The sequence below is a fragment of the Flavobacterium sp. 38-13 genome (assembly GCF_001899155.1).
Classification (GTDB): domain Bacteria; phylum Bacteroidota; class Bacteroidia; order Flavobacteriales; family Flavobacteriaceae; genus Flavobacterium; species Flavobacterium lindanitolerans.
Genome location: NZ_MKVG01000007.1, coordinates 541,521 through 597,679, shown reverse-complemented (window position 1 = coordinate 597,679; position 56,159 = coordinate 541,521). Strand labels below are relative to the sequence as shown.

Here is a 56,159-nt window from a genome sequence, read left to right as displayed (position 1 = left end):
TGGGAGGAAGCTGTCGATAACTTTAAAAGATTGAATATTAAGGTTTGTAAAATAAGAACCGGTCTTGTGCTTTCTAATAGGGGAGGTATGCTGAAAGAATTGCTCAAGCCAATAAAAGTTGGAATGGGTTCTGCTTACGGTTCAGGAAAGCAATGGCAATCCTGGATACATATTCATGATTTAGTGCATTTGTATCATTTTGCGATCCAGCACGAATGGGAAGGTGTCTACAATGCTACTGCTCCAAATCCGGTCGATAATCATGAGTTGGTCAAAAAAACGGCTGCTATTCTTGAAAAGCCTTTTTTTATGCCTAATGTCCCGGAATTTCTTCTCAAACTGCTTTTGGGCGAAATGTATATATTGCTGGTTTCAAGCCAGAATGTTAGTTCGCAAAAAGCTCAGGACAACGGTTTTGTATTTAAATACAGGACTTTAGATAAGGCTCTGGAAAATCTTTTAGGCTGATAAAAATAAATCAGCAATCACTCTTTAATAAACTTTGCGATTCTGCTTCTTTGCGGCAACTATTTTACGCAAAGACGCCGCGCCGCAAAAAGACATAACTTATCAGGATATAGAGTATCTTAAAAATAAAAAGAGCTCCATTTCAACAAATGGAGCTCTTTTTGGGGTGAATTAACAATTATTTCTTAGCAGTAATGCTAACCTTAAGTTCGATGTCGTCATTGATAAATTTGTCTCCCAGATTGTCAAATACAGATTTTGACCCGTAGTTCACATTCCAAAGCGTTCTGTTGATAGTAAAAGGGTCGCTGACAAGTGTCACCGTATTTCCGTCAACAGTTACGGTAGCAGGAAACTTTACGTTTTTTGTAATACCTTTCATGGTCAGGTTACCTTCTACAGCCGTTTTTCCGTTTTCAGTCACGGCTTTTGTAATTTCAAAAGTAGACTGAGGATATTTTTTTACGTTGAAGAAATGGTCAAAGTCTTCTTCAGTACCACCAGTTCCTTTTAAGTGGCCTTCCAAATCTTCTTTTCCGTCACCGGCTTTCAGGTCGGTTACGGTAATCGTATTCATATCAATGGTAAATTTACCGCTATCCAATACATTGTCTTTTATAGAAACCGTTCCATCACTAAGATTAATTGTTCCGGTATGTTTTCCTGTCGGTTTGGAACCGGTCCAGTCAATTTTTGAATTCCCTTTGTCAACTGTATAGGATACAGCTTCACCAGATGCTTCTTTTACAGCACCCGCTTCAGTAGTTTCGGCTTCAGCTGCTTTGTCATTTTTGCAGGAAACTGTCAGGGTTAATGCAGATAAAATTAATAGAGATGCGATACGATTCTTCATAAGATTTAATTTTTTAGCTTAGCAAACATATCAAATTCAGGCCAAAAATATCTTAAAATTATATTAAAATCAAAATGTTTTGACGGTTTTGGGTTCTAATATAGGAGAAAAAAAGCGTGACAATTTGACATTTTAAAACAATTGGCAGTACTTTTGCAATCCCTTGAAAAGCAGAAAATGAAAATTAAGAATATATTTAAAAGTAAAAATACTATGAATGCTGAAAATCAAGACAAAGCGCAGGAAATCGATGACGCAACTTTAGAAGCTAACGCAAATGGAGAGCAGTTAATTGTTGAAGAGCTAAGCGTTGAAGAGCAACTGACCCAGGATTTGGCAGTCGAAAAAGACAAGTTTATCCGTCTTTTTGCAGAATTCGAAAACTATAAAAGAAGAACTGCAAAAGAACGAATTGATTTATTCAAAACGGCCAATCAGGAAGTTCTTCTGGCATTATTGCCTGTTTTGGATGATTTTGACAGGGCTCAGGTTGAAATTTCGAAATCCGGTGACGAAAACCTTCTAAAAGGTGTTGAATTGATTCACGAGAAACTAAGAACAACTTTGGCATCAAAGGGTCTTGAAGGAGTTGAAGTAAAGGCAGGTGATTCATTTGACCCTGATTTTGCGGAGGCAATTACACAAATCCCTGCACCTTCGGCCGATTTGAAAGGCAAGATTGTTGATGTTGTAGAGAAAGGATATAAATTGGGCGACAAAATTATCCGTTTCCCTAAAGTGGTAATCGGACAGTAATGACTCGTCATGCTGTAGAAAATCCTACAGCATTTCAATGCTAAAAATGAAAAAATGAAACAAGATTTTTACGAAATATTAGGAATTTCAAAATCTGCAGATGCTGCTGCAATCAAAAAGGCATACCGAAAGAAAGCAATAGAATTTCACCCTGATAAGAATCCGGGAAATAAGGAAGCAGAAGAAAATTTTAAGAAAGCGGCAGAAGCTTATGAAGTTTTGAGCGACCCTCAAAAGAAGGCAAAATACGACCAGTACGGACACCAGGCATTTGACGGAGCCGGAGGTTTTGGTGGCGGAGGTATGAATATGGATGATATTTTCAGCCAGTTCGGAGATATTTTCGGCAGCGCTTTTGGAGCCGGTTTTGGTGGTTTCGGAGGTGGAAACTCGGGCCCGCGAAGAGTGAAAGGAAGCAATTTGAGAATCAAGGTAAAACTGACTTTAGAGGAAATTGCCAATGGTGTTGAGAAAAAGGTAAAGGTCAAAAGAAAAGTACAGGCTAAAGATGCCCATTATAAAACCTGCCCTACCTGTAACGGTCAAGGTCAGGTAATGAGAGTTACCAATACAATTTTAGGAAGAATGCAGTCGGCAACAACCTGTCATACTTGCGGTGGTTCGGGTCAGGTGCTTGAAAGCAAGCCTAAAGATGCGGATGCTCAGGGAATGATTATGGTTGATGAAACCGTTTCTATCAAAATTCCGGCCGGTGTAGTAGACGGAATGCAGTTAAAAGTTTCCAATAAAGGAAATGATGCGCCGGGAAGCAACAGTATACCGGGCGATTTGATTGTTGCAATTGAAGAAGTCGAACACGAATTTTTAAAACGTGAAGGCGAAAACCTGCATCTGGACTTGTATATAAGTTTCCCGGAAGCTGTTTTGGGAGTCACAAGAGATATCGAAGCAGTAAACGGAAAAGTAAGAATCAAATTGGAAGAAGGTATACAGTCAGGTAAGATTCTTCGCCTGAAAGGCAAAGGAATTCCAAGCATCAACGGTTATGGAAATGGTGATTTACTGGTGCATGTAAACGTTTGGACGCCAAAAAATCTGAATAAAGAACAAAAACAATTTTTTGAAAAATCAATTACAGAAGAAAATTTTATCCCAAAACCGGAGAAGAGTGAAAAATCTTTTTTTGAAAAAGTTAAGGATATGTTTTCATAATAATTCAAAAATTTTTATATTTGGAAATTACTAGGCAACTAGTAATTTTCTTTTTCATAGCAATTTTTCCCATCCTTGTGCAAATAGGGGTGGGTTTTTTTTGAAATTCGCATAAATTTTGCCTTCAAATTCCTTATTTTTACAGACTCATGGACCTTTAGGCCCGATTGAAGAAATAAATCCAAAAAAACATAATGAGTAACATACTTGAAGTTAAAAATGTAGTCAAGCAATATGGCGATTATACTGCCTTAAACAATGTTTCGCTACAGGTTCCTAAAGGGAGCATATACGGACTTCTTGGTCCTAATGGCGCTGGGAAAACCTCGCTAATCCGAATTATCAATCAAATAACAATGCCGGATAGCGGCACTGTTTTTTTGGATGGGGAACAATTAAGGCCGGAACACGTTCAGCATATTGGATACATGCCGGAGGAAAGAGGTTTGTACAAAACTATGAAGGTTGGCGAACAGGCACTTTATCTTGCCCAGTTGAAAGGACTTTCAAAAGCGGAAGCTAAAAAGCAGCTGGATTATTGGTTTGACCGACTTGAAATTCAGGGTTGGTGGAATAAAAAAATCCAGGAACTCTCAAAAGGAATGGCTCAAAAAATCCAATTTGTAGTAACCGTTCTGCACAAACCCAAACTTTTGATTTTTGACGAACCTTTTAGCGGTTTTGATCCTGTGAATGCCAATCTGATAAAGGATGAAATTCTGGAACTGAAAAAACAGGGTTCTACAATTATCTTTTCTACTCACAGAATGGAAAGCGTAGAAGAGCTTTGTGATGATATTGCCTTGATTCACCGATCCAATAAACTGATTGAGGGAAAACTGCATGACGTCAAGAAAGAATACAGAACCAATAGTTTCCAGGTAGGGATTATGACTTCAAATGTAGAAGGATTGATGTATCAGCTCACTCAGAAATTTACTGTTGGGCAGACCAGCTTCAAGACGCTCAACGACGATTTAAAACTGGAAGTACAGATTGGAGATTCTTCACCTAATGAATTGCTGAATATCCTGACGCAGATGGGTCAGGTGACACATTTCGTGGAAAAAATACCAAGCGTTAACGATATTTTTATCCAAACAGTAAGCGATAAATAGTTGCGGTTTGAAAGCATTATATCATGCCAAAAATCACTAAATCATAAATCGGAAATCTAAAATCTAAAATGAGCGTATTATCATTAATCATAAAAAGAGAATTTGTTGCAAAGGTTCGTAACAAATCATTTATCGTCATGACTTTCCTCAGCCCTTTGCTTATGGTAGGGCTTGTGGCATTTGTAGCCTATCTGAGTACGATGAAGTCTGATGTCAAGGAAATCGCAATCCATGATGAATCCAATCTTTTTGTCAAGGAATTCAAGAATTCAGACGAATACCATTATCTTGACCGTTCCAATGTCGATTTAAAAGTATTGAAAGACAGTATTATGGCCGAAAAATATGAGGCTGTTTTGTATATTCCGAAAGTGGATGACAATAAAGAACTGTCCAAAAAAATACAGTATATTTCTAATGATAGCCCAAGTCTTTCCTATATAGACGATTTGGAAAGCATTATTGCCCAAAAACTCACAAAATCTAATTTTGAAAAGGCCAATCTCGATACGTTGGCCATCAGGAATGCCGAAGCACAGGTGGACATTAGCCTTGCAAAAGCATCGGGTGAGGAAACAGTAAAAGGACTCAACGAAATCAAGATTTTTATAGGAGCCGCTTTTGGTTACCTTATTATGATGTTCATCATTATTTACGGAAATATGGTGATGAGAAGCGTTATCGAAGAAAAAACCAATCGTATTATTGAAATTATTATTTCATCTGTAAAGCCTTTCAAGCTAATGTTGGGTAAAATTATTGGAACTTCTTTGGCGGGCGTACTGCAATTTGTAATCTGGGCATTGCTTGGAGGAATATTGCTGTTTGTGGCTTCGGTATTTTTAGGGATCAATATAGGAACTTCTCCATCTATGTCTCCTGAAATGATGGCGACGGCTAATGAGGGAATTTCTGGCAACATGCAGCTTTATGTCAATGAATTTAGAAATCTACCAATAGTAACATTGCTGGTTTCGTTTATCGTTTATTTTATTGGAGGTTACTTTTTATACAGCTCCATTTATGCAGCAATTGGTGCTGCCGTTGACAATGAAACCGATTCGCAACAATTCCTTTTGCCAATCATCCTTCCATTAATGCTTGGTGTTTATGTAGGTTTCTTTAGCGTACTGAACGACCCTCATGGAACCGTAGCCACCGTATTCTCATTCATTCCGCTTACCTCGCCAATTGTCATGCTGATGCGAATTCCTTTTGGCGTGCCGTGGTGGCAAATAGTGGTTTCTCTGGTATTGCTGTTCGGAACGTTCTTTTTGGTGGTGTGGTTTGCTTCAAAAATTTATAGAATTGGTATTCTGATGTATGGCAAAAAACCTACCTGGAAAGAACTTTACAAATGGCTTAAATATTAAACGCAAAGTAAAAGATTAAGATATGCCCAAAATATTGATTATAGAAGACGAAGCAGCAATCAGGAGAGTACTCGTGAAGATTCTTTCTGAAGAAAATGATTCGTATGTTGTTGAGGAAGCCGAAGACGGCCAGCAAGGACTTGAAAAAATCAAGAATGATGATTATGACCTGGTGCTTTGCGATATCAAAATGCCTAAGATGGACGGTGTCGAAGTTCTCGAAGCCGTAAAGAAAATCAAGCCTGAAATTCCAATGGTGATGATTTCCGGACATGGCGATTTGGAAACGGCCATCAATACGATGCGTCTCGGGGCTTTTGATTATATTTCAAAACCGCCGGATTTGAACAGGCTTTTGAATACCGTTCGCAATGCGCTTGACAAAAAGAAGCTTGTTGTTGAAAACAAAATATTGAAGAAAAAAGTAAGCAAGAATTATGAAATGATTGGCGACAGCGAAGCCATCAACCATATCAAGCAGATTATTGAAAAAGTAGCCCAGACCGATGCAAGGGTTCTGATTACCGGGCCAAACGGAACCGGAAAAGAGCTGGTAGCACACCAGCTTCATGAAAGAAGCGAACGTTCTGCAGCACCTTTAATTGAAGTGAACTGCGCTGCGATTCCTTCGGAATTAATTGAAAGCGAATTGTTCGGGCATGTTAAAGGAGCCTTTACTTCTGCCGTAAAAGACAGGGCAGGGAAATTTGAAGCAGCAGATAAAGGAACCATCTTCCTTGATGAAATAGGAGATATGAGCCTTTCTGCCCAGGCCAAAGTATTGCGTGCCTTACAGGAAAACATGATCACGAGAGTAGGTGCCGATAAAGATATTAAGGTAGATGTGAGAGTGGTTGCCGCTACCAATAAAGATTTGAAAAAAGAAATCGAGGAAGGCCGTTTCCGTGAAGATTTATACCACAGATTGGCCGTTATTCTGATTAAAGTACCCGCGTTAAATGACAGGCGCGATGACATACCTTTATTAATACACCATTTCACTGAAAAAATAGCCGCTGAACAGGGAAATGCACCTAAACAGTTTTCTGATGAAGCCATAGCACTTTTGAAAGAATATGATTGGACAGGAAACATCAGGGAATTACGAAATGTTGTGGAACGCTTGATTATTCTTGGCGGAAATGAAATTTCTGAAACAGATGTAAAGCTTTTTGCCAGCAAATAACAGCTTCCCTGGGAATGCATTCAGGACGTTATACAATATAAGATGAAATTAAAAAAAATAAACGAAAAGCTTCAAAGAGCTTTGGTTGAAAACGGACTTGTTGAGGCCAATGAAATGCAGCAGGAGACCTTTTCAACCATAAAAAGTGGTGCCGATTGCGTCATTATTGCGCCGGAAAAATCAGGAAAAACGACGACATTGGTCATCAATGTAATCCAACGCCTTGAAAAAGCATTTGAGGAATCTCCCAGAGCCCTGATTGTTGTTGAAAGCAAAGAGAAAATGCTGGAAATGAAACAGCTTTTCGAAAAATTAGGCAATTATACAGACCTTAGGGTATATGGTGTTCATGACAAAGGCGATATTGATTTTGATAAAAACCAGATTTCTTTGGGAATCGATGTTTTGATTGGAACGCCAAACCGTTTGAGCGATATGTTTTCATCAGCAGGATTTGATGTCAACCGCTTGAAAATGTTCATTATTGAAGATACTGATGATTTGCTGCGGTTGCGTTTTGATACCAAACTGGCAAGGATTTCAGAGTCAATGGGCAAAACACAAAGAATTTATTTTTCAGAAAATATCACAGAAAGAGTGGATAGCTTTGCAGACCGGACAATGGTCGAGCCTCTGTTTTTTGAGATGGATGATTGGGAAGAGGAAGAAGAAACAGAATAACACAACTAAAAAAAACAGAAATGGGACTAATGAAAGTATTCTCAGGAGATGAGATTTTGGCAATAGCTTTAAAGACAAAATTGGAAGAAGCAGGTATTGAAACATTAATGCGAAATAACAACCAGTCTGCAATTGTTCTGGGAACAGGAGGCAGTATTGCTGTTGAGATTTTTATTGATGAATCAAAATATGGAAAAGCCGACCCGATAATTACGGATTTCAAAATGAACCTTTAATAATCGGATATGAGGACTTCTATAGAAACCGAAAGATTGCTCATGAGGGAGCTACAGCCTTCAGACGATGTGGGTATGTTTGAACTGGATTCCAATCCGGCAGTTCATACCTATCTTGGAAAAAATCCGGTTACAGATATTGAGCAGGTTCGTGAAGCAATTGCAAATATCCGTCAGCAATATCTGGAAAATGGAATTGGGCGTTGGGCCGTAATCTTAAAAGAAACAGGTGAATTTATTGGCTGGTCCGGTTTGAAATTGAATAAGAATGTCAACGGACACGACACCTATTATGATTTAGGCTACCGTTTTATAGAAAAGCATTGGGGCAAAGGCTACGCCTGTGAAACGGCAAAAGCTTTTGTTGATTTTGGCTTTAATGAAATGAAGCTGGAAAAAATCAATGCCTACGCTGATTTTGATAATTTCGCTTCCCGAAAAGTACTCGAAAAAGCAGGATTACACTTTGTAAATTTCTTTGATGAGGATGGCATTTCGCAAGCCTGGTATGAAATAAAGAACCCGAATAGCTAACTATTCGGGTTCTTCCATTTTTTCAATGATGGCTTGTTCATTTTCCGTAACGGGAATTTTCGGAGTGCTGTCATCTTCTCCCAAAACATAACCCCAGGGTTTCAGTCCGTCGACCCGATCAAAAATGACCTTAAAAATAGCGATAATCGGGATGGATAAAAACATTCCTTTAATACCCCAGATTAATTCTCCCAAAACCAAACCGAGTAACGCAGTAAGTGTGTTTATCTTTACTTTGGAACCTACAATCTTTGGCATGACATAATTGCTGTCAATCAAATGAATCAGAAAGACACTGAAAATAACCAGCAGTACAGACGTAGAATTCATCGTTGAAAATGTCAGCAGGACAGTAAGTATCAGCGAAGTCAGTATGCCAATATAGGGAATGACATTGAAAATTCCTGTAATCAGTCCTAATAAGAAAGCATATTTTATTCCGATAATTTCAAAAGCGGTACATGCCAATACAGAAACAATCAGCATTTGGAGAAAGAGTCCGACTATATATTTCTTGACAATATATTGTATGTTGAAAACAACATCATACACAACGGCAGAGTGTTTTTCCTTGAATAACGAAACCAAAAAAGTGAGTAATAACCGGCGGTGGAGTAATATAAAAAAGGTATATAAAAAAATAAATACCAAAAAAAGCATAACCGACGAAACAGACAATAAGGTCTGTCCCAATATAGAGGTTCCTTTGCTTAAAGCCTCTGTTGTGGCAGAATTGATATAGCTGATTTGTTCGTGATTGTCAATATTAAAAGTGTCTGAAATCCAATCCTGCAAAGTAGTAGATGTGGCCAAAAGTTGTTCTTTAAAGGCCGGAAGGTCATTGGTCAGGTCGCTCAATTGATTCAAAAGCAGATAGGCTATGGATGTGATGGCGAGTACCAAAGCAAGCAATACGGTAGCCGATGATAACGAACGGGGAAACTTCCAACGTTTTTCTAAAAAGTTAGCAAAAGGGAGTAGTAATAAGGAAAATAAAAAAGCAAAAATAAGCGGTGCCAGTAGGGTCTCCCCAATAATAGCCAGATAGAACAGGCAGATGATGGAAACCAGAACATGGGCAAGCCGCGTATAAAAAGGTGTAGTTTTAGACATTAGTAAAATCTTTACTATAAATATAAGTCAATTAATTTTGAATTCTCTATCAGTATTACCAGTTTTTTCAGATTGCCTAATTCCTTAATTGCGTTATCTTTGCACCTTCAAAAATCCGGGAGGCGGATTTAGCAATCAATTTCATAGCATATCAGATGATTACAGTAAACGATATTTCAGTACAGTTTGGAGGCACCACGCTTTTCAGCGATGTTACTTTTTCCATAAATGAAAATGACAAAATAGCCCTTATGGGTAAAAATGGAGCCGGAAAATCAACGCTTCTAAAAATAATAGCGGGCCAAAACAAACCGTCCGGAGGAAATATCTCTGCACCAAAAGATGCTGTGATTGCCTATCTTCCGCAACATTTGCTCACTAAAGATGAAACAACGGTTATGGAGGAAACTTCAAAAGCGTTTAGCGGAATCTTTAAGATGAAGGCTGAAATCGACGAACTGAACGAACAACTGACAATCCGTACCGATTACGAGTCTGACGATTATATGAAACTCATTGAAAGGGTTTCTGATTTGAGCGAGAAATATTATGCCATTGAAGAAATCAATTACGAAGCGGAAGTAGAGAAAATCCTGATGGGATTAGGCTTCGTAAGAGAAGATTTCACACGCCTGACTTCTGAATTTTCAGGAGGTTGGAGAATGCGTATCGAACTGGCTAAAATCTTATTGCAAAAACCGGATCTGATATTGCTGGATGAGCCTACAAACCATATGGATATCGAATCTATCCAATGGTTGGAAGATTTTCTTATCAATTCTGCAAAAGCAGTAGTGGTCATTTCGCACGACAGGGCTTTTGTCGATAACATTACCAACCGTACGATTGAAGTAACAATGGGAAGGATTTATGACTATAAAGCCAAGTATTCCCAATATCTGGAATTGAGAAAAGACAGGAGAGCACATCAGCTGAAAGCTTATGAAGAACAGCAGAAGATGATTGCAGAAAATATGGAATTCATCGAGCGTTTTAAAGGAACCTATTCCAAAACATTACAGGTACAATCGCGTGTGAAAATGCTTGAAAAATTAGTGCCTGTTGAAGTTGATGAGGTTGATAATTCTGCTTTGCGATTGAAATTCCCTCCATCCGTACGTTCTGGACAATATCCTGTAGTCGTTAAGGATTTGTCGAAATCATATGGCGACCATGTGGTGTTTAAGGATGCCAATATCGTAATCGAAAGAGGAGAGAAGGTAGCCTTTGTGGGAAAAAATGGGGAAGGAAAATCAACCATGATTAAGGCAATCATGAAGGAAATAGGCATAGACAGCGGTGCGGTTGAAATAGGGCACAATGCACAAATTGGCTATTTCGCCCAAAACCAGGCTTCTTTATTAGACGAAAATGCTACTATTTTTGAAACTATTGACAGCATAGCCGTTGGTGAAATCCGTACACAGATTAAAAATATTCTGGGTGCTTTTATGTTTAGCGGTGATGACACGACTAAAAAAGTAAAAGTGCTTTCGGGCGGTGAAAAAACACGTCTGGCGATGATTAAACTATTGCTGGAACCGGTAAACCTTTTGATTCTGGATGAGCCATCCAACCATCTTGATATGAAAACAAAAGATATTATCAAAGATGCACTTCGCGATTTTGACGGAACCTTGATTCTGGTATCCCACGACCGTGATTTTCTTGACGGACTGGCCACAAAAGTCTTTGAATTTGGAAACAAAAGAGTGAAGGAACATTTTGAGGATATTACCGGATTCCTGGCCCATAAAAAGATGGAGAGCCTTAGAGAAATTGAGAAATAATAATAAAAAACCGATAGCCCAGCTATCGGTTTTTTTATTTTACTACTCTATGCCAAAAGAGCTGGTATTTAATTCTTTCTTCCAGTCTTCTCCAAATTTTCCCGACAAATAGGCAAATACATGATGATTGTACAGTTTGTAATAATCAAAATCTCTTGTGGCTACACAACCCGAATCATGATAACGGATGCCGTATTTTTCCTGAAACACTAAATCTTCTTTTTTGATTACAGAAACAATTCCTCCTTGAAGATAAATAGTAATGCTATTACTTTTAAGGTCATTTTCAAAATTGGTTTTGGCAGACATGGCAGCGTATTTTGTGCATCCGATTTCATTTTGTTTCTGGCCAAATGCAAGTGGCGAAATTAACAGTACGATTATATAAATATACTTTTTCATCTTGCTTTATTTTACACTATCCACCAATCGGATAAACTCGGCCTTATAGCCTTCCTCATCATTAGATAATCCTTCTTTTGCCAGTTTCTTGATGTCGTTTAAAGATTTATTCGGAATCAGGTTTGAATCTCGTAGTTTTAATCCAAACCATGCGACTGCGGCAGAAAATTTAAAATCATTGGAAGCGGCATTCAATGGGATAGATTTATTCCCGACAACATTTGTCAATTCAATACTTTTTTCACCATCAGGTTTTTTATACCGGAATTTTATGGTTGCCAGCTCATCATTGTAGGATGTATTGTTTTCCTGGGCGTTTGTGTATTTTAAGTCGGGTGTTTTACCAGCAAACTCACTTTTTACTCCAACAGGAATAATCTCATATAAAGCCGTAACGGTGTGGCCGCTTCCTAATTCGCCGGCATCAATAGCATCATTGGTAAAATCTTCGGTTTTTAATTTTCGTTTTTCATAACCAATCAGGCGATAGGACTGAACGTGTTTTGGATTAAACTCAATTTGGATTTTTACGTCTTTGGCAATGGCGAAAAGCGTACCCTTGAATTCTTTTCCCAAAAAGCGGTTGGCTTCCTGAATATTGTCTATATACGCATGGTTTCCGTTTCCTTTATTGGCTAGGGTCTGCATTTTACTGTCTTTATAATTTCCCATGCCATAACCCAGGCAGGTAAGGAAAACACCCGATTTTCTTTTTTCTTCGATAAGTGTTTCCATGTCGGCATTGGATGATTTTCCAACATTAAAATCACCGTCGGTTGCCAGAATAACCCTGTTGTTTCCGTTTTTGATAAAATTTTCCTGAGCTGTTTTATACGCCAGTTCAATTCCTTCACCACCGGCTGTACTACCACCAGCATTTAGTTTCTCCAAAGCATCAATAATGGTCTTTTTGTCGTCTCCGGAAGTAGGAGGTAAAACCATCCCGGCAGCTCCGGCATACACTACAATAGAAACCTTATCCTCTTTTCTCAGTTCATTAACCAGAATTTTTAGTGACTGTTTTAGCAATGGCAACTTGTTCTCTTCATCCATAGAGCCGGAAACATCAATCAAAAAGACTAAATTGGAAGCCGGTAGCTTTTCAGTTGGGATAATTTTTCCCTGCAACCCTATTTTCAATAATTTGTGTTTCGGATTCCATGGTGCATCGCTGTATTCTGTTTGTATAGAAAACGGGTCTTCTCCTTTTGGCTGTTCATAGCTGTATTTAAAGAAGTTGACCATTTCTTCAACACGCACTGCATTTTTTGGTACTTCCTGGCCATTATTGATAAATCGGCGGATGTTGGTATAAGAGGCATTATCCACGTCAATCGAAAAAGTAGAAAGCGGTTCGCTCTTAGGATTTTCAAACGGATTTTCAACAAACGGATTATAGTCTTCTGTATGTTCATCCGTTCTATAAACGTCGGTATTTTTCTTTTGTTTTAATTCCCGAAGTTTTTTTCTTAATTCTCTTTTAGAAAGTTTTTGATTAGTACCATTTTTAGTCTTAATTACGATTACTCCATTAATACCCCTATTGCCATAAATAGCTGTTGCCGAAGCATCTTTTAAAACAGTGATTTCTTCAATATTGTTTTGAGCGAGCTTTCTCAAACCTTCTTCATCCACAGGCATGCCATCTACAATATACAATGGCTCATTATTGTCATTAACAGATCCATTACCTCTAATAACAATAGAGGTGTCTCCGCCGGGTTGTCCGCTTCCGGTACCTATGTTCAAACCGGCTACTGCCCCTTGTAACGATTGGATGGTAGGATTACCGTTTTTGTCTCCATCTCTATAAAGTTTGTTATCCGTTGAATTATTTTGAGCGATATACCCATTTGCAAAAGAAGCTGTTGGAGCCAATTCCACTTCTTTTTTAGACCTGCGTCTTGATTCATTTAATTTTACTGTGGCTGATGATTTTGTTCTTTTTGTAGATGTATATCCGGTTACAATTACTTCGCTAAGCATTCCGGAGCTTTCTGATAGCGCAATATCCAATCTGGATTTATCTTTAACGGAAACAGTTGTTGGTTGATAGCCAACAAAAGAAAAAGCCAGTTGTTCGTTTGGATTAACCGCAATGCTATATTTCCCGTCAAAATCAGTTTGAGTGCCGCGGGTTGTTCCTTTAACAACTACATTAACGCCAGGCAAAGGCAAATTTTGACCGTCAACTACGGTTCCTATTACATTTTTTTCATTTGTAACCGGATCGGTTTTAGTTTCGGCAACAATAATTTTTGCCTCTTTAAGTGTTTCTGCTTTTGGCTCGGCCTGTGTTATTTCTACCTCGGCTATTTCTGCAGCTTTACTATAGACTTCCTCTGTTTCTTTGGTGTCTTCAGCAACTGCCACAGCATCATCTGTTTTTATACTGACAGCCTTACTTTTAATAATTTTAGAAGTTTTAGTTTCTGTCTTTTCAGGTTTTACAGTAATATCAGAATTGTCAACAACGGCTTCTTTTTCAGAATTAGAAATCGTGTTTTCTTTTTCCTGGGTTACAATAGGATTTTTTGGAGTGTCGATTGTAGTTTCGTCTGTTTTTAGAAATTGATAGCCTAAAGAAAAGAACAGAAGAAGCGAAGCAGCAATCCCGATTTTTTTCCAAAGCACTATTGTTTTTTTATCGTCTTTCTTATCCAGCTTTTCTTCAACACGGTTCCAGACTTTTTCCATAGCCGGAAAGTCTTTCGTCTCTGCCTTTTTTGAGGCATCTTTGAATTGTTCGAATATTTTATCTTGATTTTCCATCACTATTTTGCTTTTTGATAATAAAGGTTATTGACCAGTTCTTTTAGTTTGGTCTTCGCGACATTCAGTTGTGATTTAGACGTTCCTTCTGAAATATCAAGCGTTTTGGCAATCTCTTTGTGAGAATAGCCCTCAATGGCAAAAAGGTTGAAAATGGTTCGGCATCCTTCGGGAATAAAATTCAATAGGTTAAGCAGATCTTCTTCCTCCAGATCGGTCATGTGATTTGTAATCGGCTGTGAAATGATTTTCACGTCGTCAAGATACATGTTGAAGTTGATGTTTTTCTTAAGCGACAGTAAGCATTGATTGACCGCAATTTTTCTGGCCCAGGCTTCAAAAGCCCGGACTTCTTTCAATTGTTCGATTTTCGTGAAAATAGTGTAAAAAGCATCGGCCAACGCTTCTTCTATTTCTTCCTCTTTTTTCAGGTACCGCTTGCAAGTCCGGTACAGCTTAGGAGCCAAAAGCTCATACACCTGACGCTGTGCGTCCCGTTGCATTTTTCTGCAGGCTGTAATTAGTTTTTCGTCTATCACAATAAATGTCTTTCCTGTATAGAGAGAGAAAAAGATAAAAAGGTTGGAATGAGGTGGGAAAATTTTTGATTTATGATGTAAGATATAAGATATAAGATATAAGATTTACCTACCTAAAATCTAAAATCTCAAATCTAATATCACTTATCCAAAGTAAGCTTATATATATCCGACTTCAAATCGTCATTGTCTTTATCCTCACAAAGCAAAAATTCAATGGTCTTATCGTTTTCTTTGTAAACCGTCAGTCCTTCAAATTTGTGGGTGTCGGTTATCTTTTGGGTAAAATCTATTTTCATTTTTTCAATGTCCAGTCTGCCAATAAATGTTCCCAGAACGGCACCGTCGTCATAAGTTGACTTGGTGTTTTCGACAGTCGCTAAAAAGTAAATTTTTCCATCAACGCGAACAGCATCGGTAAAAGAACTCTGTATGCCTTTTATTTTGGGTAGCTTATAAGAATTATATAAAACAGAAAAATCATCTGTCAGGTTATTTCCGCCAATAGTAAAGATTCCGTTTTTACCCGAAGCACCGTTGCCTCTGTTAAAAAGAAACCAGTTTTCACCATTGTAAACAGCACCTTCAATATTAAAATCTTCCGGTTTTGTATTTCCAAAACTTTGCATGACCAGATAGAGGTCGGTCAAATCGGTTTCTTTAATTTTTTCCTTTTTGTCTACATCAAAATGTATCATCCTGTTTCGGTTTTCGGTAGAACCGGAACCAAAAATATAGCAATCTTCACCAAAGCCGGCAATAGATTCAAAATCGGGCTTTTGGGCTTTAGGAATATTTTCAGCAGGTGTGCCTGTTGGCATTTCTATGATTTTGTGCGATTCCAGACTTTTACTATCCATATTGTATTCATAGAGCACACTGCTGTTATCGGAAATTATGAAAAGCGAATTGTCTCTAAAAACTAATCCTGAGGCGGAACCTATTCCGATAATCTGAAATAATAATTCAAGCTTAAATTTTTGCATGGTCTGTGTTTCTTTGAAGAAGTATTGAAAATGTGGTTTGGAAATAAATTTACAGTTAGAACGCGGATTCTTAGGATAAATATATACATTTATGTAAAATAATATCCTATGAGAACGATAAATACAGACGATTTTAAAATTACCGGCCCAACAAAACTATCAGACCTGCCTACGTTTATAGACCTCAAAGCTACAAAAGACAAAATAAAGGATGCTCTTGATGAGACGCGTGAAGCCTTAAGTGATTTGCAGGATAAAATGTACGCCCATAACCGTTACAGTGTTCTGGTTTGTCTTCAGGGAATGGACACTTCCGGCAAGGACAGCCTGATTCGGGAAGTTTTTAGGGAATTTAATGCAAGGGGAGTAGTGGTGCATAGTTTTAAAACGCCTACTTCTGCCGAACTGGAACACGACTATTTATGGAGGCATTATATTGCATTGCCTGAAAAAGGAAAGTTTGCTGTGTTTAACAGGACACATTATGAAAATGTTCTGGTCACGCGGGTCCATCCGGAATATATCCTAAACGAAAATCTGCCTGGAATTGAAGCTGTTGAAGATATTCCGAAAGATTTTTGGAAAAAGCGAATGAAGCAAATAGCCCATTTCGAGAATCATATAGCTGAAAATGGAACGATTGTTTTGAAGTTTTTCCTGCATTTGAGCAAGGAAGAACAAAGACAGCGTCTTTTAAGGCGACTTGAAAAAGAAAAGCACAACTGGAAATTTTCGCCCGGCGATTTAAAAGAAAGAAGCTTCTGGGATGATTATCAACGCTATTATGAAGAAGCCATTAATGAAACATCTAAAGAAAAAGCACCTTGGTATGTAATACCGGCAGATGATAAGGATACCTGTCGTTTGCTTTTGGCAAAAGTAATATGGGACGTTTTGTCACAGCACAAAGACATAAAATATCCTGAATTGGAAGACAAGGTCAAAGACAATATGTCGTTTTATAAAAACGAACTGGCCAATGAACGCTAAAAATAAAAAAGCCTTGATAATTCAAGGCTTTTTTTATATAAAAAATTAAAGTCTAAATCCGTAGGCCAGACGTAATGCCAATTGGCCGACTCCTTCGCCATTTTCTCTTGGAAAATCATTATAGTATTCATAACGAATGCTGGCATCAAAGTATTTATTGGCATAACCAATTCCAGGTGATAGTAATAAGCTGGTCTTATCATAATCATTAGTTACAGGAATGGCGGCTCCAAGTTCGCCAAGCACATAAAAACGATTTTCCCAAACAAAAGCTTTAAAACCGGCTTTGGCAGGAATGAAACCCAAATCAGGAATATCATCTCCTATAAACAAATTGGTAAATCCGGTAGTAAACGTAATCGAATACCTTTGATTCAGGTCGTACTGGATTCGGGCATCGGCTCCTAATGAAAAATCATAAGGGTCATCAAAAATAAAACCTCCGTTAATTCCAAACCCTAAACGAAACCCTTGGTCATAATTTTCAGTAGCGCCAATTGCAGAAGTGGTTTCCTGGGCCGACATAGTAGCTGTCGTTAGAACCGTAGAGCAAAGTAAAAATAAGCCGGTAATTGATTTCAAAATTTTCATAGATCAGGTTTTAAAAGTTATTACTATAAATTTAACAATAATAACGCCACTCCTCCAAATGTTAATTTTTAAAATATTGTTAAAAGGTTAATATCCTGATAAGGCTTTGATTGCAAGTGAATTGTAATATTTATGAAATTTTTCCTAAAAAAATTAAATATTTTTAAAAGTGTGGAATTGTAGGATATGGTGCTATCTTTGCCACACAATTTTCTACACAATCGTGAACTTACAACAATACACCAAAGAATTTTCATATAACCTGAAATTAGCTTACCCTATTATTTTGGGTATGCTTGGCCATACACTAATAGGAATAGTCGATAATATAATGGTAGGCAAATTGGGTGCTGCCGAATTAGCTGCCGTTTCACTTGGAAACAGCTTTATTTTTATTGCAATTTCCTTAGGTATTGGTTTCTCGACAGCCATTACGCCTATCATTGCGCAGGCTGATGCAGAAAAGGATAATATAAAGATAAGGTCGGCTTTTCACCACGGTTTATTTTTGTGTGGCATCTTAGGGCTCACATTGTTTGGCGTTATCGTATTGGCAAAGCCGCTAATGTATTATATGGGGCAACCGGATGAAGTTATTGCTTTGGCAAAGCCGTATATTGATTGGGTCGCTTTTTCTTTAATCCCGATGGTTATTTACCAGGGATACAAACAATTTGCAGACGGGCTTTCAATGACAAAATATTCGATGTATGCCATTATTATGGCTAATGTTGTGCACGTGGTGTTGAACTACCTGCTCATATATGGAATATGGTTTTTTCCACGTATGGGCATTATTGGGGCGGCGCTGGGAACAGTTATTTCCAGAATTATGATGGTGGTGTTTATGCACATCATTTTATCTAAAAATGAAAAGCTGACTGCCTATTTCCAAAATTTCAGTTTTCAGGAACTTAAAAAATCCATGCTTAAAAAAATCATCGGTCTTGGATTGCCTTCGGCCATGCAGATGTTTTTTGAGGTAGCACTTTTCACAGCTGCTATCTGGCTTTCGGGGTCTTTGGGTAAAATCAGCCAGGCCGCCAACCAGATTGCTTTAAGTTTAGCTTCGGCAACTTTTATGTTTGCGATGGGATTGAGCGTAACCGCCATGATTCGTGTGAGCAACCAGAAAGGATTGAAAGACTATAAAAAACTGCTGGTAGTTGCCCGTTCGATTTTTCTTCTGGCAATTATAATTGAGGTCGTATTTGCAATAGGATTTGTACTTTTCCATCAATTCTTACCGCATTTGTTCCTCAATATGGAAAATAGCGCCTTGCTTATTGACAATGAAGAAGTAATAGCTATTGCTGCCAAACTATTACTGGTGGCTGCCGTGTTCCAGATTTCTGACGGAATACAGGTAGTAGTATTAGGAGCATTAAGAGGACTCCAGGATGTAAAAGTGCCAATGTATATTACATTTGCCGCCTATTGGGTTGTCGGATTCCCGGTTTCGTACTATTTAGGAAAACATACAGACCTTAAGGCAACAGGAATATGGATAGGTCTTCTGGCAGGTTTGACTGTTGCAGCGGTATTTTTGTATATTCGCTTTAATTATCTCACAAAAAAAATGATAAAAGAGGCTACTGTCGAAACAGCAATCTGAAATCATAAATCATAAATCAAAAATCCAAACAATATGGAACTACCAAAATTTTTATTAGGCGACAATACTGATTTCCCGGATGATATCTTTGTTATCCATATGGACTATCCAAGGTTTATTATTAATCTGAAAGACGATGAAGTTGAGTTTCTGGAAGAAGCAGAAGACCTTGACGAAGGGGAATTAAATCAGGTAATGGAAGGCCTGATTACAGAAGCAAATGAGTTTTATGACAGGGAAGTGGGGAGATATGAGGAATAGGGAATAGTTGAAAGTTGAAAGTTGAAAGTGGATAGTTTTGTGAGTTTGATAAATAAATATGTTTAGTCGAATATATTTATGATAGCATCCGAAATCAAAAATCTGAAATCAAAAATCCCAGATTAAACTAACGAAAATACTTTTCCAACAAAACAGAAGCGGCGGCAAACGGTGAAATTTCATTGTCATGCACCGCTTTTTTATTTTCTTCAAGCAGGCTCTTTATTTCCGGATGCTCAAAGAAATGGGTTTTCAGTTGTTCATTAATTGTTTCCATTAGCCAATGCTGATTCTGGTCTTTTCTTCTTTCATTAAAATAATCGTTACCTTTTGTAAGTGTCAGATATTCTGAAATCATTTCCCAGATTTCGGCAATGCCGTCATGTGTAATAGCGCTGCAAGTGGTGACTTTAGGCTGCCAACCTGAGCTTTTTGCCGGAAACAGATGCAATGCTCTATTAAATTCGGTCTTGGCCATTTTGGCTTTTTTGATGTTGTCACCATCTGCTTTGTTGATGACTATGGCATCTGCCATTTCCATAATGCCTCTTTTGATGCCCTGAAGTTCATCACCGGCGCCAGCTATTTTCAAAAGCAGGAAGAAATCTACCATACTGTGAACGGCAGTTTCGCTTTGTCCCACGCCAACAGTTTCAATAATGATGGTATCAAATCCGCAGGCTTCGCATAAAATAATGGTTTCACGCGTTTTCCTGGCCACACCACCAAGCGTTTCTCCAGAAGCCGAAGGCCTGATGTAGGCATTTTCGTCCTTGACGAGTTCTTCCATACGGGTTTTGTCGCCTAAGATACTTCCATGTGATATGGTACTGCTGGGATCAACTGCCAATACGGCCACTTTTTTACCGGTTGCAGTTAGATAACGGCCAAAGGCTTCAATAAAAGTACTCTTGCCGACACCAGGAACTCCCGTAATCCCGATTCTAACCGAATTATTGGCATGCGGAAGACAGGCCTGGATGATTTCATTGGCTTTTTCAAGATGTTTGGGTTGTGTGCTTTCCACCAAAGTTATAGCACGGCTCAACGAAATTTTATCACCTTTTAAAATCCCGTCAATTAATTCTTGTGCTGAAGGTTGCTTCTTTCGGAATTGTATGATTTGGGCAACTGAATTTTTACCAACGCTTTCGGGTTGGCTGATTCCTTCTTTTTCTTTTAGCGCAGATTTATGTGGACCGGATTTAGACACTATAGCAATTTTGAAAGGTAAAAGTAATGAAAACAAAAACAGTTTCAAAAAGACGAGGCTTAAAGAAACTGTTTTTGGGTATTGAATTGCGAAGTGTTAATAGGCAGCCGTGAATCGGACCTGATGATGTTTTGGGTTTTCAATTTCGTCAGCAATGACAACAGCCAAATCTTCTGCTGATAAGATGCTTCTCTGGTTATCATCAAAAACAGGATTATCCAAACCAAGACGGTAGTTACCGGTTCTTCCGGTTGTGATTCCCTGGTGCATTTCAAAAGCCGGGCTAAAAAAGGCCCAGTCCAGCTCTTTTTCTTCTTTAAGAATGTTGAGGTAATCTCGGGCAGCACTTGCTCCGGCGTGATATTCTTTTGGAAAATCGGGAGTATCTACAGCCTGTAACCCGGGAGCTACAAAAAGGCTTCCGGCTCCTCCAATAGTAATAAATCTTTTTACACCAGAAAGCTTTACAGCTTCCTGTATCGCTTTAGAGCCTGCTATAAAATCATCATAGATATTCGGGTTGGTCCATCCGGAATTATAGGCACTTACAACGGCATCATGTCCTTTTAAGATTTGCGCCAATTCCTGAATATTGAATATGTCTGCTGCAACATATTTTACATTTTGGATGTCGGAATTTTTCCCGTTTCTTGAAATTGCTGTTATTTCATGATGACGGTTGGCCAGTTCGGCGGTAATTTTTGAGCCTACAAATCCAGTGGCTCCAATAATTGCGATTTTCATAATAGTATATGTTTTAAAAGTAATAAAAAAAGTTACAGTTTAGTTTAAAAAAATAGCTAGAACTTATCTGAGAATTCATTCAGTGAAATCGTGCCTAATTGCTTGATGATTTTATCGTTAATATCTTCATATAGTTCGTCCAATTTTTTATTGATGTTTTTTCCAACCGGACAATCCGGATTTGGGTCATTTTTAGAATAGCCCAAAGTCACTTTCTCAAAAGTCATCCTGAAAATGTCATCAAGGTTAATCTTCGCAGCAGGTTTTAATAATTTTGTCCCGCCATTTTTTCCTTCTTTGCTTTCTACAATATTGTGTTTTTTGAGGTTGGCAATTTCTTTTCGAATCAGTACCGGATGCAGGTTCATGCTCCCTGCCAGGAATTCTGAGGAAAGATATTCGTCAGGAAACTTAGACAGAAGGGTCAGGATATGAAGCGTTATTGCAAACTTGCCGGAAATCATACTGTAATAAAATATGTTACAAATTTATAACGATTTTATTTCTTAACAAATATTTTGGCTTTTTTTTATGATTTCGGGATGACTGATAAATTGTAGGTAATGCCGTAAATTTGCACTGTTTTCATCAATCAAAAAAACAAAAGACGGGATAGGTCTTAAACCTCCGTAATTTGAATATAAAAATGGATAGTATTATCTTGTTGTTTTTGTGCCTGCTGGTAGGATTTGTACTGCAAAGAGCTAAAAATTTTCCGGCGAATTCGCATCAGGTATTGAACCAGTTCGTGATTTATATTTCATTGCCGGCTCTGGCATTATTCTATATTCCTAAGATTGAAATCAGTTCCAAACTTTTATTTCCATTGGGAATAGCTTGGCTGGGATTTTTATTTTCTTTTCTGTTTTTTTCGGTATTGGGAAGTTATTTCAAATGGTCCAGAAAATTAGTGGGTTGCCTTATTCTGATGGGTGGTTTAGGAAATACGGCTTTTGTTGGTTTTCCCGTAATAGAGGCTTTATATGGCAAAGAAGGAATGGAAACGGCTATAATTGTAGACCAGCCCGGTACGTTCGTAGTCATGGCAACTTTAGGGATTATTGTAGCATCACTCTATTCAAGAGGTACACCAAATCCCAAAGAAATTGTTTCAAAAATTTTGCTTTTTCCTCCTTTTCTGGCCTTTTTTGCAGCTTTACTGATGAATGTCTTGCATGCCGATTTTAATGAAAACCTACAATTGGTTTTTCAGCGATTGGGAAGTACGGTAACACCAATAGCCCTTGTAGCGGTAGGTTTACAGATAAAAATACAGGAAAAAAGCAGGCATTGGAATTTTTTGGTTTTGGGATTGTTTTTCAAACTGATGATTACTCCGGCATTTTTTTATGTCTTATATAAAATAATTTTTAACGGAAACGGAATCGAAACAGATGTTGCGATATTGGAGTCGGCTATGGCACCTATGATTACAGCATCAATCATTGCTTCAAATTATGGGCTCAAACCTAAGCTCAGCAGTATGATGATTGGCATTGGTATTCCGCTTTCGTTTATAACATTGGCCTTTTGGTATTGGGTTTTAATTACTTTTTAAAAAAATATGAAAGCAACAGATTTGAATTTTCAAGCTCAGGATAATAAGGAAGTAGCACAAAAAACGGTCTATTCCATTCTTTTCTCTATAGCTTTTGCACATATGCTGAATGATTTGCTTCAGGCAGTTATTCCATCCGTTTATCCCATATTAAAAGAAAGCTATAAGCTGTCATTTACGCAGATAGGACTGATTACTTTTGCCTATCAGATGGCAGCTTCAATCCTGCAGCCGTTTGTAGGGTTTTATACAGATAAAAAGCCACAGCCTTATTCGCAGATTTACGGAATGCTTTTTACCTTATCAGGAATTATCCTGCTGTCTTATGCCTCGAATTTTTATGTCATCATACTTTCGGTAATTCTGGTAGGGATAGGTTCCTCCATTTTCCATCCGGAAGCTTCCCGAATTTCATTTCTGGCTTCAGGAGGTAAACGCGGACTGGCACAGTCGGTTTTTCAATTAGGAGGAAATGCCGGTACGGCTATAGGGCCTTTATTGGTGGCGTTGCTGGTAGTGCCAAATTCCCAGCGCTATATTTTGTTTTTCGTGATAATTGCCACTCTGGCATTGTTAGTTCTGGGCAGGATTGCACGCTGGTATGATAATCATCTTACTTTAAGAGCTAAGAAAAAAATAGAAGTCATTTTGCCGGATTTGTCAAAAAACAGGATTGTCCTGACTGTCATCATTTTGCTGGTATTAATCTTTTCGAAGTTTTTCTACATGGCCAGCATGTCCAGTTATTTTACGTTCTATCTGATTGAAAAATTTAATGTCTCTGTTCAGGATGCCCAATTCCACCTTTTCCTGTTTTTGGCTTCCTGTGCTTTAGGAACATTGTTAGGAGGACCGTTAGGCGATAAGTTTGGTCGAAAATATGTCATCTGGTTTTCGGTTCTGGGAGCGGCTCCGTTTGCGTTATTCCTGCCTTATGCCGATTTGTTTTGGACCGGTATTTTGTCTGTGGTTATAGGAATCATCATTTCTTCTGCTTTTCCCGCAATTCTGGTATATGCACAAGAACTACTGCCTAAAAAACTGGGCATGGTTTCCGGCCTTTTTTATGGTTTTGCTTTCGGAATGGGCGGGCTTGGGTCGGCATTGTTAGGCTACACGGCAGACCATATTGGAATTGAAGCAGTATATAAAATTTGTGCTTATTTGCCACTAATTGGAATTATTGCCTTATTCCTTCCAAACCTCAAGAAGAAAAAGTAAGCTGTCTGCCATTTTTATCTTGTTAATTTTTTGTAAATTTATAGGGCGTGAAACCCATAAATTACAGCTATTATGATGAAAATTTTTAGCACGGCTCAAAACAAGAATCTTTCCAATATCATGCTTTTTGTTGTGAGAGCTACGGTGAGCAGCTTTATGCTGGTGCATGGTGTGGAAAAATTTGATACGCTTTATGCAGGTGGGCCGTTTGAATTTCCAGATCCTTTGGGAGTAGGCCCGGCAGCATCGCTATCATTGGCGGTATTTGCCGAAGTTTTGTGTTCGGGATTGCTATTGGTCGGATTTGCAACACGCCTGGTAACGATTCCGCTGATTATCACGATGTATTTTGCGGTTTTCGTAATTCACGGATCGCACGGTTTTGAAAAACAGGAACTGGGCGGATTGTATCTTCTGATTTATGTCCTTTTACTGGTAACAGGAAGCGGAAAGTACTCCGTAGATCATTTTATTTATAAAAGAACCAGACCCGAAAAACCTTAATTTTATTTGTGACAAAAACCCTTTTGCGGCATTATAAAGCAATCAAATAAATAGTATTTTTGAATTCTTAATGATTTTGAAATTGCTATCATGAAAACCGAACTGCTTTCCAAAGAAGTAATCAGCAGGCTACAGCAAATTGTTGGCCCGTCTTTTCTTTTTTTAGATGAAGAAACCCGAAATAATTATGGGCGTGACGAAACCGAAGATTATGTCTTTCCTCCGGGTGTAGTGCTGAAACCTGCTTCTGCCGAAGAAATTTCGGCTATCCTAAAGCTGGCTAATGAATATAAAATTCCCGTAACTCCAATTGGAGGTAAAACAGGATTGAGTGGTGGCGCTTTGAGTATTCATCAGGGTATTGGACTTTCGATGGAACGTTTCAATAAAATCCTTCATATTGACGAGCAGAATCTTCAGGTTATGGTTGAGCCGGGTGTAGTAACGCAGACGCTGCAGGAAGCCGTTCTGGAAAAAGGATTGTTTTATCCGCCAGACCCGAGCAGTCGCGGTAGCTGTTTTATTGGCGGAAACGTTGCCGAAAATGCCGGTGGAGCAAGAGCTGTAAAGTATGGCGTAACCAAAGATTATGTTTTGAACCTTGAAGTGGTATTGCCAACAGGAGAGATTGTGTGGACAGGAGCGAATACGCTAAAAAATTCAACAGGCTATAATCTGACGCAATTAATGGTTGGCAGTGAAGGCACATTAGGTGTTATTACCAAAATTGTGATGAAGCTGTTGCCTAAAAATGCGCATAATGTGCTAATGCTTGTTCCGTTTTTTAATTCCAGCCAGGCTTGTGAAGCGGTGGCACAGATTTTTAAGGCCGGAATAACACCAAGCGCTTTGGAATTTATGGAGCGTGACGCTATTGACTGGACATTGCGTTTTATCGATGGTGTGAGTCTGAACATTAAAGATGAGGTTGAGGCGCATTTGTTGATTGAAGTCGATGGAAATTATCCGGACGTGCTGTTTTCTGAAGCCGAAAAAATTACAGAGGTTCTGGAACAATTTGCCATTGATGAAATTCTTTTTGCAGATTCCGAAGACCAGAAAAATGCATTATGGAAATTGAGAAGAGCGGTGGCAGAAGCCGTAAAATCGAATTCGGTTTATAAGGAAGAAGATACGGTTGTGCCACGATATGAACTTCCAAGGCTTTTGGAAGGTATAAAATCTATCGGAAATAAATATGGCTTTAAGTCGGTTTGTTATGGCCATGCGGGCGATGGCAACCTCCATGTGAATATAGTCAAGGGTGATATGTCTGATGAAGACTGGAAGACTGAAATTCCGAAAGGAATCCGTGAGATTTTTGAACTGACGGTTTCCCTCAAAGGAACCTTGTCAGGCGAACATGGTATTGGTTATGTGCAGAAAAACTACATGGATATTGCTTTTTCACCAACGCAATTGTTATTGATGAAGAACATTAAAAATTGTTTTGACCCGAATAATATTTTAAATCCTGGCAAAGTATTACCGGATTCTATATAAAAAAGAGCTTTATTTGAAGCTCCTTTTTTATTATATGTTAGCCGATTTTGCTTTTCTGCATCAAATCTAACTATTTATCTGTTTTGTTGCTATTTTTATTTCCTTTAAATCATTAATCGATAATGAGGAAATGTTCCTGTGCAACATTCTGTGACAATTCGAACAGACAAGTGCTAAGTCTTCGATTTGTGTTGTTAGGCTGCTATCATAAGTTGATATTGGTTTTATATGATGGCATTCTATAAATCCCTTACCTAGTTCGCCAAATTCTGACTCAAAACTAAAATTACAAACCTCACAGCGCAATTCCCCCGTTTTTTGTAAGATATCTTTTTTCTTGAAATTAACTATTTTAGAGTTTCGCTCTCTATATTTATGTAATCGATAAAGTACTTGGCCTTCTTGTACAAAATCTAATATACTCTCTTCATCATTTTCTATATATTTTAGCTCTGAATTTAGTTTCTCGTTCTGTGCAATACCTTTTATTGCATTAGAAATTTTTATGAGTCTTTGTCTGTCATTATAGAATTCATCAAAGATTTTTTTATCTAGTTTACTATAGGAAGACATCCCCCTTCCATGATACTTTGGATCTAAAGCTAGAAAATTAGACATTTTTAAACTTACACCGTTTGGATTTCTGAATTTTTCTGAATCAGGTTTTACCTCAAAAAAAGGAAGCATATTTAATAAGTTTGACAATTCAATAATATTAGGGTTTCGAGAGTCGATGGAACCTCGGTACGGATCAAGATATAGATTTAATGCCAATATTATTTCATCTCTGTGCCATTTTGGATTTCTCATGTTGATAAGTGGGAGTTAGTAGTCAACGTAAAATACAATCTAAATTTTATATGGCTTAAATTCAAGATGGCTTAAAGTTATAAAAAAAATACTAATGCGTTTGAGCATTAGTATTTGAATGTAGAGTAAAATTGCTAGGATTTATGTAGTTATACAGCCGATTTTGCTTTCGGTAGTAATCGGTTAGCCAGTTTTCCAATAGTAAGCCCTTGGACGATTATAGAAAATACAACTACAAAATAAGTAATCGCTACAATGATTTTTTTATGAGGGCCTTCTGCAATGGATAGTGCCAGAGCGATGGAAAAACCGCCACGGAGTCCGCCCCATACCATTATTTTTATGGTTGAAGATTCAAATTTCTTTTTAAAAGGAATGATTTTCGTTGGAATCCAAATTGATATAAGTCGACAGAGTAGTACAATGAAGATACAAATCAATCCAATAGACCAGAAGCTTAGGATATTTGGGATTAACAATAATTCAAAACCGATAAAAAGGAAAAGAATAGCATTGAGAATTTCGTCAATCAATTCCCAAAATTTATTCAGGTAGTCTTTGGTAGTGGCAGACATAGCTGTCTTTTTTCCGTAATTTCCAATAATGATTCCTGCCGCAACCATGGTCAATGGTCCGGAAATATGCATGGCCTGAGCAATCAGATAACCGCCCATAACAACCGATAAGGTAATCAATACGGACACTTTATAATCGTCTACTTTTCGCATGGCTTTGCTGGACTGTATACCCAAAATGGTTCCCAGAATAAATCCGCCCAAAGCTTCCCTGATGAGCAGCCATGAAACGTGAGGTAATGAAAAGTCGCTTGCCGGGTCTTGTGCCAATTTTAAGATTACGGCAAAAACCACAACCGCGACACCGTCATTAAACAGAGATTCTCCCGCAATTTTTGTTTCCAGTGATTTTGGAACTTTGGCGTCTTTCAGTATGCTGAGTACGGCAATAGGATCTGTAGGCGAAATCAGGGCTCCAAAAAGCAAACAGTAAATAAACGGAAGGTCTATATGGAGCAGGTCTGTAACAAAGTCCAGAATAAGTCCGATGGCCAGTGCCGATATTAATACGCTAATCGTTGAAAAAACCATGACAGGACCGCGCTGTTCACGCAAATCTTTAAGATTGACATGAATAGCACCTGCAAACAAAAGGAAGTTAAGCATGGCACCCATCAATACTTCCGTAAAATCAAATTCTGAAAACAGTTTTGAAAAGTTTGTAAATGTTTCTGGAAAAATGTTACCGGTTACTACCAGAATGATGGAACTTATCATGGCAATGATCATGATTCCGATGGTGGCAGGCAGCTTTAGGAAACGGATGTTAAGATAGGCAAAAAATGATGCGAGTACGATTAGGACTGAAAAGGAGTAGTATAATTCCATAAGTTGATTTTGGCATTTTTACAAATATAAAAAACGAGCGCAAAAACAGGGGCTCATTGCAGTTTTTTGACAAAATTTTGGCAAAAAAAATCCCCAACATACGTGGGGATTTTTCATTAATCTCTTTTTGGGTTATTTTTTTTGTCTCTTTTTTCAGCCTTTTTTTCTTTAGTAGTTTTTGCAGGCTCTTTCTTTACATTTTTCTTAGCGTCGTGACTCTTTGCCATGATTTAGTTTTTTAAATTATAATTAAACCCAAGAAAATTAAATAATTTATTTAATAAATAAAATTATATTTGTTATTATCTTAATGGTAATATTTTTTGTTAACATAATTTTATATTTTATGAAAAAAGTATTTTTATTCTTGGCTTTTTTTATTTTTTTAACAGGTTGTTCAGATTCTGAAATTAGCTCTACATCTGATCAGACAAGTACACTAAAGGTTTACAAGAAAATTTCTCAGGATGATTTGAAAAAAGAATACGAGGCTTTACAGAAATCTCTGAGTCATAAAATTTTCATTGAAGCATCAAACAATTTTATTTCCAAAATGAAATTTAATGATGATATTAAGTTAATTGAAAGTGAAGTTACACTCTTAAAATGGATATCTGATAATATTTCAATTACAGAATTCTCTAATATTGAAGAAGCAACTGAAGAATGGAAAATAATAATAGAACTTAAAGCTAATGAAATAGCTGAAAATAAAAACTTTTATAATTTAATTAAAGATGCAACCGAAGAGCAACTTATAAACGTATTTACTCCAGAATTTGAGCAGGTTACTTTAGGTGAATGTGAAAAAACTTGTAACTATGGAAGAAATAGATGTCTTTTAGGAGCGGCTGTTCGTTATGCGAAAGAATGGATGGATAATGGTGCATTTTCTGTCGCGGGTCAAGCCTATGCTACTTTGTCTTATCTCCTTAATCAATCCACTTGTGCCAAAAGTTATAGTTTATGTTTGGAAGGTTGCGAATTTAATTAACTTTTATCCTAAGTGCTTATGATATGAGGAATAGGTAATAAATTCCTTATCTAGTTAAATAGCCTGAAATTTTTTGGGCTATTTCTTTTTGTCCGCTATCGCTACTTAAGTAGTTTCTGTCATTGGCATTCGACAGAAACCCCAATTCCAACACAACAGCCGGGCTTTTGGTATTTTTTAGTAAATACATCGGTGCGATTTTTACGCCTCTGCTTCTTAGCTTATTGTCAGAAAGGACAGAGACCAATTCTTCAGCATGTGCTTTGGAAGCTTCAAACCTTTCATTTTGGTCACTCACATAAGCTTCGATTCCATTAGCTTCTTCATTGGTGTTTTTATTGATGTGTAACGAAATTACCAAATCAGGTTGCAGTTTGTTGATTTTTTCAGTTCTTTCCTGCAATGAGCTAAACTCGTCATTGTCCCGGGTTAGAATAATCTCAATTTCAGTATTCCTGTTTTGAGAAGCTATTTGGTTGGCGATGTTGGAAACAATCTGTTTTTCGGAATAAAATCCATGGGTAGCGCCTATGTCTTGCCCTCCATGTCCGGCATCAATGACGATTCGCTTTCTGCTTTCTGGTGTCGTAAACGACAAGATAGAAACGAGCACGGCTGCTCCTAAAAATCTGAAAGTGTTTTTCATACGATTAAAGTTTAGGGTTAAGGCATAATGTTAACGTGAATTTAAGAAAATATCTACTAAATACCTGATAAGTTTTGAAGAAAAAGGTTCTTCCTTACTCTTTTTCCATTTTTCAGCAGTCATTTCAAATTTAATTTCGCCTTTTCCAAACAGACCTGTTTCTTTCCAACCGCATTTTCTGTAAAAAGCTTCTGCACGTGTGTCAGGTGAGGTACTAAGCCAGACCGTTTGACTGGTCATGGAGAAATACCAATCCAGCATGTCGTCATGGAGCTTCTTTCCTATACCTTGTTTTTCATAATCAGGATGTAGAAATAAAGCCCAGATATTATTGGCTTTTAAATCAGCAATGGCAAATCCTACAATCTTACCGTCAATTTCACAAACCCAACCTTTTCCCCTTGAAAAAAGGAAGTTGTTACAATCTTGGTCGGTTACAAGGCTCGGGTCTGACAAGGTGTTTTCCTTGACCGAGTTCCGAACCTTTTGAATCTGTCGGATGTCTTCAGGTTTTGCTTCTCTAAATCGTTTCATTGCCTATTTCTTTAACAGCATGTGCAAAATAGGATAAGGTTTGCCACAACCGTCTACTTCAGAAGAGGCGACAGTTCGGAAACCAAATTTTTCATAAAAACCTACTGCCTGTTCATTGTCCTGGTTAACATCTACTTTGGTAATACTAAGATTTTCTAAAGCATGTGTTAGCAATATTTTGCCAATGCCCTGACCTCGAGCCTCTGCACAAACGAAAAGCATTTCCAGATTGCCGTCAGCAGTACCCATAAAACCAAGAATCTGGCCATTTTCATCTTTAAGGCCTATTAATGTGACAGCGCTGAAATATTGAGGAACCAGATTTTTATAAAATTCAAAATCTTCTTCCTTGAGGAAATCGTGTGTGGCTTTTACAGACGATTCCCAAACGGAAAGTATTTTGCCATATTCCGGTTCGGTTACATTTTCCAGGGTATAGTTTGAGAGTGGCATTTTTTCTTTTATGTATATTTTGTAAAACTATAATTTTAATATCTCGTCTGCCTTTTTGCAACGAATGTTCAATTCTTCACACAATTCCTTGATACGTGGCACGTCTTCTCCGTAAACAAGCATTAGCTGTATAGTATCGGCATAGCTGTCACCAATTTCAATAAGTTCCAGTTCCGGAAATTCTTTCTGAAGTTCTGTAGAAACCCATTCGATATAATCTGCCGCGTTCAGCTTTTTTTCATACGGATAGGGAGGAAGTGCACCATCGAGTTCATCGACAATCAATTCATGGATTTCATCAATTTTATCACCCACAATCATAAATTCACCTATTTCGTTAGAAACGGCAAACTGTATGACACCGTCAGGGTCGGCTTCCAGAAGCCATTCAGCCTCGTTTTCTGTGAGATATTGTTCCGGATTATCGATAGCCAGTTGCAAGTTCTCCCAAATTTCGTTTTCGTTTTCTATGTCAAAATCGGCTAATAGCAGATTGATGAGTTCTTTTATTTTTTTCATTTTTTTTGATCTTATTGTCGATTCGCCATGTCTTATCCTACTAAGTCAGGCGTTGGAAATGAAGTGTTAACTGAATTTTCTTTAGTCGTTTTTAAATTCATCTTTTGTATTTCTTCGATTATTTTGTCAACAGCAGTTCCATTCCCAAAAGGGTTGTTTGTCAGGCATTTGCTTTCGTAATATTCGGGGTTGTTTAATAGGTTTTTAGCCTCATTAACAATGGCATCGTGAACAGGTCCTACTAAAATAGAAGAACCTATCTCTACGGCTTCTTGCCTTTCTGTAGAAAAGCGGGTAACCAAAACCGGTTTTCCTAAATATGGGGCTTCTTCCTGAATTCCTCCTGAATCTGTTATGATAAGATATGAATTATCCAGGAGGTATACAAATGATAAATAATCAATCTGACCAACAAGAAAAACATTTGGAATATTACCAAGTTCATCCTCAATATGTTTTTTGCTATTTGGATTGTGATGTATTGGGAATAATACCTGAATATTTTCTGTAGCTACCAAAGTTTTAATTGCCTTACATATATTATCAATTCCTTCCCCATGATTTTCACGGCGATGGGCAGTGACTATTACTAACTTTTTGTCTTTTTGAAGAAAAGGGAATTTTTGGAGTACTTCCTTTTCTAAAGAAGGATCTTGTTTGATTCTGTCTTTTATAAAAAATAAGGCATCAACACCTGTATTGCCGCATAATACTATGTTTTCTTCGGGAATATTTTCATTCAACAGATTTTGCTCGGCTCTCGTAGTAGGCGCAAAATTTATATTTGAAATCATTGCGGTTACCCTACGAGACATTTCTTCCGGAAAAGGGGAATAGATGTCACCGGTTCTCAAACCTGCCTCTATATGGATTACTTTTATTTTTTCATAAAAAGCGGCCAAACATGTGGTAAACGAAGTAGCTGTATCTCCTTGCGAAACCATAAGATCAGGCTTAAATTCAATAATTAGTTTTTGTAATCCGATTAAGATTTTGGCAGATAATTCGCTAAGACTTTGATTGGGAGACATGACATTTAAGTTATAATCAGGTTTCACACCAAAAACAGCGAGAGCCTGATCCATTATTTCGGCATGTTGACCTGTAGAGCATATTGCTACTTCAAATCCTTCTATTTCGCGTAATTTTACTGCTAGAGGGACAGTCTTAATTACTTCTGGTCTTGTTCCGATGACGACTAATATTTTCATGTTTGTTAATGTTTTTATAAATTTCTAAAGTTTGTTGTGCTATTGATTCCCACGAATATTTCTTTCTGAATTCGAGGGTTTTGATTGGCAAATTTGTACCAGGCCAATTACTGACTATTCTGGTGATTTCCTCGGCTATTTTTTGAGCATTTTTTTGAGGCACAAGCCAACCATTTTCGTTTGTTTTGATGATTTCAGGAAGTCCTCCCACATCTGTCGCTAAAACGGGTATTCCACAAGAAATAAGTTCGATTGAGAATAGGCTCATTCCTTCCATAAGCGAAGGAATAACTCCTATATCGCTTATATTTATAAGAGGAATCAATCCGTCATGATCGACATTTCCATAGAGCCTAAAATCAACACCAACTGATTGGTCTAATTCAGCCTGAACTTGTTTTCTATATATAGGAAAGTCTTCAGCATCATTTCCAGCAAATAAAAAAACAGATTTCTGCTTTATATCATCACTCAATAAGTTGAGTGCTTTTGCTAGATATAAAACTCCTTTTGTAGGCGCCCATCTTCTGGCACATAAAAACACTACTTTTTTCTCCAGTCCCTGTTCGGTCTTTAATTTCAATTTTTCGTTAGAACCAATTTCCCGAAAACCATCAGTATCAAATCCATTTGGAATAAAATAACTATTATTCTGGCTAGGCAGGAGGTTAAGGCTCGGGGCAATAATGGCGTTGAAATGAGCTAAAAAACGTTGCTGCAAATAACGGGTTATTTTGGTTTTTTTCAGGAATAGGTATTCACCATAATGGTTGGTAAATATGATCATGAATTTTTTTGAAATCTTTTTACTCAACCGAACGCTCGAAAGATAGTCATGCTGGTGTATTATATCCGGATGAATATCTTTGATAAGGTTTAGTTTTTTAGAAATCCTGAAGTTTTGACGTATTCTATCAAAAGGTGTAATTGTAAAACCCAGCCCTCCGCTTTCAAATCCTTTTAGTTGTTGGGCTATTTTATAAATTGGATCTTTGATTTCCAACAGGTACCAATCAATACCATTGCGATTTTCAACGGTCAAATAATCTCTGTTCGATAAGGAATAGGTCATTACACTCGGAATAAGTCCTAGTTTTTGCTGCTGCTGTGCCAAGTATTTGATATGGTATTCAACACCGCCAATCTGCCCTTTGTTTTTTTCACGATAAATATGGAGGATTTTCATTAAATATGTTTGCTGATATTGTGTAAACTGTCTACTTTATAGCCTTTCCTTATGCTGATTTCTATCATTTTAGAAAGAATTTCGATCTCTTTGATACCAATATAAAACGGATGATCAAATACCATTTTATACTTTCCTTCGCTGTCGAGCTGTTTTTCAAATTCAGATAAAATTTCTTCAGATGAATAACCCAACGCTCTCAAATTCTCGACAAATCCAACGTTTCCATGTTGTCCTAAAACATTAGTAGGAAAATGAAGAAGCCCCGAAACTTCCGGATTTGGTTGTTTGCCTGTGAAATATTCATCCGCTAAAACTGAAAAGCCTCTTTGTCTGAGTACGTTGTCTATCCCCAAAGGAGATTGCCAGCAAGGTGATGCAAAAGAAATTGGCTGCGGAAGTTGGTGTTGTCTGAAATATCCAAGTCCGTAGTCTATTTCCTGAAGGATTTTTTCTTCATTCCAGTTTTTAGCATTTTTTTCCCATAGTGTATGGTTTTTCCCTCCATGTAGCCCAAGTTCATGCCCATGGTTTATTATATCTTGGAGTATTTTCTTTTGTATAGCTCCTATTTTAGGGTTGAGCAGTAAGGCGACAATACTATTGGTTACTCCAAGTTTGCTAAACATTGAAAAAGTTCCTTGTGTTGTTTTATTAGAAAACCCGTATTTAAACTTTTCTTTTAGAAATGAAGACCGATCGAATGATCTTCCCATACTTACAAAAAAAGTACATTTCGCATTATAATTCTCAAATAGCTTAAGAAGATTAGGAACCCCTTTTTGGAGGCAGATATGCGTATCTATATCAAATCTAAAACAAATATATTTTTCCACTTCTACGATTTAAAAAACTATAACGGGTTAAAAATAGCTTGCAGTATTTTTACTACTATTTTAAAATGCTAAAAATAGATTATTTTTTATTCCGAAGTAATGATCCTTAATTAAAAATATTTAACCTGAATATTTTAACCATTAGCCTTTTTTGTAAACAGCTTTTTTCTGTATCATCATTACAAAGCTGCACCACTGTCTGCAAAAAGCGGAGAATAAATCACGTTTCCAGGTAAGACTTTATTTGCTATATCCAATTCAGCTTTAGAATTATCTGTTTCTTTTGGCTGTATAATTATGGTATCTTCTTTTGCAAGGTTCTCCAATAATGTGTCCGTTTTCGTCTTTACATCCGTTTTTCGGATTAATGGCTGTTTTTGTTTAGAAGTAAAAAAACTTTTGGTTCCTATAAAGCATGGCACCACTGTTATGTATGTACATAAAATGAGTGTAAGCCTGGATAGGAAATTAATTCTTAACATGATGTTTTCGTTGAAGCTTCTAGTTGTTATAATGGGGCAGTAGACTTGGGCTAATCTGAAACAAAGTTTTTTATTAATCCTAAATTATCCTAGCGCAAAGTAATAAGTGGTAGCTATAGCGGATAAGTGGTAAAATGCAGGAGTAAGTGACTTGAGGGTAGTAAAAATAGAAGGGATAATAAGGGGTCGAAAGTCGAAAGTCGAAAGTCGAAAGTTGAAAGTTGAAAGTTCAAAGGTTGAAAGCTAAAAAGTCAAAAAGGTCATAAGGTTGGGTGCTTATTTACTTTTGTTTTCTTCGATTTCTTGTAGATAAGTAAGAAGAAAATAAAAATCTTCGATAATGGTTTGGAAGTTATCGGGTAATATTAGATTTTTTTGGTTGAGGTAGTTGAATAGTATATAATTCAGGCTTTTTTGTAGACTGTTGGGTGTAGTAAATCCGAAAAGATTTATGTGGCTTTGATCTGTTGTTTTCATGTTTAATTATTTAAAAACAAAGATGAGGTATTATTTTTAAAATGTTGTCATATAGGAAGTTGACAGTGTGTTTATTGGGAAAATTTAAACGGCAAAGAAAACTTTACCATTTAACTTTTGTTTGAAGATGGTAGGGGTTTTGTGTGTAATAATAGAGTAGGTTCTAGACTATTTATTTAATGTTTTTTAATTAAATTTTTAATTCGTTCAAACTTCGAATGTTTTTCAAACATTCCAAATATTTGGGTAAATATGAATAAAGAAAGAATTAATACAGCAATGATAGGCATAAAATAAAAGCCAGATATAATTAAAACAATATAAAAAAGAAATACAGCGATAGTCCTATATGTATTCATCATGGTTGATGTTGGTTTCAATTCTTTTAAAATTTTTTCAGCATCAATTAATGCGGTATCAATTTTTTTTTGAATTTTTTCTAATCTTCGGATTTGAAAATCATTTGATTCTGATTCCATTTTTAAATTAAAAAGTTCTTCTTCTTTACTGTTGAAAATATTTAAAATACGCAATAAATGATCCATATTGAGGGATAAGGTATTTAATCTTAATCTTATTATTAATACCAAAAAAAAGAACACACTGCTTAGTAAGCAAAGAAGCATTATTAATATATATAAATCATGACGAGAAAAGTGAGTTTGAATTTCAGTAATCCAACTCATTAAATTATTTTCAATACATTGTCCATAGTAAATATGTAAATGTGAAATAAAATTTTTAAAAACCTCTGGCTCTTTTCCCAAAAAATTAGCTGAAGCGACTGTTAAAAATCCTGAAAAAGCTAGCCCTCCTAAAAAAACACTTTCAAGCATCCACGCTTCAGATCTATAATTAATGTTTTTTACTTCACTTTCGAGCTTAGCTATTCTTGTGTCATTTATGTCTATTGGATCGAGTTCCACAATTCCGAAGCCTATTAATTCATCTGATAAGAATATGTCAGGATATTTTTTACTAACATCTTCATATCCTATAGAAATGATATCGTCATTATTTATTTTGAATTTCTTCTCAAGTTGTGGAGTTGCAGAAATTATTCCTAATGACTCTCTATATCTTAATGAGAAAAATACAGGCAGAATACAAATAGCCATTGAAAGAATGGAAAGAAAAAGTATTAGTATATATATGTACCACTTATGAGAGCTCATTATATGATAATAAAACCAAAATGAGAAGAAAAAACCAAAAAATGCTTGATAGATAAGTAGTCCTTCGGGCATTTCATCATTAATTGTAATTTTGGGATTTTCAGAAGAATATTTAGGGTTCAAATACTTTGAATATTTTTTCTCTAATTTTTTTTGATATCGACTGTAGAAAAATATTAATAAGCCTAATTGAAGGAGTTGAACTATAATAAAAATAGGAGTTGAAAAATTATTATTCAAATAGAATAATAAAACTGTTATTCTTAAAATCTGATCTGTAATGAATAGCCATGAGGTATATTTTAACTTTAATTGTACTTGTAACTGTTGAGAAACTAAATTCGTTTGCTTCATAATTTTAATTATTTATATAAAATCTTGAACCATTAGAATTATTAATGATTCTTATATAGATGAGATTTTGTTATTGTATTTATTGCTAGATACTATTGTATATTGTTAAGCAAAAAAATGGTGTCTTGGAAAGATTTGTGGTTCTCAAATATATAAAAGTTTTGTTAAAATTCGCTATATGAGATTTTTTTAGATTCTTTCTGAAGAATTTGAAAAAGTTCATAAAAATGTTAGTTGGCTCAAATAAATTTTTAATTATCTAATAAAGCTATTGTTATATAGGAATTACCAACCTATAGGTCACCATTATATTTATTTTTATTGCAAAGCCAACTTCTAAATTTAGTTTGACAGGGGTTTTTACATTGTCGGAATCCCATTTAAATACACATAAATAGCCATACAAAGGATTATGATTATTTCTACTATCTACAAAACTTTTATGTTGATGTATTTAATATGAACTGCTTTTCGATCAATAACTCAATATAAAAAACTAAAAGCGAATATAATAGTAACAACACTTGCCAAAGCCATTCCGCCTTTATTCTTAAAGAAAAGATAATGTATTGCCGTAAGAGCAAGAAATATTTCTAAAATTCCAAATACAATTAGAAAAGGAGTAGGTTTAAATAGTTTCATAGTGTAAAAACAGAATTTTTATTCCAATTTGCTTTTTCGTATTTCAATTACAAATATTTTGAAAACAGCGTATGGTTAGAAAGAACTGCCTCAAACTTTTCCCGACCACTTAGTTCGAGATTAGCGTTTAGGTTTGGATTTCTAGGATTATAAAGCTGATAATCAAAAAGCATTATTTTTTTTCCAAGGAAAGTTATATTGGCTTCGTCTTCGTTTTTGATTTTTAGGCTTTTTACAGCTGTATTGACTAAAACTTTAATTTCTTGGTTGCTATATTTCATGTTTAAGCTTTCTTCAAGAATATCTAATGCTTTTGAATTGCTTGCCAATCCGTCATCAAAAAGATAAGGCAATAATTTGCTTATCGCTTTTTCGGGTTTGTTTTGTGCTAAAAAGAGTTTTGCATACGATGTGGCAATATAGATATCGTCAGCTCTCATTTCCTTTCCGCAAAAATGTAAGTATTTATATTTCTTGTCAAATAGATAGATGTAGTCGGAAGCTTTTTTATATTCTTTTTTTTCGAAATAGATTTCGGCTAATTCTTTTGCACTCCTGTTTTTATAAAGAGCATATTGTTCTATGATTCCACCATAAGATTCTTTTTCATTGTAATCAGAATTTAAAATTTCCGAAAATATTAAAATAGCTTCATCGTTTCTGCTCAATTTTCGTAAAACAATTCCAATATTAATTTTGCTCTCGGTTTTAGAAAAGAATCTGGATATTGGTTTAAAAATGAAGTGAAGCTTTCCAGGACTTTCTTATTTTCTTCGCGATAAGCATGGGTTACAGCTTTTTCAAAGCTGATTTCATCTTCAGCAGTTTCCATTTCTTGGGATGAAGTAAGAAACGAAGAAAACAATGTGATTGTGATTAAAAGCTTTTTCATACAATTAGCGTTTTTCAAATATAAAAAATCCTCAACTGCAATCTACAATTGAGGATTTTCATTTCTATATAATCTGCCAACTACAAATTTTCTGCAACAAAATTCTGGGAGTATTCCTTTATGCTTTGCCTTACGGTTCTAAACTGTGCTGTAATTTCGTGGACTGTTCCCACAGCTTTTGCCGGGTCAGGAAAATTGTGATGGAATTTTTTTGCTTTGGAGAGAAAGATTGGGCAACTTTCATTGGCATTGTCACAAACGGTGATTATAAAGTCAAAGTTGATGTGGCTGTATTCGTCGATGTGGTTGGAAGTATGGGCAGAAATATCAATACCGTCTTCTTTCATGATAGCAATAGCGTTTGGGTTTACGCCATGGGTTTCGATTCCGGCACTATAAATTTCAGCTTTGTTGCCGGCAAAATACCTTAGATAGCCTTCGGCCATCTGGCTTCGGCAACTGTTTCCTGTGCAGAGCACGAGTATTTTTTTTGTCATAATTTTAAACTAATAGATGCAGAATTTTGCGTCGAAACCAAAAATTAATTGCAACACTATTACTGATGTGGTGATGATTATGGGCTTTTTATATTTGATAAGCTTTTGTTTCATATTATTAACAGCAGCCCGAATTGGGTGAACAGCCTGAACTGTTTGCACGCAGGTCTGATAAATTAAGCTTTTGTTTTTCTGATGGAATACCACAGGCATCCTGAGCCAGGCAGGCCGTAGTTTTGTTTTTCAATACAAATGTTTTTTGGTTAAACTCCAGGTCGTATTTGCCAATGGTGGTGCTTTGGTATTCTACTTCAATTTCAAAATCTCCAATGCCCAGTTTTTCTTCCGAAAGTTTAATGATGGTAAGCAGTTTACCTGGTTTTAGCCGGTGTTCGTAATCGTCTGCATTCCAAAGTTGAAAGTTGACGACTTTTTCTTTTCGGATAGTACCGCCACAGTCGATAAAATTTTTAGTAATCATACCTACTTCGGTAACATGAAAATGTTCCGGTACAAATGTTCCGTCTTCTAATTGGAATTCTACATTTTCGAGAGAGGGAAGAATTTGTTTTACTTCTGATAGTTTCATAGTTTTATTTATTTGTTTAATGCAATATTGCGATATAGGTTAACAAAAAAAATGCCTAACAGCATTTTGCCTTTGTGACGGTTTGCACAGTTTGAGAAAAGTAGGTGTTTAGAATCTCAATTGTTTTTTCATCGATGCAATAGCAGATTGTGTTTCCTTCAATACTTCCTTTGATGATTCCGGCATTTTTTAATTCTTTCAGGTGTTGCGAAACCGTTGGTTGTGCCAAAGGAAGCTCATTGACAATGTCGCCACAAATACATTCGTTTACTTTTGCCAGATATTCAATAATGGCAATTCTTGCGGGGTGTCCCAATGCTTTGGCTATGGTAGCTATTTGGTTTTGCTTGTCTGTAAAATGTTCTGTTTTAGTTGCTCCCATTTTTTATAATTTAATATTGCAATATTACGATAAATATTTTACGCGTAAAATATTTTTTTGCTGCATATTTTCCTTGTCTTTTTTGATCGTTGTGCAATATATGAGAATAAAAGATTAGGATAAAGTGACTAAAGTAAAGGAACCAAAAGATATAAGAAATCTCAGCTAAAGTTATCTTTTAAACGATATAAAGCAAATACCCCAAAATTCCTCCGCCAATGACTACAAAGGCACTGTTGATTTTGCGGAATTTGAAGACAATAAGCGAACTGATTATCCCAATAACGACTGTTCTCCAGTCTGTGATACTGTCTTTTGCCATTTCATAGCAAACTGTAATGATGATGGCTACAGAGGCTACATTTACGGCATCTAAAAATACGGACAACAATTTTGAGCTGCGCATTTTTTTCATCAGCGGATGGAGCAAGGCCACAAAAATAAATGAGGGCATAAAAATAGCCAGAGTAGAAATAAGTGCACCTGACAGTCCGTTAATCTGATATCCTATAAAAGTAACCGAGGAAAAAACAGGTCCGGGTGTGAATTGCCCAACAGCAATGGCATCTATAAGCTGTTGCCTGCTGAGCAGTCCGGTTGCGACCAATTCTGCATCTAAAAAAGCAAATAATACATATCCGCTACCATAAAGTATAGCACCAATCTTTAAAAAAATAAGAAAAAGATTGAGGTTTTTAGCAGATACAACTTCAGAATCTGAAATTTGCAACAAAGTGATAGGAATAAACAAACCCGCAGTTCGCTGTTGATTTATAAAGTGTATTGCCATTGCTAATATTCCGGCTCCGAACAATAAAAAAACTTCATTAATTCCGTATAAAGACAGCAATAGTACGCTAAAACCAATGGCCCACAATTGCAGGTTTTTTAAAGATTTTTTTGCTAACGGATAAATGGCAGCCAATATTACTGCTATTATGGCCGGTTTTATTCCGTATATGAATGGTTGTACTTCCGGAAGTTGGTCATATTGCTGATAAAGCCATGCAAAAAATAAAGTGATACTAACGGCAGGGAGTATAAAGCATAGTCCCGCTATTAATAAACCTTTCCAACCAGCCCTGTCTTGTCCTACATGAATTGCCATTTCGGTGCTGTTAGGTCCGGGAATCAGGTTTGTAGCGCCTATCAGATCAAGAAAATGCTGTTCAGACATCCAGCGTCTTTTGGTTACAACTTCCTGTTGCATCATAGCGATATGGGCCGCAGGACCTCCAAAGGCTGTAAATCCTAATTTTAGAAAAACTTGTGTAAGTTCTTTCAGGCGATGCTCTTTTTTCACGCTTTTGGTTTATTTGTTAGCTACTGATGCAAATAATAGTATCGTTTTAAATTATCAAATAAATCCCAATTGTTTCATAATGCTCGTTCTGTCATAGGCCTGTGTATGTCCCTCAATTTTTCCATCTTTAATGTGGTAAAACGTCATGCCATGTGCTTCTATCTTTCTGTTCGTTGCGGGCCATTCGCCAATGTTTCCGGTATTTGTTCCGGTCATAATCCAGGTGATGGCGACAATATTGCCGTCTGATATGGCCGTCCTGATGTCGAAATGAATATCAGGAAATGGACCAAAGGTATGATGCAATCGTGTTGCAAATTCGTCATGGTTCAACGTTTTGCCTTCCCAGGGATCTGCATTGTCAAGATGAATGGTATATTCCGGTGCCAGATATTTGGGAATGTCTTCCAATTTTTTTTCGTTCCAGATACGTTGCATGAATTCTCGTATCAATGTTTCGTTTGCCATTATTATTGTCTGTTTTTATCGCTGTATATGAGCAATTAATAATTTAAAATTTATCAAATATAGCCTGCTTACGAATCTTGCCAAAATATTTTTTCCAGAATTAAAATGTTACTATCTTGCCGCGCATTTTTAACAAGCTAACTAAAAAAAACGAACGAATGAAAACTAAAATTACGGCCTTTGCAGCGCTGTTTATATTTATCCTTTTGATGGGATGTTCCGGCGGAGATGATGGAGGATCTAGTTGCGGAAAAGTAGAATCAGTTACTTTTTCTACAACTCCTGTTGCGGTAACACTTTACTTTACTGGCGGCAATAATGCCAATTCCTTTAGGGTAGAATATGGTCCTACCGGATTCAGACAGGGAACAGGAACATCTGTAGTAACTTCAAATACACAGGTAGAAATTACCGGACTGGTTCCTTCTACAACTTATGATTTTTATATTACCGGAATTTGTAGCGACACAGAAAACAGCGCCCCTTATAAACTTTCAAGCGTTACAACACAAGCCAGTCAATGTACAGGAACTACCTCAGTACAGTTTGGTCAATTATATCCTGATCAGATTGACCTTCAATTTACCTATTCAGGCGGATATGCAGAATATTACGAAGTGGAATATGGACCGGTAGAATTTACTTTAGGAACCGGAACCAAAGCAACTACTTCTTTCGGGACTTCTTCAAAAACTCTTACAGGAATCCAGGCTTCAACAAACTACGATTTTTATGTACGTTCTTATTGTGCTTCTGGCGAAAAAACTCCTTTTGTCAAATTCAGCTATACAACTATGAATGGATGTCCGAAACCTACTAATTTGTCAAGTTGGATTGTTTCAGGAAGTTGTAATAGTGGTACCGCAACCAGAGCTTTTTCATGGAGCTATTTAGCTGGTACGCCACAAAGTTATACGATTTCTATTGTTCAGGGAGCTACTGATAATCCTGCTGCAGGAAATACTTTTGTTACTTCTACAACTGGTATATCTATTTCAAATATGTTCTGTAATTGGAGGGCTTTTTATGTAAGAGCCAATTGTACATCCAATGACAGCAGCGAATGGGCCGGACCTTATTATTTTTAAGAAACTTTAAAAAGAATAATAAAAAAGCGGGTTTCCGGAAAGGAAGCCCGCTTTTTTATTTATGCAAAACTTATTTATTATTTTTTAGGAATAAACATTTCCGGATTTTTCATAACCATCCATATCGCCATCCCAAAAATGATTATCATGTAAATTACAAATCCTATCGCTAATGCCAATAATACTTTAAGAATAATATCGCCTATGCTTTTTTGTGTATAGTATTCCTTATAAAACCATACCATAATAATCGGATAAGCAATAAAGGTTGAGAGCGTCATGAAAGTCACAAAGATTGCCGGTGTATCTTTCAACAGGTATAAGATTGGAAAGAAAACAACAATGGAAACGATTGTATAATAAATCAAAGTATAGGTATTCATAATTACATGTTCGTAATAATTCTCTCCCCATTTTTTGAATACCAGGGCTGTTACAATCGAAGCCAGTGGAATTAACAGTAACATGATTATTGAACTATAGGACGACAATAAGGACATTGCATCATGCATACCGGGCATAGTTAATTTCTGTTGCCCATAGATTTTTTGCATGTAATTTTCCATTATTACATCTGACTTGATGACTTTAAAGGAAAGGAAGGCAGAAATACCGCTCAATACAAAGGCGAGTAGGATGGGTTTATAATGATTAACCCTATCACCATCGATAAATTTTTTTGCCGTTTTTCCAGGGTTTCTGGCAACATTTTTTAGAGAATAGAAAAAGCCTTTATTGGTGTGTACGGCCAGATATTGGACTTCATCAATGAGGTATTTGCGATCAATCCTTTTGTATTTTTTTTGTCCGCAGTTACTGCAAAAATTTTCAGTTATAGGGCGGTTGCAGTTCAGGCAATTGTTTTCCATTTTTATAAAATATGTTGGAAGTTATTATTTGGAGTTTCGCGATTTGATTTCTGTATTAAGTTGGCCAAAGCGAATATAATTTGGAAGCATCGTTAGCATACAACCCGGAATAATGGCAATAAGTGCGAAATTTTTACTTTTTATACCTATGAAAAGAAGTCCGGCACATGCTATAAGCATTACGATACTGAATGCAATCAGGACACTTTTTAGTGTATTTTTTTGTTTGTGCAGCTCTTCCAGCGTTAATTCAGAGAGTTTGTTGGTTTTCATAGGATTGGATTGTTGTTTTGCATTATGTTAAAAACATCCCAAATATAATAAATCCCCAATTGCTATTACTAGTAGGGATTATATTTCTAAATTAAAAACGGATGTTCTATGCCTTGAATAGGTTTATAGTTTCTGTAATTAAAGCCTGCATCAACTCATCTGCCTTATGATGTTTTAGGGTTGCAGTGTTTTGTCCAGACCAAAAATTTATCATATCTGTTCTTCCTTGTGCCAGAGCAGCTACTCTTAAAGGAGCAATTAGCCTGGTTTGTAAAGGAAATGGCAATACTTCGGTTTCAAATTTTACTTCGTCAGCTATTTTGTTGCTTACCATTCTGCCCACTCTTCCGGTGAGTGATTTTGAAAGAACCGTATGTTTTGGACTGCCGGAAAGCAATACCTCTTTATGTAGAGGAGTAGCACCTGATTCGTCAGTAACCATAAAAGCAGTGCCTAATTGAACGGCATCTGCTCCCAGCATCAGTGCCGCGGTAATACCTTTGGCATCTGTAATTCCTCCGGCAGCAATGATTGGTGTAGTTGTTTTTGCTTTTAGCTGCTGAATAAGTGTAAAGAGTCCGGTCTGAGAATCCTGTGCCGGCCTAAGAAAAGACGGACGGTGGCCTCCGGCCTCAAATCCGGAAGCTACAATGGCATCAACTCTGGCTTCTTCTAATGCCAACGCTTCATCGAGTGTTGTTGCCGCGCCTATTGTTTTGATACCCAGCCTGCGTGCTTCTGCAAGAATTTCTTTGGAAGGTATGCCAAATATAAAACTAAACACAGCCGGGCGAATTTCAAACAAAACTTCTACCTGTTTTTCAAATTTGGAAGGAATGTCTGTTGATAATTCTGGCAATGGAATATTCAATTCGTCAAAGTAAGGCTTAAATAGTGCCTTTACCCTGTCTAAAGATTCTTTTGGATAATCAGCCAGGCTTTTGTCAACATCTGATACCCATAAATTAATATTGTAAGGTTTGTCGGTTTTAGCATTGATTGCTTTTCCTGCTTCCCTTATTTCTTCAGGAGTGAGAGTATAGGCTCCAAAACTGCCTAATCCACCTGCATTGGAAACAGTGGCAAGAAGTTCAGCAGTCGAAAAACCACCACCCATTGGACCCTGCAATATCGGGTATTGGATGCCTAACAACTCTGTTATTTTAGTTTTATTCCACATGATTTACTCATTTATATGTGTCAATAATTTGTTAACGATAACCCATTTTCCATCAATCAGAGACAGACTGAGCAGGTCGTAATAATTGTACTCAAAAATAGGAACGTGGGTTTTCGCAACGGCAATCGTATTGATAATTTCTATGGAGATGATTTCCATACCAAATTTAGTTCCTAATGCGTTCGGGCTTTTTCGATTTTTTACACCTTCCAAATACTCTTCAAACGTTTTAAAATAAGGTTCTCCATTTATATCGCCTGATAAAAATGCCATCGGATGGAAAGCGCTTCGGAGCAGATGGATGTCACCTACAAAAATACCATTAAAATAATCTTCCAGTACGGAAGTTATCAGTTTTCTGTCTTCGTTTATATTTCTCATCTTTTCTGTTTTTAGTGATTAAGCGATGCGATGTCCGGCTACATGACCGCCATCCAGATTGATGATTTCTCCGGTTACAAAATTACTTTCAGCAAGATATAAGGCAAGTTCAGCAACATCTTGTGTTTCTCCAATTCGATTAAGGAGATGTAATCCTGCGAGGTTATCAGCATCGGCAACCCCAATTTTGGACTGTAACGGACTTCGTATAATGCCGGGAGCTATAGTATTGATACGGATGTTGTTTCTTCCAAATTCAGCGGCAAGTTGTTTCGTAAGTGCATGAATACCTCCCTTACTTGAAATGGGCGCGGTGGCTGGAAAACCGTCAATAGCGTGGTCAACCAATACGGTGCCTATGTTGATGATGGCTCCTCCGTCCTGAGTAAGCATTTGCCTGATAGCAGCCTGACTTGTAAAAAAAGTTCCTTTGAGATTAATATCTAAAAAACGGTCCAAATCTTTTTCTTCTACATCCAGGAAAGGTTTGGGTTGGAAGACTCCAGCATTGTTTATCAATACATCGGCACTGCCAAAATGTTTGACGGCTGTTTCAATAAGCTGTTTTCCTACTGATATGTCGCTTATATCTCCGGCTACCGAAACGAGATGCTCTTCGTGTCCCAACTCTTTTTGGGCGTTTTTAAGATTGTCTGCATTAGCAGAATTGATTACTACATTGTATCCTTTTTCTAAAAATAGCTTTGCAATAGATTTTCCGATTCCGGTTGATGCTCCTGTTATTATTGCTGTTTTTGTTTTCATTGTTGTTAATTTTTAAGAATTGCTTTTTTGTGCCGTAATACCTTTTTCGCGCAGAACCGAAACCTGTTCTCCGGCAAAACCCCAGTCGTCAAGTTCTATTTCCTGTAGGACTATATGAGTAAGATTGGGGTCTTTGCCTAATATATCGCTCATGAGATTTGTTACGCCGGCAATCAATTGCTGTTTCTGTTCTCTTGTAACACCTTCACGGGTTAGTTCAATTTTTACATAGGGCATGGTCTTGTACTTTAAATGATTAATTTATAGTACAAAGGAAGGGAGGAATTTTAGGAGGGATGAGTGACATAGGTCACATTCCGTAGCAGGCTATTTTGAAGAATTGTACAACCTGCTCAGGGTTTCTCTTGAAACACCCAGATAGGCCGCAATCAGATGCTTCGGAACCATATTATAGAGGGCAGGGTAGAGTGCCAGTAGTTCCTCATATCGGGTTTTGGCATCATTATTCATGAAAGAAAGGAGCCTTTTTTGTGCCGCAACATAGCCTTTGTTAGTCCGCCATCTGAAAAAATATTCGACCTGGTGTAATTCACGGCATATTTTCTCTCTGGCTTCATTAGTAATCGAAATGACTTCTGCATCTGAAATACAGTCAATAGTGATGGTAGCCTTGGATTTGTTGTATAAAGCGGCGTAGTCTGATGTCCACCAGGTAGGCATGGTAAACTGAAGGATATGCATTTTAATATTGTCGTTCATAAAAAATGCTTTCAGACAACCGGAAAGGACAAAGTATTCTTTTTCGACATCATCACCTTCGTTGATAATGACCTCACCTTTTTTAAAAGATTCGGCTTTGAAATGTGAAAAGAAATGTTCAAACTCCTCTTCTGATAAGGAAGCGGTTTTTGCAATATGCTGTTTTAAGATTTCTTTGCCTTCCATTTTAATATGTTTATTATGGCTATGACCTTTGTTTTTGAAATTGCTATACTATTGTTCCTTTATTGTATCCAATAAATCATCCAATTGGCTGAAACGGCTTTCCCAGATTTTTTTGAACTGTTCGAGCCATTTGTCTATTTCTTTCATCTTGTTAATTTCAAGCTGGTAATAAATTTCCCTGCCTTGATGTTCTGGTTTTACCAATTCGCATTCAGCCAATATTTTAAGATGTTTTGAGACTGCCTGACGTGTAGTGTCAAAATGTTCTGCGAGGGCATTAGGAGTCATGGGCTGTAAAGCAATCATGGCGATAATGGCTCTTCTGGTTGGATCTGCAATTGCCTGGAAAATATCTCTTCTCATATTGTCTTAATTTGATAAACAGTAGAAGCAACTAATTGGTTGCAAATTTAAATGCAACTTTTCGGTATCACAAATGTTTTAATGTTTATTTTGGTGAATGTTATGGTTAGTGGATCAATGCCTGAGCAAAAGCAATAATATGTCCGTAAGGGTCTAAAAAAATAACACCCCTCTCTCTCGGGTTTTTGTTTTTAATGGGTTGCTCTGTTGGTCAGTCGTCTATAGAGTGATTTGTATCAGCCGGATTGTTTTATGGTTTAATTATTATAATGAAACTATGACTTAAAAAACTCACCAAAATGCCATAATATGCCCGATGGGTCATGAAGAAAACACTCTCTACCCCAATCGTGATTGCGGATAGGAACGAGTCTTGCATTTTTGTATTTAGAGGTAAGGTCTAAGGACAAAAGATTGTCCCAACAGACCTGTACATCTTCTACTTCTAAAAAAATCATGGTATTGTCTATCCAGTCTTTCACATAAGCATCCTGCAAGTAAAACCCTAAACCTTCCTGTGTTTTGAAAAAGGACATGTTAGGAAACAGTTCGACTTCTTCAAATCCTAAATCTTTGTAAAAGCTACGGGATATTTCAAAGTTTTGGGCCCCGATAAAAGGACGAATAGAAGTGGTTTTAATTTTCATGGCTTTCTTTTTCTATAAATTTAGTGAAATTCTTTGCATTTGTCAGAAGAACGTAGCCAATTATTATTTTTATGAAGTGATAAATAAGCCAGCCTGATCGGGGATAATCTTTTAAAAACTCTTTCTGTTGCCAAAAAGTAATTAGGTCTGAACAAAAAACAGGCAGGCTTTCTATCAATATCAGTGCACCTACTATGATTATTGCAATGGTTAGCACAGTTGTACTTTTAATAGTAAGGTCTATTCTTTCTTCTTTGAAATTATGGTTAAGTTTTAATTTTTCGATAATCCAGGTTGTTTTAAAAAGGAATAACCCTATTGTAATTATAAAAAATGCGATAACCGAAAAAAGTCCTAGCCAAAGTAATAGTAGGCTTTGGAAATCGATGCTTCCATTCGCAAATGAAATTGTCGATAAAAATTGAGGAACTATAGAAATACAACTGAATAATAGCCACAATCCTATAATTTTGAGAAGCAGTTTCCAAAAAGTATCAATTAGCATATTTTAGAGTTTAAGTTAAGACTATTTTGAAAATTTTTCCAAAACTTCATTCAAAGAAGGGAGAAAATAAATTTGTCCCATTTTATTGCTCTCAAAAATAAAATCTTTCAGACTTTTACTCTGATAGCGGCTGAAATCTCCCACAATGACAAGACGGACACGATAGGTTGAAAATTTTTGGAGTATTTCGCCCGCAATTCCTGTTTTCAGGTCAAAAAAAGCCGAAGTGATGTTTTTTTCATAGATTATGATTTTGTCAAAACCCTGATAATACAAATTGCCAAGTAAATCCAGTCCGTCATCTGAGGTTTTGATTATTTCATCATCTGAAATTATTTCGGCTATGTTGGTGTCTTTTAAGGTATGCGTTTTTATTTTCATAATCATGAGGATGTTTTCCAAATATAAAAAAATCCCTGACTGAAATTTGAAATCAAAAATCTCAAATCAAAAATCTCAAATCAAAATTATTAACTCAAAGCCTTTACAAGCCCATAACTATCCTCCAACAAACGATAGCGAATAATTAAGCCATTCTCAATCGTGAAATGTATAGAAAATAAACTTTCATATGTTTTTCCGGTTCTGGTCATTCGGGAAGAAAATTCACCTGTTACTACGGCATGATTATCTTCTGCCAAAATATGATCAATTGTGGCACCCAAAGGTTCTGTGTTAGCCCATAATAATTCAAAAAAGGCTTTAACTTCTTTTTTAGTGCTTTTCTTTCCGAGCCAGGGAGCCACTTCTTCATTTCCCGGCACCAACCAGTCTACATTTTCAGGAAAGTAAGTCAATAGTTTTTCTAAATCTCTTTGGGCAAGCGCTCCAAGATAGTTTTGAATTGTATGTAATGTTTCTTGTTTAGTGGTAGAATCCATAATAGTAGATAGCAATTATATATCTATCAAATATAAAAAATCCCCGACTGCAAATTGCAATCGGGGATTTATATTCTAAAGTCTCAAGTCTCAAGTTTTTAGTCTAAAGTCTCTAGTCTAAAGTCTAAAGTCTCAAATCTAAAATCTAAAATTACTCATTCACTATGACCCATTCGCCAGAAGCCAAAAGACTTTCTGCCTTTTTGTATTTCATAGTTTCGGTTTTGCCGCTCATGACATGCTTCACGGTAACATTGTCGTTACGGTTGATTTTTGGCATATCACGTACGATGGTTTCCGTCACCTGAGGTCTCTGTGTTTGTCCGGCTTCACGGTTTGCAGCAGCAGCTTCGTCAGTATTTGGAATCTCGTCTTTTGAAGTCTTGTAGTTTTCTTTTGGACGGGCAACTTCTCTTGCTTCGTGGATTTCAGGATTGTTCTGTTGTGGCAGGTCTCCTTTGAATAAGAAAGAGATTACTTCTTTATTGACATTGTCAATCATGTTTTTAAACAGGTTGAAAGCTTCGAACTTGTAAATCAATAAAGGGTCTTTTTGTTCGTGTACTGCTAACTGAACAGACTGTTTCAATTCGTCCATTTTGCGCAGGTGCTTTTTCCAGGCTTCATCAACAATTGCAAGCGTGATGTTTTTCTCGAAATCGCTTATCAATTGAGCTCCTTCCGTTTCGTATGCCTTTTTCAGGTCGGTTACGACATTAAGGGTTTTGATTCCATCAGTAAACGGAACAACGATTCTTTCGAACTGGTTGCTTTCGTTTTCAAAAACATTCTTGATGATAGGGTAGGCTTCTCTTGCACTTCTTGCGGTTTTTTCATTATAAAATTCCAAAGCCGACTTGTATACTTTTCCTGTCAGTTCCTGAGCTGAAATTTTTGCGAAATCAGCTTCATTTACCGGAGAGGTAATAGAGAAATAGCGAATCAATTCGAATTCGAAGTTTTTGAAATCATTGGACGCTTTGTTCGCCTCAACAATCACTTCGCAAGTGTCATACATCATGTTGGCAATATCCACTTTCAGACGCTCTCCGTGCAAAGCATGGCGACGACGCTTGTAAACTACTTCACGTTGGGCGTTCATAACGTCATCATATTCCAAAAGACGCTTACGTACACCAAAGTTGTTTTCTTCTACTTTTTTCTGTGCTCTTTCGATAGACTTTGTCATCATAGAGTGCTGGATTACTTCGCCTTCTTTCAAACCAAGTCTGTCCATAACTTTAGCAACTCTTTCTGAACCGAATAAACGCATCAGGTTATCTTCAAGAGAAACATAGAATTGTGAGCTACCCACATCTCCCTGACGTCCGGCACGACCTCTCAACTGACGGTCAACACGACGCGAATCGTGACGCTCCGTACCAACAATGGCTAAACCACCGGCAGCTTTTACTTCTGGAGAAAGCTTGATATCCGTTCCACGACCTGCCATGTTGGTAGCAATAGTCACAACTCCGGCTTTACCAGCTTCTTCAACGATTTGCGCTTCCTGCTTGTGCATTTTAGCGTTAAGTACGTTGTGAGGAATGTTTCTCATCTTGAGCATACGGCTCAATAATTCTGATATTTCAACAGAAGTAGTACCAATCAATACCGGTCTTCCGGCAGCAGAAAGCTGGGTAACATCTTCAATTACCGCATTGAATTTTTCACGGGTACTTCTGTAAATTAAATCTTCTTTATCTTTTCTGGCGATTGGCTTGTTGGTTGGGATTTCAACAACATCCAATTTGTAGATTTCCCATAATTCGCCTGCTTCCGTAACTGCCGTACCGGTCATACCTGCCAGTTTGCTGTACATCCTGAAGTAGTTCTGTAATGTAATGGTAGCAAATGTTTGGGTAGCCGCTTCGATTTTTACGTTTTCTTTTGCTTCAATTGCCTGATGCAATCCGTCAGAATAACGACGTCCGTCCATAATACGTCCGGTCTGTTCGTCAACAATCAATACTTTGTTGTCGATGATAACATATTCTGTATCTTTTTCAAAAAGGGTATAAGCTTTCAAAAGCTGCGTTAAAGTGTGGATACGCTCGCTTTTTACGCTGAAATCCTGAAAAAGTTTTTCTTTTTCTTCGGCTTCAGCATCTTTGTCAAGATTCATTTTTTCGATTCTTGCAATTTCAGTTCCGATGTCTGGCAGAATGAAGAAATCATTGTCAGTGTCTCCAGAAAGGAATTTGATTCCGTTATCTGTCAATTCAACCTGATTGTTTTTTTCTTCAATCACAAAATACAAGGCTTCATCAATCTTGTGCATTTCGCGGTTATTATCCTGCATGTAGTGGTTTTCAGTTTTTTGAAGCAGTTGTTTTACCCCTTCTTCACTCAAAAACTTGATTAAAGCTTTGTTCTTTGGTAAACTTCGGTAAGCTCTTAGTAATAAAAATCCGGCTTCTTTAGTATTGCCTTCTTTTAATTGTTTTTTAGATTCTGCTAAAAACCCGTTTGCTAACTGTCTTTGTAAGTTTACCAGGTTTTCAACTTTTGGCTTTAGCTCGTTGAACTCGTGGCGGTCACCTTGAGGAACCGGACCTGAAATAATCAACGGAGTTCTGGCATCATCTACCAAAACCGAATCGACCTCATCGACAATTGCGTAATTATGTTTTCTCTGTACCAGTTCTTCCGGAGTATGAGCCATATTGTCTCTCAAATAATCGAAACCAAATTCGTTATTTGTTCCATAAGTAATATCAGCATTATAGGCCTTTCTTCTTCCTTCAGAGTTTGGCTGGTAGTTATCAATACATTCTACCGTAAGTCCGTGGAATTCGAAAAGAGGCGCTTTCCATGCGCTATCACGTTTTGCAAGGTAGTCGTTCACGGTTACAAGGTGAACACCATTTCCTGTGAGTGCATTCAGGTATAACGGAAGCGTAGCAACCAATGTTTTACCTTCACCCGTTTGCATTTCGGCAATCTTACCCTGGTGAAGTACGGCTCCTCCAATTAATTGAACGTCGTAGTGAATCATGTCCCAGGTAATTTCTTTTCCTGCGGCATTCCAGCTATTAGCCCATATTGCATTATCGCCTTCGATAGTAATATAACTTTTCGTAGCAGAAAGTTCCAGATCTTTTGGTGTTGCCTTTACTGTTACATGCGTATTCTCTTTAAATCTTCTGGCTGTTTCTTTTACAACGGCAAAAGCTTCAGGAAGGATTTCCATCAAGGTCTTTTCGGAAATATCGTAAGCTTCTTTTTCCAAAGTATCGATTGAAGCATAGATGTCTTCTCTGGCATCAATGTCCTGTGTTTTCTCTACTTCGAGTTTGTAAGAGGCAATTTTTGCATCTTTCTCAGCTCGTGCTTCCTTAATTCTCTCCTTGAAGTAAATAGTTTTTGCTCTTAATTCGTCGTGCGAAAGAGCAGCTAATGTTTCTTCGTGTGCTTTTATCTTCGCGATAATCGGCATGATGGCTTTTACATCCTTTTCCGATTTATCACCTACAAAAGCTTTTAATATGCTGTTGATGAAACTCATGGGTTGTTATATTTCTATTTATAAAATGTTGCAAATTTAAGCAAAAAAAAAGCCTCTATTGAGACTTTTTCATTGTGTTTATTATTTTTAATACTCATCCTCGTTCCAAAGATAATCTTCGTCAGTTGGATAGTCAGGCCATATCTCTTCCATTGATTCGTAGATTTCACCTTCGTCTTCTATGGACTGAAGGTTTTCCACTACTTCTAAGGGTGCTCCAGCTCTAATAGCATAGTCGATAAGTTCGTCTTTGGTTGCAGGCCACGGCGCATCACTTAAATAGGATGCCAATTCTAATGTCCAATACATCTGATATCGATTTAATAGTTTTATGCAAAAATAATTTTTTTACTGAAATAGTCAAGTAAAATTGTATTTATTTTAAAAAAGTCAAGAACGTTTTTTCTGGCTTCCAGACCGGATTATGCGGTTTCGGATTTTTATCCTGTTTTTTAACCGCTATTGCCTTCTGACGTTTCGATTCAGCTCGTTTGGATTACTGCTTTTCAGGAATCCATTTTACCTCATCGGCCTTAAGGTCGTAGGACAACTTTCGTGCCAGTACAAAAAGGTAGTCAGAAAGTCGGTTTAAGTACTTAATAACAAGTTCATCTGTAGGTTCCTGCTCGTTTAAATGGACTGAAAGTCGTTCTGCACGACGGCAAACACAGCGTGCAATGTGACAATATGACACGGTTGTATGTCCGCCAGGCAGCACAAAGTGCGTCATGGGTGGCAGAGCGCTTTCCATGTCATCAATTTCATTTTCAAGCAATTCAATATCTGTCTCGGTTATTTTTGGAATATTTAACCTTGGTTTTCCGTTTTTTAGAATTTCTTTTTCAGGCGGTGTAGCCAAAATGGCACCAACAGTAAATAATCTGTCCTGAATCCGAATTAAAATATCTTTATAGTGGCTGTTTATTTCCTGATCACGTATCAGTCCGATGTAGGAATTAAGCTCATCGACAGTTCCATAACTTTCGATTCGGATATGGTGTTTAGGAACCCTGTCGCCACCAAAAAGGGCTGTAGTGCCCTTATCTCCGGTTTTTGTATATACTTTCATTGTTTTGCAATTTTTTAAATTTCTGTAAAGCACAGTCCAATAACCTGAACTGCAAATCATACTGCAGAAAAGTTATTTGTTTGGTTTGTCACTTTCTACAATGCCGTCGCGAAGTCGTATGATTCTGTGAGCATAGGCGGCAATATCTTCTTCGTGAGTAACCAGAATTACTGTGTTTCCATTGGCATGGATTTCATTGAAAAGATTCATGATTTCTACAGAAGTCTTACTGTCAAGATTTCCTGTCGGTTCATCCGCTAAGATAATAGATGGTCTGTTGACTAAGGCTCTTGCCACAGCAACACGCTGTCTTTGCCCTCCTGAAAGCTGATTCGGTTCATGGTCCATCCTGTCTTTTAATCCTACCTGATTTAAGACTTCTTCAGCCCTTGCAGAACGTTCCGATTTGGAGTATCCGGCATAAATCATAGGTAAGGCCACATTATTAAGAGCAGTTGTTCGGGGCAGAAGGTTGAACGTTTGGAAAACAAACCCTATTTCCTTGTTACGGATTTCCGCCAGATTGTCATCACTCATCTGGCTTACATCTTTTCCGTTCAAAATATATTGCCCTGATGTTGGCGTATCAAGACAGCCCAGAATATTCATTAGAGTAGATTTTCCGGAACCGGAAGGTCCCATTAACGCAACATATTCTCCTTTATTGATGTTAAGGTCAATTCCTTTTAAAACATGGATGATTTCATTTCCAAGTACAAAGTCTCTTTTTATATTGGTTATCTTAATTAATGACATAGCTTTAATTTGAGCCCTAAAAGTAATGAATTTTTGCAAAAGCGAATTCATTTTAAGATTTTAAGACGAAATTAATAATCTCGATCATTTATATTAAATTAATCATAATATTTTAACTAAAAATGCGTAAATAATTTTTTATAACTAAATTTATGTAACCAATTTTTAATTAAAACCACCAATTATGAAAAGGATTAATCTATTTTTAGGAAGTGCAATTATTGCAGTTGCTTTTGCCTCATGTAAAAGCGAAAATGAAAAGCAGGCTGAAAAAACAGTAGATGCTTATGAGAAATATGTAGACTCTGTAACCAATGTTGCTGTTGCTGATGCAAAAGCAAACTGGCAATCGATAGAGGTTTCTTATAACCAGAAAACAGCCGATGCGGAAGCTGCACTTGCAGAGATGAAAGACAAGGCAAATGCTGAAGCCAGACTTGAAAAGTCAAAAGCAAAATATGCCGGTTTAAAATCAAAATTAGAGGCTGAAGCCCAAGCCGAAAAAGAAGCCCAGGCCGCAAATCCTGCCAACCGAAAACAGTTGTTGAGAGATGCTTATTTTGGAGCGGGAAAAATAGGCGAAGACATGGATTTTTCATGGGTAAACAAGGACAATATCTTGAGGGTATATAATGATTTTTACAATGAGTTTGATAAAAATAAGGATACATATTCAAGAGAAGATTTCGATGAAATAAAGGCAATGTATGAGGCTTTGGATGCTCATAAGAATAAGGTTGAAAAAGAAGGACTTTCTTCTAAAGACAATTTGAAAATTGCCGAGTTGAAATTCAAATTTGCTCCAAAATTCAAATGGGAAAGAATGGGGGCGAAAGCAGAAGAAAACCAAAAGGCAAAAGAATAAATTACATTTAGATTGGTTTGAGTTAGGTATGGCTGTTCTAAACGAACAGCCATTTTTATTTGTGATAGGT

65 protein-coding genes (1 of these 65 only partly in view) are annotated in these 56,159 nt (G+C 36.9%); 20 read left to right on the top strand and 45 right to left on the bottom strand.

Annotated elements, in window-relative coordinates; all coding sequences use genetic code 11:
* Nucleotides 1–468, top strand: the 3' portion of a protein-coding gene (locus BGO88_RS05825) for a TIGR01777 family oxidoreductase (protein ID WP_286706264.1). 438 nt of this gene lie to the left of the window's left edge; the window shows 468 of its 906 coding nt (coding positions 439–906); its start codon lies beyond the left edge, outside the window; the stop codon is at nt 466–468.
* A gap of 178 nt (nt 469–646) precedes the next feature.
* Here the strand turns inward: BGO88_RS05825 and BGO88_RS05820 are convergent, their stop codons facing one another.
* Nucleotides 647–1,321, bottom strand: a complete 675-nt coding sequence (locus BGO88_RS05820; RefSeq protein WP_101471545.1) for a YceI family protein — start codon at nt 1,319–1,321, stop codon at nt 647–649.
* A 177-nt stretch (nt 1,322–1,498) separates the two neighbouring features.
* Between BGO88_RS05820 and BGO88_RS05815 the strand changes: the two genes are divergently transcribed.
* The 8 genes from BGO88_RS05815 to BGO88_RS05780 all read left to right on the top strand — a co-directional run bounded on the left by BGO88_RS05815 (nt 1,499) and on the right by BGO88_RS05780 (nt 8,378).
* Nucleotides 1,499–2,077, top strand: coding sequence for a nucleotide exchange factor GrpE (locus BGO88_RS05815; RefSeq protein WP_286706263.1), 579 nt, complete (start codon nt 1,499–1,501; stop codon nt 2,075–2,077).
* Between the two features lie 54 nt (nt 2,078–2,131).
* Nucleotides 2,132–3,250: a molecular chaperone DnaJ gene (gene dnaJ, locus BGO88_RS05810; protein WP_056069715.1), complete on the top strand. Its 1,119-nt coding sequence runs from the start codon at nt 2,132–2,134 to the stop codon at nt 3,248–3,250.
* A 194-nt stretch (nt 3,251–3,444) separates the two neighbouring features.
* On the top strand, nt 3,445–4,368 hold the full coding sequence (locus tag BGO88_RS05805; protein WP_286706262.1) for an ABC transporter ATP-binding protein: 924 nt from the start codon (nt 3,445–3,447) through the stop codon (nt 4,366–4,368).
* A 68-nt stretch (nt 4,369–4,436) separates the two neighbouring features.
* Nucleotides 4,437–5,741, top strand: a complete 1,305-nt coding sequence (locus BGO88_RS05800) for an ABC transporter permease (protein WP_273239124.1) — start codon at nt 4,437–4,439, stop codon at nt 5,739–5,741.
* Between the two features lie 22 nt (nt 5,742–5,763).
* On the top strand, nt 5,764–6,927 hold the full coding sequence (locus tag BGO88_RS05795) for a sigma-54-dependent transcriptional regulator (RefSeq protein WP_056069722.1): 1,164 nt from the start codon (nt 5,764–5,766) through the stop codon (nt 6,925–6,927).
* Between the two features lie 42 nt (nt 6,928–6,969).
* The gene (locus tag BGO88_RS05790) at nt 6,970–7,608 is read left to right on the top strand and encodes a DEAD/DEAH box helicase (protein WP_056069726.1); all 639 of its coding nucleotides are present in this window, start codon (nt 6,970–6,972) and stop codon (nt 7,606–7,608) included.
* 20 nt (nt 7,609–7,628) lie between these two features.
* A complete protein-coding gene (locus tag BGO88_RS05785) occupies nt 7,629–7,844 on the top strand; it encodes a putative signal transducing protein (protein WP_056071373.1) in 216 nt (71 codons plus the stop codon).
* A 9-nt stretch (nt 7,845–7,853) separates the two neighbouring features.
* Nucleotides 7,854–8,378, top strand: a complete 525-nt coding sequence (locus BGO88_RS05780; protein WP_273239128.1) for a GNAT family N-acetyltransferase — start codon at nt 7,854–7,856, stop codon at nt 8,376–8,378.
* On the opposite strand, the gene BGO88_RS05775 is transcribed toward BGO88_RS05780, so the two are convergent.
* The gene (locus BGO88_RS05775; protein ID WP_286706261.1) at nt 8,379–9,491 is read right to left on the bottom strand and encodes an AI-2E family transporter; all 1,113 of its coding nucleotides are present in this window, start codon (nt 9,489–9,491) and stop codon (nt 8,379–8,381) included.
* A gap of 155 nt (nt 9,492–9,646) precedes the next feature.
* Here BGO88_RS05775 and BGO88_RS05770 point away from each other — a divergent pair, with 155 nt between their 5' ends.
* Entirely contained in the window at nt 9,647–11,281 is a 1,635-nt protein-coding gene (locus BGO88_RS05770; RefSeq protein WP_101471552.1) for an ABC-F family ATP-binding cassette domain-containing protein, read from the top strand.
* A 42-nt stretch (nt 11,282–11,323) separates the two neighbouring features.
* On the opposite strand, the gene BGO88_RS05765 is transcribed toward BGO88_RS05770, so the two are convergent.
* From BGO88_RS05765 to BGO88_RS05750, 4 genes are all read right to left on the bottom strand, one after another.
* The gene (locus BGO88_RS05765) at nt 11,324–11,683 is read right to left on the bottom strand and encodes an FEKKY domain-containing protein (protein ID WP_286706260.1); all 360 of its coding nucleotides are present in this window, start codon (nt 11,681–11,683) and stop codon (nt 11,324–11,326) included.
* Nucleotides 11,684–11,689: 6 nt separating this feature from the next.
* Nucleotides 11,690–13,888, bottom strand: a complete 2,199-nt coding sequence (locus BGO88_RS05760) for a vWA domain-containing protein (protein ID WP_502686501.1) — start codon at nt 13,886–13,888, stop codon at nt 11,690–11,692.
* A 569-nt stretch (nt 13,889–14,457) separates the two neighbouring features.
* Nucleotides 14,458–14,958, bottom strand: a complete 501-nt coding sequence (locus tag BGO88_RS05755) for an RNA polymerase sigma factor (protein WP_273239236.1) — start codon at nt 14,956–14,958, stop codon at nt 14,458–14,460.
* A 176-nt stretch (nt 14,959–15,134) separates the two neighbouring features.
* Nucleotides 15,135–15,980, bottom strand: a complete 846-nt coding sequence (locus BGO88_RS05750; RefSeq protein WP_286706259.1) for a DUF6929 family protein — start codon at nt 15,978–15,980, stop codon at nt 15,135–15,137.
* 108 nt (nt 15,981–16,088) lie between these two features.
* On the opposite strand from BGO88_RS05750, the gene BGO88_RS05745 reads away from it, so the two are divergent.
* The gene (locus tag BGO88_RS05745; protein ID WP_286706258.1) at nt 16,089–16,970 is read left to right on the top strand and encodes a PPK2 family polyphosphate kinase; all 882 of its coding nucleotides are present in this window, start codon (nt 16,089–16,091) and stop codon (nt 16,968–16,970) included.
* 45 nt (nt 16,971–17,015) lie between these two features.
* Here the strand turns inward: BGO88_RS05745 and BGO88_RS05740 are convergent, their stop codons facing one another.
* On the bottom strand, nt 17,016–17,561 hold the full coding sequence (locus BGO88_RS05740) for a hypothetical protein (RefSeq protein ID WP_056069745.1): 546 nt from the start codon (nt 17,559–17,561) through the stop codon (nt 17,016–17,018).
* A 223-nt stretch (nt 17,562–17,784) separates the two neighbouring features.
* On the opposite strand from BGO88_RS05740, the gene BGO88_RS05735 reads away from it, so the two are divergent.
* A complete protein-coding gene (locus tag BGO88_RS05735) occupies nt 17,785–19,176 on the top strand; it encodes an MATE family efflux transporter (protein ID WP_286706257.1) in 1,392 nt (463 codons plus the stop codon).
* A gap of 33 nt (nt 19,177–19,209) precedes the next feature.
* Nucleotides 19,210–19,437, top strand: coding sequence for a DUF8828 family protein (locus BGO88_RS05730; protein ID WP_056069751.1), 228 nt, complete (start codon nt 19,210–19,212; stop codon nt 19,435–19,437).
* Between the two features lie 127 nt (nt 19,438–19,564).
* Here the strand turns inward: BGO88_RS05730 and meaB are convergent, their stop codons facing one another.
* The 3 genes from meaB to BGO88_RS05715 all read right to left on the bottom strand — a co-directional run bounded on the left by meaB (nt 19,565) and on the right by BGO88_RS05715 (nt 21,858).
* A complete protein-coding gene (meaB, locus tag BGO88_RS05725) occupies nt 19,565–20,650 on the bottom strand; it encodes a methylmalonyl Co-A mutase-associated GTPase MeaB (protein ID WP_273239141.1) in 1,086 nt (361 codons plus the stop codon).
* Between the two features lie 96 nt (nt 20,651–20,746).
* Nucleotides 20,747–21,394, bottom strand: a complete 648-nt coding sequence (locus BGO88_RS05720) for an NAD(P)-dependent oxidoreductase (protein ID WP_286706256.1) — start codon at nt 21,392–21,394, stop codon at nt 20,747–20,749.
* Between the two features lie 56 nt (nt 21,395–21,450).
* A complete protein-coding gene (locus tag BGO88_RS05715; protein WP_286706255.1) occupies nt 21,451–21,858 on the bottom strand; it encodes an Rrf2 family transcriptional regulator in 408 nt (135 codons plus the stop codon).
* Nucleotides 21,859–22,040: 182 nt separating this feature from the next.
* Here BGO88_RS05715 and BGO88_RS05710 point away from each other — a divergent pair, with 182 nt between their 5' ends.
* The 4 genes from BGO88_RS05710 to BGO88_RS05695 all read left to right on the top strand — a co-directional run bounded on the left by BGO88_RS05710 (nt 22,041) and on the right by BGO88_RS05695 (nt 26,180).
* Complete coding sequence (locus BGO88_RS05710; RefSeq protein WP_286706254.1) at nt 22,041–22,952, top strand: AEC family transporter; 912 nt, start codon at nt 22,041–22,043, stop codon at nt 22,950–22,952.
* A gap of 6 nt (nt 22,953–22,958) precedes the next feature.
* A complete protein-coding gene (locus tag BGO88_RS05705; protein ID WP_101471561.1) occupies nt 22,959–24,173 on the top strand; it encodes an MFS transporter in 1,215 nt (404 codons plus the stop codon).
* A gap of 72 nt (nt 24,174–24,245) precedes the next feature.
* Nucleotides 24,246–24,677, top strand: coding sequence for a DoxX family protein (locus BGO88_RS05700; protein ID WP_101471562.1), 432 nt, complete (start codon nt 24,246–24,248; stop codon nt 24,675–24,677).
* A gap of 90 nt (nt 24,678–24,767) precedes the next feature.
* Entirely contained in the window at nt 24,768–26,180 is a 1,413-nt protein-coding gene (locus tag BGO88_RS05695) for an FAD-binding oxidoreductase (RefSeq protein WP_286706253.1), read from the top strand.
* Between the two features lie 66 nt (nt 26,181–26,246).
* Here BGO88_RS05695 and BGO88_RS05690 read toward each other — a convergent pair whose 3' ends face one another.
* Nucleotides 26,247–26,990 carry an HNH endonuclease gene (locus BGO88_RS05690; RefSeq protein ID WP_286706252.1) on the bottom strand — a complete coding sequence of 248 codons (744 nt, stop codon included), beginning with the start codon at nt 26,988–26,990 and terminating at the stop codon, nt 26,247–26,249.
* A 149-nt stretch (nt 26,991–27,139) separates the two neighbouring features.
* A complete protein-coding gene (locus BGO88_RS05685; protein ID WP_286706251.1) occupies nt 27,140–28,393 on the bottom strand; it encodes a cation:proton antiporter in 1,254 nt (417 codons plus the stop codon).
* A 346-nt stretch (nt 28,394–28,739) separates the two neighbouring features.
* On the opposite strand from BGO88_RS05685, the gene BGO88_RS05680 reads away from it, so the two are divergent.
* Entirely contained in the window at nt 28,740–29,387 is a 648-nt protein-coding gene (locus BGO88_RS05680) for a hypothetical protein (protein WP_286706250.1), read from the top strand.
* A gap of 46 nt (nt 29,388–29,433) precedes the next feature.
* On the opposite strand, the gene BGO88_RS05675 is transcribed toward BGO88_RS05680, so the two are convergent.
* The 17 genes from BGO88_RS05675 to BGO88_RS05595 form a co-directional block, all read right to left on the bottom strand.
* Nucleotides 29,434–30,033 (bottom strand): N-acetylmuramoyl-L-alanine amidase family protein, encoded by a 600-nt coding sequence (locus tag BGO88_RS05675; RefSeq protein WP_286706249.1) that lies wholly within the window; start codon nt 30,031–30,033, stop codon nt 29,434–29,436.
* A 30-nt stretch (nt 30,034–30,063) separates the two neighbouring features.
* Nucleotides 30,064–30,567, bottom strand: coding sequence for a GNAT family N-acetyltransferase (locus BGO88_RS05670; RefSeq protein WP_286706248.1), 504 nt, complete (start codon nt 30,565–30,567; stop codon nt 30,064–30,066).
* Between the two features lie 3 nt (nt 30,568–30,570).
* Nucleotides 30,571–31,020: a GNAT family N-acetyltransferase gene (locus tag BGO88_RS05665; RefSeq protein WP_286706247.1), complete on the bottom strand. Its 450-nt coding sequence runs from the start codon at nt 31,018–31,020 to the stop codon at nt 30,571–30,573.
* Nucleotides 31,021–31,047: 27 nt separating this feature from the next.
* Nucleotides 31,048–31,539 (bottom strand): hypothetical protein, encoded by a 492-nt coding sequence (locus BGO88_RS05660; protein ID WP_286706246.1) that lies wholly within the window; start codon nt 31,537–31,539, stop codon nt 31,048–31,050.
* Nucleotides 31,540–31,571: 32 nt separating this feature from the next.
* Nucleotides 31,572–32,750: a non-hydrolyzing UDP-N-acetylglucosamine 2-epimerase gene (wecB, locus tag BGO88_RS05655; protein ID WP_286706245.1), complete on the bottom strand. Its 1,179-nt coding sequence runs from the start codon at nt 32,748–32,750 to the stop codon at nt 31,572–31,574.
* Complete coding sequence (locus BGO88_RS05650; RefSeq protein WP_286706244.1) at nt 32,707–33,936, bottom strand: glycosyltransferase family 4 protein; 1,230 nt, start codon at nt 33,934–33,936, stop codon at nt 32,707–32,709. The genes wecB and BGO88_RS05650 overlap by 44 nt, the downstream gene beginning before the upstream one ends.
* Nucleotides 33,936–34,772 (bottom strand): polysaccharide deacetylase family protein, encoded by an 837-nt coding sequence (locus BGO88_RS05645; RefSeq protein WP_286706243.1) that lies wholly within the window; start codon nt 34,770–34,772, stop codon nt 33,936–33,938. The genes BGO88_RS05650 and BGO88_RS05645 overlap by 1 nt, the downstream gene beginning before the upstream one ends.
* Before the next feature lie 179 nt (nt 34,773–34,951).
* The gene (locus BGO88_RS05640) at nt 34,952–35,254 is read right to left on the bottom strand and encodes a hypothetical protein (protein ID WP_286706242.1); all 303 of its coding nucleotides are present in this window, start codon (nt 35,252–35,254) and stop codon (nt 34,952–34,954) included.
* A 276-nt stretch (nt 35,255–35,530) separates the two neighbouring features.
* A complete protein-coding gene (locus tag BGO88_RS05635) occupies nt 35,531–35,731 on the bottom strand; it encodes a hypothetical protein (protein ID WP_286706241.1) in 201 nt (66 codons plus the stop codon).
* Nucleotides 35,732–35,907: 176 nt separating this feature from the next.
* Nucleotides 35,908–37,260: a hypothetical protein gene (locus BGO88_RS05630; RefSeq protein WP_286706240.1), complete on the bottom strand. Its 1,353-nt coding sequence runs from the start codon at nt 37,258–37,260 to the stop codon at nt 35,908–35,910.
* Between the two features lie 689 nt (nt 37,261–37,949).
* Nucleotides 37,950–38,570: a hypothetical protein gene (locus BGO88_RS05625; protein ID WP_286706239.1), complete on the bottom strand. Its 621-nt coding sequence runs from the start codon at nt 38,568–38,570 to the stop codon at nt 37,950–37,952.
* A complete protein-coding gene (locus BGO88_RS05620; RefSeq protein ID WP_286706238.1) occupies nt 38,567–38,794 on the bottom strand; it encodes a hypothetical protein in 228 nt (75 codons plus the stop codon). The genes BGO88_RS05625 and BGO88_RS05620 overlap by 4 nt, the downstream gene beginning before the upstream one ends.
* Nucleotides 38,795–38,874: 80 nt before the next feature.
* Nucleotides 38,875–39,291 carry an arsenate reductase ArsC gene (locus BGO88_RS05615; protein WP_286706237.1) on the bottom strand — a complete coding sequence of 139 codons (417 nt, stop codon included), beginning with the start codon at nt 39,289–39,291 and terminating at the stop codon, nt 38,875–38,877.
* Nucleotides 39,292–39,409: 118 nt separating this feature from the next.
* Entirely contained in the window at nt 39,410–39,880 is a 471-nt protein-coding gene (locus BGO88_RS05610) for a DUF6428 family protein (RefSeq protein ID WP_286706236.1), read from the bottom strand.
* A gap of 55 nt (nt 39,881–39,935) precedes the next feature.
* The gene (locus BGO88_RS05605) at nt 39,936–40,262 is read right to left on the bottom strand and encodes an ArsR/SmtB family transcription factor (protein ID WP_286706235.1); all 327 of its coding nucleotides are present in this window, start codon (nt 40,260–40,262) and stop codon (nt 39,936–39,938) included.
* Nucleotides 40,263–40,440: 178 nt separating this feature from the next.
* Entirely contained in the window at nt 40,441–41,565 is a 1,125-nt protein-coding gene (gene chrA, locus BGO88_RS05600; protein ID WP_286706234.1) for a chromate efflux transporter, read from the bottom strand.
* A gap of 54 nt (nt 41,566–41,619) precedes the next feature.
* The gene (locus BGO88_RS05595) at nt 41,620–42,033 is read right to left on the bottom strand and encodes an ester cyclase (protein WP_286706233.1); all 414 of its coding nucleotides are present in this window, start codon (nt 42,031–42,033) and stop codon (nt 41,620–41,622) included.
* A 158-nt stretch (nt 42,034–42,191) separates the two neighbouring features.
* Between BGO88_RS05595 and BGO88_RS05590 the strand changes: the two genes are divergently transcribed.
* The gene (locus tag BGO88_RS05590) at nt 42,192–43,121 is read left to right on the top strand and encodes a phage tail protein (RefSeq protein WP_286706232.1); all 930 of its coding nucleotides are present in this window, start codon (nt 42,192–42,194) and stop codon (nt 43,119–43,121) included.
* Nucleotides 43,122–43,198: 77 nt separating this feature from the next.
* Here the strand turns inward: BGO88_RS05590 and BGO88_RS05585 are convergent, their stop codons facing one another.
* The 16 genes from BGO88_RS05585 to BGO88_RS05510 all read right to left on the bottom strand — a co-directional run bounded on the left by BGO88_RS05585 (nt 43,199) and on the right by BGO88_RS05510 (nt 55,224).
* Nucleotides 43,199–43,990 (bottom strand): DUF3667 domain-containing protein, encoded by a 792-nt coding sequence (locus tag BGO88_RS05585; protein ID WP_286706231.1) that lies wholly within the window; start codon nt 43,988–43,990, stop codon nt 43,199–43,201.
* Between the two features lie 24 nt (nt 43,991–44,014).
* Nucleotides 44,015–44,263: a hypothetical protein gene (locus BGO88_RS05580; RefSeq protein ID WP_286706230.1), complete on the bottom strand. Its 249-nt coding sequence runs from the start codon at nt 44,261–44,263 to the stop codon at nt 44,015–44,017.
* A gap of 106 nt (nt 44,264–44,369) precedes the next feature.
* Nucleotides 44,370–45,443 (bottom strand): NAD(P)H-dependent flavin oxidoreductase, encoded by a 1,074-nt coding sequence (locus BGO88_RS05575; protein WP_286706229.1) that lies wholly within the window; start codon nt 45,441–45,443, stop codon nt 44,370–44,372.
* Between the two features lie 3 nt (nt 45,444–45,446).
* On the bottom strand, nt 45,447–45,824 hold the full coding sequence (locus BGO88_RS05570) for a nuclear transport factor 2 family protein (RefSeq protein WP_286706228.1): 378 nt from the start codon (nt 45,822–45,824) through the stop codon (nt 45,447–45,449).
* 18 nt (nt 45,825–45,842) lie between these two features.
* Nucleotides 45,843–46,589, bottom strand: coding sequence for an SDR family NAD(P)-dependent oxidoreductase (locus BGO88_RS05565; RefSeq protein WP_286706227.1), 747 nt, complete (start codon nt 46,587–46,589; stop codon nt 45,843–45,845).
* 12 nt (nt 46,590–46,601) lie between these two features.
* The gene (locus BGO88_RS05560; RefSeq protein ID WP_286706226.1) at nt 46,602–46,826 is read right to left on the bottom strand and encodes a tautomerase family protein; all 225 of its coding nucleotides are present in this window, start codon (nt 46,824–46,826) and stop codon (nt 46,602–46,604) included.
* Nucleotides 46,827–46,916: 90 nt separating this feature from the next.
* Nucleotides 46,917–47,495 carry a Crp/Fnr family transcriptional regulator gene (locus tag BGO88_RS05555; RefSeq protein ID WP_286706225.1) on the bottom strand — a complete coding sequence of 193 codons (579 nt, stop codon included), beginning with the start codon at nt 47,493–47,495 and terminating at the stop codon, nt 46,917–46,919.
* Between the two features lie 48 nt (nt 47,496–47,543).
* Complete coding sequence (locus BGO88_RS05550; protein ID WP_286706224.1) at nt 47,544–47,858, bottom strand: ArsR/SmtB family transcription factor; 315 nt, start codon at nt 47,856–47,858, stop codon at nt 47,544–47,546.
* A 275-nt stretch (nt 47,859–48,133) separates the two neighbouring features.
* Nucleotides 48,134–48,505 (bottom strand): VOC family protein, encoded by a 372-nt coding sequence (locus BGO88_RS05545; RefSeq protein WP_286706223.1) that lies wholly within the window; start codon nt 48,503–48,505, stop codon nt 48,134–48,136.
* On the bottom strand, nt 48,495–49,010 hold the full coding sequence (locus BGO88_RS05540) for a hypothetical protein (protein ID WP_286706222.1): 516 nt from the start codon (nt 49,008–49,010) through the stop codon (nt 48,495–48,497). Before BGO88_RS05540 ends, BGO88_RS05545 begins: the two co-directional genes overlap by 11 nt.
* Nucleotides 49,011–49,031: 21 nt before the next feature.
* Complete coding sequence (locus BGO88_RS05535; RefSeq protein ID WP_286706221.1) at nt 49,032–49,391, bottom strand: DUF4180 domain-containing protein; 360 nt, start codon at nt 49,389–49,391, stop codon at nt 49,032–49,034.
* Between the two features lie 89 nt (nt 49,392–49,480).
* Nucleotides 49,481–49,891 carry a nuclear transport factor 2 family protein gene (locus tag BGO88_RS05530; RefSeq protein ID WP_286706220.1) on the bottom strand — a complete coding sequence of 137 codons (411 nt, stop codon included), beginning with the start codon at nt 49,889–49,891 and terminating at the stop codon, nt 49,481–49,483.
* A gap of 151 nt (nt 49,892–50,042) precedes the next feature.
* A complete protein-coding gene (secA, locus tag BGO88_RS05525) occupies nt 50,043–53,399 on the bottom strand; it encodes a preprotein translocase subunit SecA (protein ID WP_056069850.1) in 3,357 nt (1,118 codons plus the stop codon).
* Between the two features lie 87 nt (nt 53,400–53,486).
* Nucleotides 53,487–53,708 (bottom strand): DUF2795 domain-containing protein, encoded by a 222-nt coding sequence (locus BGO88_RS05520; RefSeq protein ID WP_022828503.1) that lies wholly within the window; start codon nt 53,706–53,708, stop codon nt 53,487–53,489.
* A gap of 187 nt (nt 53,709–53,895) precedes the next feature.
* A complete protein-coding gene (locus tag BGO88_RS05515) occupies nt 53,896–54,468 on the bottom strand; it encodes a cob(I)yrinic acid a,c-diamide adenosyltransferase (protein WP_056071393.1) in 573 nt (190 codons plus the stop codon).
* A 72-nt stretch (nt 54,469–54,540) separates the two neighbouring features.
* The gene (locus BGO88_RS05510; RefSeq protein WP_056069853.1) at nt 54,541–55,224 is read right to left on the bottom strand and encodes an ABC transporter ATP-binding protein; all 684 of its coding nucleotides are present in this window, start codon (nt 55,222–55,224) and stop codon (nt 54,541–54,543) included.
* Between the two features lie 184 nt (nt 55,225–55,408).
* On the opposite strand from BGO88_RS05510, the gene BGO88_RS05505 reads away from it, so the two are divergent.
* Nucleotides 55,409–56,089 carry a hypothetical protein gene (locus tag BGO88_RS05505; protein ID WP_286706219.1) on the top strand — a complete coding sequence of 227 codons (681 nt, stop codon included), beginning with the start codon at nt 55,409–55,411 and terminating at the stop codon, nt 56,087–56,089.
* Nucleotides 56,090–56,159: the final 70 nt, after the last annotated feature.

Excerpts from the sequence above, each read along its gene's own strand:
- BGO88_RS05820 (WP_101471545.1), bottom strand. The coding sequence starts at position 1,321 with ATGAAGAATCGTATCGCATCTCTATTAATTTTATCTGCATTAACCCTG.
- BGO88_RS05815 (WP_286706263.1), top strand. The coding sequence starts at position 1,499 with ATGAAAATTAAGAATATATTTAAAAGTAAAAATACTATGAATGCTGAA.
- dnaJ (WP_056069715.1), top strand. The coding sequence starts at position 2,132 with ATGAAACAAGATTTTTACGAAATATTAGGAATTTCAAAATCTGCAGAT.
- BGO88_RS05805 (WP_286706262.1), top strand. The coding sequence starts at position 3,445 with ATGAGTAACATACTTGAAGTTAAAAATGTAGTCAAGCAATATGGCGAT.
- BGO88_RS05800 (WP_273239124.1), top strand. The coding sequence starts at position 4,437 with ATGAGCGTATTATCATTAATCATAAAAAGAGAATTTGTTGCAAAGGTT.
- BGO88_RS05795 (WP_056069722.1), top strand. The coding sequence starts at position 5,764 with ATGCCCAAAATATTGATTATAGAAGACGAAGCAGCAATCAGGAGAGTA.
- BGO88_RS05790 (WP_056069726.1), top strand. The coding sequence starts at position 6,970 with ATGAAATTAAAAAAAATAAACGAAAAGCTTCAAAGAGCTTTGGTTGAA.
- BGO88_RS05785 (WP_056071373.1), top strand. The coding sequence starts at position 7,629 with ATGGGACTAATGAAAGTATTCTCAGGAGATGAGATTTTGGCAATAGCT.
- BGO88_RS05780 (WP_273239128.1), top strand. The coding sequence starts at position 7,854 with ATGAGGACTTCTATAGAAACCGAAAGATTGCTCATGAGGGAGCTACAG.
- BGO88_RS05775 (WP_286706261.1), bottom strand. The coding sequence starts at position 9,491 with ATGTCTAAAACTACACCTTTTTATACGCGGCTTGCCCATGTTCTGGTT.
- BGO88_RS05770 (WP_101471552.1), top strand. The coding sequence starts at position 9,647 with ATGATTACAGTAAACGATATTTCAGTACAGTTTGGAGGCACCACGCTT.
- BGO88_RS05765 (WP_286706260.1), bottom strand. The coding sequence starts at position 11,683 with ATGAAAAAGTATATTTATATAATCGTACTGTTAATTTCGCCACTTGCA.
- BGO88_RS05755 (WP_273239236.1), bottom strand. The coding sequence starts at position 14,958 with ATGCAACGGGACGCACAGCGTCAGGTGTATGAGCTTTTGGCTCCTAAG.
- BGO88_RS05750 (WP_286706259.1), bottom strand. The coding sequence starts at position 15,980 with ATGCAAAAATTTAAGCTTGAATTATTATTTCAGATTATCGGAATAGGT.
- BGO88_RS05745 (WP_286706258.1), top strand. The coding sequence starts at position 16,089 with ATGAGAACGATAAATACAGACGATTTTAAAATTACCGGCCCAACAAAA.
- BGO88_RS05740 (WP_056069745.1), bottom strand. The coding sequence starts at position 17,561 with ATGAAAATTTTGAAATCAATTACCGGCTTATTTTTACTTTGCTCTACG.
- BGO88_RS05730 (WP_056069751.1), top strand. The coding sequence starts at position 19,210 with ATGGAACTACCAAAATTTTTATTAGGCGACAATACTGATTTCCCGGAT.
- BGO88_RS05720 (WP_286706256.1), bottom strand. The coding sequence starts at position 21,394 with ATGAAAATCGCAATTATTGGAGCCACTGGATTTGTAGGCTCAAAAATT.
- BGO88_RS05715 (WP_286706255.1), bottom strand. The coding sequence starts at position 21,858 with ATGATTTCCGGCAAGTTTGCAATAACGCTTCATATCCTGACCCTTCTG.
- BGO88_RS05710 (WP_286706254.1), top strand. The coding sequence starts at position 22,041 with ATGGATAGTATTATCTTGTTGTTTTTGTGCCTGCTGGTAGGATTTGTA.
- BGO88_RS05705 (WP_101471561.1), top strand. The coding sequence starts at position 22,959 with ATGAAAGCAACAGATTTGAATTTTCAAGCTCAGGATAATAAGGAAGTA.
- BGO88_RS05700 (WP_101471562.1), top strand. The coding sequence starts at position 24,246 with ATGATGAAAATTTTTAGCACGGCTCAAAACAAGAATCTTTCCAATATC.
- BGO88_RS05695 (WP_286706253.1), top strand. The coding sequence starts at position 24,768 with ATGAAAACCGAACTGCTTTCCAAAGAAGTAATCAGCAGGCTACAGCAA.
- BGO88_RS05690 (WP_286706252.1), bottom strand. The coding sequence starts at position 26,990 with ATGAGAAATCCAAAATGGCACAGAGATGAAATAATATTGGCATTAAAT.
- BGO88_RS05685 (WP_286706251.1), bottom strand. The coding sequence starts at position 28,393 with ATGGAATTATACTACTCCTTTTCAGTCCTAATCGTACTCGCATCATTT.
- BGO88_RS05680 (WP_286706250.1), top strand. The coding sequence starts at position 28,740 with ATGAAAAAAGTATTTTTATTCTTGGCTTTTTTTATTTTTTTAACAGGT.
- BGO88_RS05675 (WP_286706249.1), bottom strand. The coding sequence starts at position 30,033 with ATGAAAAACACTTTCAGATTTTTAGGAGCAGCCGTGCTCGTTTCTATC.
- BGO88_RS05670 (WP_286706248.1), bottom strand. The coding sequence starts at position 30,567 with ATGAAACGATTTAGAGAAGCAAAACCTGAAGACATCCGACAGATTCAA.
- BGO88_RS05665 (WP_286706247.1), bottom strand. The coding sequence starts at position 31,020 with ATGCCACTCTCAAACTATACCCTGGAAAATGTAACCGAACCGGAATAT.
- BGO88_RS05660 (WP_286706246.1), bottom strand. The coding sequence starts at position 31,539 with ATGAAAAAAATAAAAGAACTCATCAATCTGCTATTAGCCGATTTTGAC.
- wecB (WP_286706245.1), bottom strand. The coding sequence starts at position 32,750 with ATGAAAATATTAGTCGTCATCGGAACAAGACCAGAAGTAATTAAGACT.
- BGO88_RS05650 (WP_286706244.1), bottom strand. The coding sequence starts at position 33,936 with ATGAAAATCCTCCATATTTATCGTGAAAAAAACAAAGGGCAGATTGGC.
- BGO88_RS05640 (WP_286706242.1), bottom strand. The coding sequence starts at position 35,254 with ATGTTAAGAATTAATTTCCTATCCAGGCTTACACTCATTTTATGTACA.
- BGO88_RS05635 (WP_286706241.1), bottom strand. The coding sequence starts at position 35,731 with ATGAAAACAACAGATCAAAGCCACATAAATCTTTTCGGATTTACTACA.
- BGO88_RS05630 (WP_286706240.1), bottom strand. The coding sequence starts at position 37,260 with ATGAAGCAAACGAATTTAGTTTCTCAACAGTTACAAGTACAATTAAAG.
- BGO88_RS05620 (WP_286706238.1), bottom strand. The coding sequence starts at position 38,794 with ATGAAAAAGCTTTTAATCACAATCACATTGTTTTCTTCGTTTCTTACT.
- BGO88_RS05615 (WP_286706237.1), bottom strand. The coding sequence starts at position 39,291 with ATGACAAAAAAAATACTCGTGCTCTGCACAGGAAACAGTTGCCGAAGC.
- BGO88_RS05610 (WP_286706236.1), bottom strand. The coding sequence starts at position 39,880 with ATGAAACTATCAGAAGTAAAACAAATTCTTCCCTCTCTCGAAAATGTA.
- BGO88_RS05605 (WP_286706235.1), bottom strand. The coding sequence starts at position 40,262 with ATGGGAGCAACTAAAACAGAACATTTTACAGACAAGCAAAACCAAATA.
- BGO88_RS05595 (WP_286706233.1), bottom strand. The coding sequence starts at position 42,033 with ATGGCAAACGAAACATTGATACGAGAATTCATGCAACGTATCTGGAAC.
- BGO88_RS05590 (WP_286706232.1), top strand. The coding sequence starts at position 42,192 with ATGAAAACTAAAATTACGGCCTTTGCAGCGCTGTTTATATTTATCCTT.
- BGO88_RS05585 (WP_286706231.1), bottom strand. The coding sequence starts at position 43,990 with ATGGAAAACAATTGCCTGAACTGCAACCGCCCTATAACTGAAAATTTT.
- BGO88_RS05580 (WP_286706230.1), bottom strand. The coding sequence starts at position 44,263 with ATGAAAACCAACAAACTCTCTGAATTAACGCTGGAAGAGCTGCACAAA.
- BGO88_RS05575 (WP_286706229.1), bottom strand. The coding sequence starts at position 45,443 with ATGTGGAATAAAACTAAAATAACAGAGTTGTTAGGCATCCAATACCCG.
- BGO88_RS05570 (WP_286706228.1), bottom strand. The coding sequence starts at position 45,824 with ATGAGAAATATAAACGAAGACAGAAAACTGATAACTTCCGTACTGGAA.
- BGO88_RS05565 (WP_286706227.1), bottom strand. The coding sequence starts at position 46,589 with ATGAAAACAAAAACAGCAATAATAACAGGAGCATCAACCGGAATCGGA.
- BGO88_RS05560 (WP_286706226.1), bottom strand. The coding sequence starts at position 46,826 with ATGCCCTATGTAAAAATTGAACTAACCCGTGAAGGTGTTACAAGAGAA.
- BGO88_RS05555 (WP_286706225.1), bottom strand. The coding sequence starts at position 47,495 with ATGGAAGGCAAAGAAATCTTAAAACAGCATATTGCAAAAACCGCTTCC.
- BGO88_RS05550 (WP_286706224.1), bottom strand. The coding sequence starts at position 47,858 with ATGAGAAGAGATATTTTCCAGGCAATTGCAGATCCAACCAGAAGAGCC.
- BGO88_RS05545 (WP_286706223.1), bottom strand. The coding sequence starts at position 48,505 with ATGAAAATTAAAACCACTTCTATTCGTCCTTTTATCGGGGCCCAAAAC.
- BGO88_RS05540 (WP_286706222.1), bottom strand. The coding sequence starts at position 49,010 with ATGCTAATTGATACTTTTTGGAAACTGCTTCTCAAAATTATAGGATTG.
- BGO88_RS05535 (WP_286706221.1), bottom strand. The coding sequence starts at position 49,391 with ATGAAAATAAAAACGCATACCTTAAAAGACACCAACATAGCCGAAATA.
- BGO88_RS05530 (WP_286706220.1), bottom strand. The coding sequence starts at position 49,891 with ATGGATTCTACCACTAAACAAGAAACATTACATACAATTCAAAACTAT.
- secA (WP_056069850.1), bottom strand. The coding sequence starts at position 53,399 with ATGAGTTTCATCAACAGCATATTAAAAGCTTTTGTAGGTGATAAATCG.
- BGO88_RS05520 (WP_022828503.1), bottom strand. The coding sequence starts at position 53,708 with ATGTATTGGACATTAGAATTGGCATCCTATTTAAGTGATGCGCCGTGG.
- BGO88_RS05515 (WP_056071393.1), bottom strand. The coding sequence starts at position 54,468 with ATGAAAGTATATACAAAAACCGGAGATAAGGGCACTACAGCCCTTTTT.
- BGO88_RS05510 (WP_056069853.1), bottom strand. The coding sequence starts at position 55,224 with ATGTCATTAATTAAGATAACCAATATAAAAAGAGACTTTGTACTTGGA.
- BGO88_RS05505 (WP_286706219.1), top strand. The coding sequence starts at position 55,409 with ATGAAAAGGATTAATCTATTTTTAGGAAGTGCAATTATTGCAGTTGCT.